We start from the raw sequence: 55,207 nt of genomic DNA, 5'->3' as shown, positions 1-55,207 counted from the left end.
GGTAGGCGGTGACGAAGTCGACCTGGGCGCCGGCCGCGCGCAAGCCGTCGGCCAGGAAATCGCGGCCGCCGTCGCCGCGCACGATCAGCACGCGCTTGCCGCGCAGGGCCGGCAAATCCAGCGCCAGCAGCAAGTGCTCGGAATCGCTGCGCGCATGCTCACCGGGGCTGGTGATGCTGGCGTTCGATGCGTTGACGCCATGCGCGGCCAGGGCCAGGCGGCTGCCCTCGCCTACCACCGCCAGCGCCACGCCGCCCGGCCAGGCGGGCAAGTGGGCGAACACGCAGTCGATGGCGTTCGGCGAGACAAAGGCGACCAGCGCATAATCATCGAGGCGCGCCAGCACACTTTTCAACTGTGCGCATTCTTCCTGCCCGTCGAGCGCACGGATTTCCAGCAGCGGCAGCAGTGCCACTTTCAACCCCAGCGCGGCGATGCTGGCGGCCAGCGGCCCGGCTTGTTGCGCCGGCCGCGTGATCACCACGCTGGCCGTGGCCGCAGGGTCAGGCATGCGGCGCCAGGCCTTCGTGCTGGTCGGGCGTCACCGCGCACGAGGCCAGGATGCCGGCGGCGTCCTGCGCGCGCAGCAGTTCGGCCACGGCCTCGCCCAGCTGCTCGGGTGCGCCAGCTTCGCCGCTGACGTCGGCGCTGGCCATGCGGGCGCCGTCCGGCGTGGCGACCATGGCGCGCAGGCGCATCTGGCCGCCATCGACGGTGGCAAACGCGGCCAGCGGAATCTGGCAGCTGCCGCCGAAGATCTTCGACACCTTGCGTTCGGCCGTGACGGCCTGCTCGGTCGCCTGGTGATTCAATGGCGCCAGCAAGGCGAACAGGTCGACGCCGTCCGTGCGTTCGCTCCTGATTTCGATCGCCATCGCGCCCTGGCCGGCGGCCGGCAGGCTGTATTCAGGGTCGAGCACGGCGCGGATGCGTTCTTCCAGGCCCAGGCGCTTCAGGCCGGCGGCGGCCAGGATAATGGCCGCGTAATCGCCGCGATCGAGCTTGCCCAGGCGCGTGTCGAGATTGCCGCGCAGCGGCAGGATGGTCAGATGCGGGTAGCGCGCGGCGATCAGCGACTGGCGGCGCAGGCTGCTGGTGCCGACCACGGCGCCGTGCGGCAGCGCATCCAGGCTGGCGTAGTCGTTCGATACAAAGGCGTCGCGCGGGTCTTCGCGTTCGAGGATGGCGGCCAGGCTGTAGCCTTCGGGCAGTTCCATCGGCACGTCCTTCAATGAATGCACGGCCAGGTCGGCGCGGCCTTCGTCCATCGCCACTTCCAGTTCCTTGACGAACAGGCCCTTGCCGCCTACCTTGGACAGCGCGCGGTCGAGGATCTGGTCGCCGCGCGTGGTCATGCCGAGGATTTCAACGCTACACTGCGGATACAGCGCGGCCAGGCGCGCGCGTACATGCTCGGCTTGCCACATGGCCAGCCGGCTTTCGCGCGAGGCGATCACCAGCTTGGCCGGGACAGATAATTCGGGGGACATTTCGGATGAGTTCAACACAAGTTCTTTCGCTGTCGTTGTTGTTTCGCCGCTGGCAATGCCACTCTTTTGTCGGGATCGCGCGCGGCGTCGCTATAATTATTGTTCCTTTGCCTACGCGGCAAAGCCAGTCACACGCCATGTTCAAGATCATAAATTTTATCATGCGCCCCCCTCCCCGCTGCGGCTGAACGCCCGGCGCAGTTGCCGTTTCTTTTCTTTTACACCTACTTTGGTACTTAAACATGCTTAATGAAGCCAGTGCAGCAGAAACAGACACCGCCTCCAGCCCGGACAAGGACGCGCCGCTGAAAGAAGATATCCGCCTGCTGGGCCGCCTGCTGGGCGACGTGCTGCGCGAACAGGAAGGCGACGCCGTCTTCAACGTGGTCGAGACCATCCGCCAGACCTCGGTGCGCTTTCGCCGCGAGGAAGACGCCGACGCCGCTTTGGCACTGGACACCATGCTCAAGCAGCTGACGCGCGAACAGACCAATTCCGTGGTGCGCGCGTTTTCCTATTTTTCGCACTTGGCCAATATCGCCGAAGACCAGCACCATATCCGCCGCCGCCGCGCCCATTTGCTGGCCGGCTCGCCCGCGCAAAAGGGCAGCGTGTCCTTTGCGCTGAAAAAGCTGCGCGCCGCCGGCGTGCCGCGCGCCACCGTCGACACGTTTTTCCAGGACGCCCTGATCGCCCCCGTACTGACGGCCCACCCGACCGAAGTGCAGCGCAAGAGCATCCTCGACGCCGAGCACGACATCGCGCGCCTGCTGGCCGAACGCGACACGCCGCAAACGCCCAAAGAGCGCCTGGCCAACATGCAGCTGCTGCGCTCGCGCGTGGCGACCCTGTGGCAAACGCGCATGCTGCGCTATTCCAAGCTGACGGTGGCCGACGAGATCGAAAACGCCCTGTCCTACTACCGCATCACCTTCCTGCGCGAACTGCCGGCCCTGTACGACGATATCGAGGACGATATCGCCGCCGAATATCCGCATCCTGACGGTACCGTCACGCCGATAGCCGCGGCCTACGTGCAGATGGGCAGCTGGATCGGCGGCGACCGCGACGGCAATCCGAACGTCAACGCCGGCACCATGCAGCATGCGCTGGCGCGCCACGCCACCACCATCCTCGATTTCTATCTCGACGAAGTGCACGCGCTGGGCGCCGAACTGTCGGTGTCGACCCTGATGGTGGGCGTGAGCACGCAACTGCAGGCGCTGGCCGAGCAGTCGCCGGACGCGTCGCCGCACCGCAGCGACGAGCCCTACCGGCGCGCCCTGATCGGCATCTATGCGCGCCTGGCCGCCACCGCGCGCGCCCTGGGCGCGACCAATATCCTGCGCAAGGAAGTGGGCGCGGCCGCAGCCTACCCCGACGCTGGCGCCTTTGTGGCCGACCTGCGCGTGATCATCGCCTCGCTGGAGGCGAACCACGGCGCCGCTTTGGCCCGCCCGCGCCTGGCCACGCTGGCGCGCGCGGCCGACATCTTCGGCTTCCACCTGGCGTCGCTCGACATGCGGCAAACCTCGGACGTGCACGAAAAAGTGCTGGCCGACCTGTTCGCCAAGAGCGGCGTGGAAAGCGATTACTGCGCCCTTGGCGAGGACGCCAGGGAAGCGCTGCTGCTCAGTGAACTGGCGCAGCCGCGCCTGCTGTATTCGCCCTTCATCACATACAACGAGGTGACCGATTCCGAACTGGCGATCCTGCGCGCGGCGCGCGATATCCGCGCCCGTTACGGCGCGCGGGCGATCCGCAACTACATCATTTCGCACACGGAAACCGTGTCCGACCTGCTGGAAGTGATGCTGCTGCAAAAGGAAACCGGGTTGCTGCGGATCGATGGCGACAGTGCCAGCGGCGAGCTGATGGTCATCCCGCTGTTCGAAACCATCCCCGACCTGCAGCGCGCGGCGGGCATCATGGGCCGCGCGATGGCGCTGCCGCTGGTCAAGCAGCTGATCGCCAGACAGGGGCAATTGCAGGAAGTCATGCTTGGTTACTCCGACTCGAACAAGGATGGCGGTTTCCTGACCTCGAACTGGGAGCTGTACAAGGCCGAACTGGCGCTGGTGGCCGACTTCCGGCAAGCCGGTGTCAAGCTGCGCCTGTTCCACGGCCGCGGCGGCACGGTGGGCCGTGGCGGCGGACCCAGCTACGAAGCCATCCTGGCCCAGCCGCCAGGCACCGTCAACGGCCAGATCCGGCTGACGGAACAGGGCGAGATCATCGCCTCGAAGTTTTCGAATGCGGAAATCGGCCGGCGCAACCTGGAACTGCTGGTGGCCGCCACCCTGGAAGCGAGCCTGGCGCCGCAGGCGGAAAACCCGCAGCACACGGCCCAGCTGGCGCACTTTGAAGGCGTGATGGCGGAATTGTCGAACCTGGCCTACAAGGCCTATCGCCACCTGGTCTATGAAACGCCGGGCTTTACGGAGTATTTCTTTGCCGCTACGCCGATCGCCGAAATCGCCGAACTGAACCTCGGTTCGCGGCCCGCTTCGCGCAAGGCCAACCAGCGCATCGAAGACCTGCGCGCGATACCCTGGGGCTTTTCCTGGGGCCAGTGCCGCCTGCTGCTGCCGGGCTGGTTCGGTTTCGGCAGCGCCATCGGCGCGTGGATCAACCAGGCGGAAGGTTTAAAAGACGAGCGTATCGCCACCCTGCGCACGATGTACGCCGAATGGCCCTTCTTTGCCACCCTGCTGTCGAACATGGACATGGTGCTGGCCAAGACCGACCTGGCGATCGCCTCGCGCTATGCGGAACTGGTGGCCGACCATGAATTGCGCGAACGCATCTACAAGCGCATCACGGAAGAGCATGGCAATACCTTGCAGTGCCTGGAGCTGATCACCGGCAACACGGAACGCCTGGCCGGCAATCCGCTGCTGGCGCGCTCGATCCAGAACCGTTTCGCCTACCTCGATCCGCTGAACCACCTGCAAGTGGAACTGATCAAGCGCCACCGCGCCCTGTCGACCGAAAACAAGGTCGACGAGCGCGTGCACCGCGGCATCCAGCTGTCGATCAACGGCGTGGCGGCGGGCTTGCGCAATACGGGCTAAGCTTCAGCGCCGGCGCTTTTTCCACAGCCGGCGCGCGTAGAGGCCCGCGCCCAGCAGCAGCGCCAGCAAGGTGCCACCGGCCAGCGCCACCGGCCACGGCAGCAAACCGCGTGGCGGCGGATTGCTGGCCAGGCCATCGCGCAGGGCCGCCGGAAACGGCCGCGGCTCGACCGGCACGATCTTCCAGTCGGCCGGGTCGGGCGGCGTGCGCGACATGTATTCGCCATACGAAAACACGGGCGCCGAACCGAACGCCCGGCTCGACGGAATTTGCGGAATCCGCACCAGGATCAGGGCCTCGACGTCGCTGCGCAGCTGCTGCTCGAACGGCGTCAGGGTGCGCCCCGGCGTGCCGCTGACCAGCTGCAGCAGGTCCTGCCCGGCCGCGTCGAAGGCCACCGCCGGATACAGGCGCGTCTGCTCCTCGCTCAGGTAGTCATACGCCTTGCGGCCTTCCTTCAGGCTCGCTTTGCTGATCGCTTTGTAGGGGTAGCCGGCCAGGGCCATCAGCGCATGGGTCGGCCCGCGTCCCGGAATATGCCAGCCCAGTGCGTCGAACACATCCATGCTCAGCCCCGCGCAGTTGTTCAGCGCGCCGTCGTAGGCGATATCGTGCCGGTAATACTGGTTGTACAGGCGCTGCACGCCGCCCTGGTAGGCCTGTGCGGTGCGCGGATGGTTCAGCACGGCGACCAGCATGTACGACGGCCGGTAATACGCTTGCCCGCTGTTCAGGTCGGCCAGGTAGTTATCCATCGGCACCGGCGCGGCCAGAATGCCTTTTTCGCCATAGGCGTCGAGGCCATAAAAATTGTTCACGATCCAGTCGGCAAACTCGCCGCGCGGCCCCATGGTGCCGGTGGCGATCGCAAAATGGCCGCCGTAGGCTTCGTCGTCATCGCCCTGGGCGCCGTTCAGCATGACGGCCAGCACCGGCTTGCCTTCCCACTGGCTGGCCGCGCCGGGCTGGCGCTGCCACACCAGGCGGTTCGAATAGGCGCTCTTCGCGCCGCCATCGTGCGCCCGCACATAGTCGACCAGGCCGTCCTTGCCCTTCAATGGCTCGAGCGCCAGCGCCCTGGCGCCAATCGCAAACTCGTTCGGCCAGATGGTGCGCGCCGTGTAGCGCTGCAGGCCGTCGACCTGTTCCAGGGTGCCGCGCACGCGCACCGGCTTGCCCTCGAAGAAAGCGCGCGAGCTGGCGTCGAAATACGACAGATTGGTGGCGATCTTCGGCGTCAGCCGCCATGGCAGCACGTCGCCCGTGGGCAGGCGCAGGCTGGCGCCGTCCGCTGAAAAGGTGGCGTCGGGCAGCAGCTGCGGCGCGCCCAGCCAGACCAGGCCGGGATAGGCCAGCGCCTGCGCCTGCGCGCCGGCGGCCCAGGTCCGCACATCGTCCTTGCCGCGCGCCACGCTTGAATGGCCGGACACGGGCAGGCCCGGCGCGGGCACCGCGATGACTTCGTCGCGGAAATAGAACATCGCTTGCGGGATGGTCGGGCAATCGACGCACTTGCCGTCGGCAAGGCGAAAATCCCGGCCCGGATGCAGGCCCAGCGGCGCTTCCAGCGCATCGCGCACGCCAGCAGGTGGCGCGGCATGGCCAGGGCCGGACAGGCCGGTCAATACCGTCAAAACAGCAATCGCATGAGAATGCGCCTTCCAGGTTGTCATAGCCAGCGTGCTCCAGAGGATAGCAGCGATTGATCAGTGCTGCCGATTGTAAGCGAATACAGGCATGGCACTATTGCGACACGGCAATCAATAGAGTGGCTGATGCACGGTAGAAATTATTTTTAAAGCAATGTAAGTAAAGCATTACAATGCATGGGAATAATATCTGTCCGACCATGTGCAGCGGCGCGCGCCACCGTACCGATATTCAAAGGCACCGATGGCACAACCGTCGTTTCAACTGCTGCATGCGGCGGGTATCGCCGCTCTCGCCCTGGGACTGGTGGCCGTGCTGCTGGCGACAGTCATTCACCTGCTGCGCCGGCAACTGCAAGCGAGCCGCGCGCGCTACCGCGAATTCAGCGACGCGGTGCAGGACGGCGTCTGGCAGACCGACGCCGCCGGCAACATCCTGGAGGCCAACCGGCGCATGGGAGAAATGCTGGGCTTGCCCGCACAAGAACTGATCGGCCGCAATATCCGCGACCTGTTCGATGAAGCAACGCTGCTGCGCGTGTGCGCCTTGCTGCGCGAGGACGAGGATGAGGACGATGGCGGCGGCGCGCGCCTGCTGGACTATGTGCGCGCCGATGGCCGCCAGGCCTGGGCCATGATACGCGGCAAGCGCCTGCTCGGCAGCCAGGGCCAGTTGCGCGGAGCGCTGACGGTGGCCACCGATGTGACCGAACATCACCTGGCACGGCAGGCACTCAGCACGGCCCATGCGGACCTGGGCCAGCGCATCGCGCTGCGCACGGCACAGTTGCAGGATGTGAACGAATTGCTGTCGGCCGAAATCGCCGTGCGCCGCGAGGCCGAGCAGGCACTGGCGCACAGCGAAACACAGTTGCAGGAGATCATCTCCATGCTGCCGCTGGCGCTGTTCCTGAAAACCGCCGATTCGCAGATCGTGCTGATGAACCAGGCCTGCGAGCAGCAATGGGGCATTGGCCTGGACGACCTCAATGCGCGCACCGAGGAACTGTATTTCGCCCCCGCCGAGGTGCTGCAATTTCGCGAGGACGACCGCCAGGCGTTTGCGCAGCGCCGCGTGATCGTGCGCGAAAACGTGCTGTGGAACGACCGTCTGCAGCAGCACCGGCGTGTGCTGACGCACAAGCAGCCGATTTTCGACCGGCATGGCCGGCCGCAGCTGATCATCGGCATGGGCATCGACATCACCGAGCGCCAGCGCACGGAAGAGGCGCTGCGCCAGTCGCTGCTGCAACTGCGCGAACTGTCGGATCACCAGGAAAGCATCAAGGACGCCGAACGGCGCCGCATCGCGCTCGATATCCACGACGACCTGGGGCAAAGCCTGATGGCGCTGAAGATCGACGTGAGCCTGCTGCATGCGCGCACCGGCGAAAAACACGCGCGGCTGCAGCGCCACACGCGGCGCGCGCTGGCCACCATCGACGCCAGCATCACCGCCGTGCGCGCCATCATCAATGATTTGTATCCGAGCACTCTGGAACTGGGCCTGGTGCCGGCCGTCGAATGGCTGGTACGGCAGATGAACACGCTGGGCGGCAGCCACTACCATCTGCGGCTGGCCGATCCCGACACCGGCGAAGGGCTGGACCGGCGCCAGACGGCCGCCCTGTTCCGCGTGATCCAGGAATCGCTGTCGAACAGCCTGCGCCACGCGCGCGCCAGCACGGTGGAAGTGACCCTGGCGCAATGCGCACGGGAAGTGCTGGTGCGCATCAGCGATGACGGCATCGGCATGCAGCCCGGCGACGATGGCAAGCGTGCCGCGTTTGGCTTGAAAAGCATGCGCGAACGCATCCATGCCTTGGGTGGCGCGCTGCAGATCGACAGCCTGCCGGGCCAGGGCACGACGCTGGAAATCCGTTTGCCATTCGGCGTGGCCAGCCCGGCCTGACGGGAAGTACGGACGAAAAAAAAGAGGCTTGCGCCTCTTTTTGGTCATGCTTAGTTTTGCGTCAGGAACGTTTTCAGTTTGTCCGAACGCGACGGCTGGCGCAGCTTGCTCATCGCCTTCGCTTCGATCTGGCGGATACGCTCGCGCGTGACGTCGAACTGCTTGCCCACTTCTTCCAGCGTGTGGTCGTTCGACATTTCCACGCCATAGCGCATGCGCAGCACTTTCGCTTCGCGAGGCGTCAGGGAATCGAGCACTTCCTTGATCACGTTGCGCATCGAGGCGTGCAGCGCGGCGTCCAGCGGCGCCAGGGTGGTGTTGTCTTCGATAAAGTCGCCCAGTTGCGAATCGCCATCTTCGCCCATCGGCGTTTCCATGGAAATCGGCTCTTTGGCGATCTTCATGATTTCGCGCACCTTGTTTTCCGGCATTTCCATCTTGACGGCCAGGGTCGCCAGGTCCGGCTCGCTGCCGGTTTCCTGCATGATCTGGCGCGAGATGCGGTTCATCTTGTTGATCGTTTCGATCATGTGCACCGGCACGCGGATGGTGCGGGCCATGTCGGCGATCGAACGCGTGATGGCCTGGCGTATCCACCAGGTGGCATAGGTCGAGAACTTGTAGCCGCGGCGGTATTCGAACTTGTCGACCGCTTTCAGCAGGCCGATATTGCCTTCCTGGATCAGGTCGAGGAATTGCAGGCCGCGGTTGATGTATTTCTTGGCGATCGAAATTACCAGGCGCAAGTTGGCGACCGTCATTTCGCGTTTCGCGTGGCGCGCGCGTTTTTCGCCGGCGGCCATCTGCTTGTTGATCTTGCGCAGGTCTGCCAGCGGCAAGGCCACGCGGGCCTGCAGGTCGATCATTTTCTTCTGCAGCTCTTTCACGGCCGGCACGTTACGGCTCAGGATCGCGCTGTACGGATACTTGCAGTCGACTTCGCGGTCGACCCATTCCAGGTCCGTCTCGTTGCCCGGGAACACCTTGATGAAGTGGGCGCGCGGCATGCCGCATTTGTTCACGCACAGTTCCAGCACGGCGCGCTCGATATGGCGCACTTCTTCCATCTGGCCGCGCAGGGTGTCGCACAGCTTCTCGACCACCTTGGCGGTAAAGCGGATGCCCAGCAGTTCCTGCGAGATCGCTTCTTGCGCCTTGACATAGGCTTTCGAGTTGTAGCCTTCCGGCGCCTTGCGCATCTTCTCGTACTGGGTCGAGATGACGTTGAATTTTTCCAGCGCATTCTTTTTCAGCTGCGCCAGCTGTTCGCTCGAGAAGCCGGCCGCGCCGCCATTGGCGTCGCCGTCTTCCTCTTCCGCTTCTTCTTCCTCTTCCTCTTCGTCGCCAGTGGCGGCGGCAGGCACGACCACGGCGGCCGGCGCCGGGGCATTGCTTTCGTTCAGGTCGACGAAGCCGTCGACCACTTCATCGACCTTGATTTCGTCGCGCGCGATTTTCTGCGACAGGGCGACGATTTCGCCGATGGTGGTCGGGCAGGCGGAAATCGCCTGAATCATGTCTTTCAGGCCGCCTTCGATACGTTTGGCGATCTCGATCTCGCCTTCGCGCGTCAGCAGCGCCACGGCGCCCATTTCACGCATGTACATGCGGACCGGGTCGGTGGTGCGGCCGAAGTCGGAATCGACCGTCGACAGCGCGGTGGCGGCCGCCGCTTCGACTTCGTCGTCGCTGGTGACGGTGGCGACGTTGTCAGTCAACAACAGGCTTTCCGCGTCAGGGGCGCGCTCGTAGACGGCGATGCCCATGTCGTTGAAAGTGGCGATGATGCCTTCGATCGCTTCCGGATCGATGATGTTTTCCGGCAATTGGTCATTGATCTCGGCATAGGTCAGGAAACCGCGTTCCTTGCCCATGTTGATCAAGCCCGTGATCTGCTTGCGGCGGCGTTCCAGGTCGGCAGCGGACGCTTCCGGATCGCCCAGCGCGTCGGCCACGCCGCCCTTGGCCTTGCGGTCGCGCGCTTTCGAGACGGCCTTCAGTTCGGCGCGCTCGACGGCGTTCAGTGCCGCCACTTCGTCGTTTTCCGGCGTGAATTCGCTCGGCTTGCGGCCGCGGCGGCCCGGCACCTTGACGGTCGGCAGGAAATAGTTCGAGGTATCGATGGCAGCCAGGGCGTCGGCGTCGGTAGTCTTGCTGACCGCCTGCGCGCCCGTGATGATGGTGACGGGCGCCGGTTCCACCTTGGCGCGCACGACTTTCGAGCGGGCAGCCGTCACCACCTTGTTGGTGGCGGCGCTTTCGCTGACCTTGCGTGGCGCGGCAGCCACTTTCACGTTTGGTGCGATCTTTACGCTCGGCACCTTGGCCGGCGCAACGTCGGCGGCATCGTCCGTAGCGCTCACTTCCGCTGGCAGCTCGGCAGCCACTGGCGTTTCCGCAGCAACGTCCAGCGGCGGCACGGCGGCCAGGCGCGAACGGCTCTTCTTGACGACCGTCACCACGGTCGGCGTGACCACGGTCGCTTCCGGATTCGCTTGCGCATTATCGATGAAGTAAGATAGAGTCGTTTTTGGAACGGCTAATTGCGCGGAGGCCGGGCGTGGCGCCTTGGCGGACAACGTTAAAGTTTTTGGCGTATTCTTCATGAGATATCTCTTAATGCGAGACCAGATGGTGTCGGCGCGAAGTGAATGATTCCACCTAAGCCTGCGAAACCGGACTCGATGGAGCGTATTGTTGCGGCTGCCGTCTAGCGGCAGCGGCGCCTGTGTATCGGAACCTTCAAAGCCCGCGCATCCTGCAACAGCGGCGGGCCGGACGGCGAGGCCGAAGCCGGGTCAGATAAACAAGCGATGTACATTGCGGAATGAAAAAAAGCCCGTACCAGAACGGGCTTGTTGTTGTTCAGTGAAGACACAGCGGAGAGCAAGATCATGGATGAGTGCCGATAAGCCGAATGACAAGCACACTATCTGCTGTCAACAAGGCGGATATCAAGGCCGCCATGGAATGCTCATATCCCCTGCTTTTATCCCCTGTACATCTGATTCTCGCCGTAAAAAACCCGGTGCAGTCATCAGCGCAAGCCGACATTATACACATTCAAGCATTTTTGCGCTTGCCTTCATTACGACGATGCAGGACAAATGCGTGTCAAGTTGCCAAAAAAGACAATGCACTCGCCTGTGGCGCGTGCTATGCTCCCCTTTTATAGCCTAACCCCACGATGTCGATGACCAGCTCCACGCCAGACCAGCAAGCCACCACTCCTGACACGCAAGCGGACGCCGCAGCAGCATCTGCGCCTGTACCGGAGGCCGTAACAGCGGCCCCGGCAGCCGCACCGGCCGGCCTGACGGCGCGCGCGCTGCTCAAGCAGTTCCAGGAGCAATTCCCGCCGTTCCGCGATTGCCTGCCCTTGTCGATCGGTATCGACAAGCAGATCCTGGCCCGCCTGCCGGACCTGGACCGCAAGCTGATGCGCACGGCGTTGGGCATCCACACCGGTTCGCTGCGCTACCTGCGCGTGATGGAAAAAGCCAAGGTGCGCTACGACCTCGACGGCAAAGCCGGCGCGGAAGTCACCGCCACCCACCGCGAACACGCCACGCAAGTATTGCAACAGCGCTTCAAGAAAGAAGCCGACCGCAAGAAAGCCGAGCGCGAAGCGGCAGCGGCCGAGGAAGCCAACCGCCTGCGCCTGGAAAAGCTCAATTTGCTGACCGCGAAGTTCTCGCGCAAAGGCTGATCCGGCTTCATGGATAACGCCTCCGCGCCACTCCAGCCGCCCGCTCCCGCCTTGCCGCCCTACCAGGGCATCCGCCTCGAAGACGTGCGCCTCGTGCGCACCGCCGGCGAAGCGCAGGCCGCCATGGCCGCCCTGCTGGCGACGGACGCGATCGGCTTCGACACCGAATCGAAGCCGACCTTCGTCAAGGGCGAGTCGTCGACCGGACCGCACCTGATCCAGCTGGCCACCGACGATACCGCCTATCTGTTCCAGGTCGGATCGGCTGCCACGCCGGCCCTGGCCGAGCTGAAAGCCATCCTCGAATCGACCGTCACCTTGAAAGTCGGTTTCGGCCTGTCCGACGACGTCAAGCGCTTGCGCAACAAGCTGGGCATCGCGCCAGCCGGCGTGCTCGACCTGTCGGTGGCCCTGCGCGGCGGCCAGCGCAACGACCTGGGCGCCAAGACGGCGGTGGCCAAGTTCTTCGGCCTGCATCTGCAAAAGTCGAAAAAAATCTCCACCACCAACTGGGCCTCGGCCCGCCTGTCCGACAAGCAGATCCTGTACGCGGCCGACGATGCACAGGTAGCCCTGCGCGTGTACCGCCGCTGGATCGCGGATGGCGGCAAGGTCGCGCCGCAAAAAACGCCGCGCGCCCCCGCGCCGGCCAGCATGCCGGCCGATTCATAGCGTTTTCACACCATTGCCACTGTCTTAACAGGCGAGAACAGTATATGCTAGGCAACTAAACCAGCATATACAGGTGTACAGCATGCGGCGACCTCTTTCCAGGCTGTTGATTTCGCTGGCCGGCATGGCAAGCGGCATGGCGCTGGCCGCGCCGGCACTAGTGCCAGATACCCTGGCGCAGCGCATCAAGGCCTGCACTGCCTGCCATGCGCAAGAGGAACGCCACGACGCCTTCTTTCCCCGCATCGCCGGCAAGCCCTCGGGCTACCTGTACAACCAGCTGCTCAATTTCCGCGACGGCCGGCGCCGCTACCCGATGATGACGTATATGGTCGAGCACCTGCCGGATGCTTACCTTAAGGAAATCGCCGACTATTTTTCACAGCAGCACCCAGTGCCGCCACCGGCCCAGGCCAGCACGGCGGGCAGCAGCGCCCTGGCGCGCGGCAAGCAGCTGGTGTTGCAGGGCGACAGCGTGAAAAAAATCCCGGCCTGCATCAGCTGCCACGGCCAGCAGCTGGCCGGCGTGGCGCCCGCCATTCCAGGCTTGCTGGGCTTGCCGCGCGACTATATCAACGCCCAGTTCGGCGCCTGGAAGAACGGCGTGCGCCGCGCCTATGCGCCCGACTGCATGGCCGTGATCGCCGGGCGCCTGTCCGACGCCGATGTCGGCGCGGTGTCCGCCTGGCTGGGCACGCAGGCGGCCGACGCGAAGGCCCGGCCTGCGGACGCCATTGCATTACCCTTGCCGCTGCATTGCGGCAGCGTGCCGGGCTCCACCGCCGGGGGAGCGCCATGAAAAAATCGCTGATGGCGCTGGCCGCGCTGTTGATCGCGGGCGTGGGCGCGAAAATGCTGCTGTGGCCGGCCGACGATATGGGACCACCGGCAAAACCGAGCAAGCTGAGCCAAGACCAGCTGGTGGCGCGCGGCGCCTACCTGGCCAAAGCCGGCGACTGCATGGCCTGCCACACCACCCGTGGCGGGGTGCGCTATGCGGGCGGACGGGCGCTGTCCACGCCGTTCGGCAATGTGATCTCGCCCAATATCACGCCGGACAAGATGACTGGCATTGGCGAATGGAGCGCCGACGATTTCTGGCGCGCCATGCACAACGGCAAGTCGAAAGACGGCCGCCTGCTGTATCCGGCTTTTCCCTACACCAATTACACCAAAGTCAGGCGCGAGGACAGCGACGCCCTGTACGCCTATTTGCAAAGCGTGCCGCCGCAGCGGCAGGCCAACCTTCCGCACGCCCTGCGCTTCCCCTACAACCAGCAGATCGCGCTGGCCGCCTGGCGCGCGCTGTATTTCAAGCCGGCCGTCTACCAGGACGACCCGGCGCGCAGCGTGGAATGGAACCGCGGCGCCTACCTGGTACAGGGCCTGGGCCACTGCAGCGCCTGCCATAGCAGCCGCACCACGCTCGGCGGCAGCGAAGAGGGACTGTCGGGCGGCCTGATCCCCGTGCTGGGCTGGTACGCCCCCTCGCTGACGTCGAACACGGAGGCGGGCCTGGGCGACTGGGACACCGGCCATATCGTGGAACTGCTGCACACGGGCGTGTCGCCGCGCGCCACCGTCTTCGGCCCGATGGCCGAGGTGGTGCGGCAAAGCCTGCAGCATCTGGAGGTCGCTGACGTGCGGGCGATGGCGGTGTACCTGAAAAGCCTGCCGGATACCCGGCCACCCGTGAAAGGGGCGCCGCGCGACACCTCGGACGCGGCGGTGGCGCAGCTGGCGCAGGGCGCCAAGCTGTATGACACCCATTGCGCCAGCTGCCACCAGGCGGACGGCAAGGGCGTGCCGCCCGGCTATCCGCCGCTGGCCGGCAACCGGGCCTTGCTGACAGACTCGCCCGTCAACGCCATCCGCATCGTGCTCAACGGCGGTTTCGCGCCGGGCACGGCCGGCAATCCCCGCCCGTACGGCATGCCGCCGTACGGTCCGGTACTGAACGATGGGGAAGTGGCGGCCGTGGTCAGCCATCTGCGCGCCAGCTGGGGCAATGATGCGCCGGCCGTCAGCGCATTGGAAGTGAATAAATACCGCAGCGTGCCGCTGGAATAATCAACGAAACTTGCTTTTATGCCCGGTTTTCAGATCGAGCGCATAGCGCACGCCGTTGTCGGTCAGCATGACTTCATCGGGCGGCTCCTCGCCGGCCAGGGCCCCGTCGATCAAAGGCAAGCCTTCGCCCTTGCGCAGCAGCTCGTCGCAGCGCTCGTACACATTCGGGCAGCCGGTCGAGGTCATCAGCGATTGCACGATGGCCACTTTCCACGCATCGACGCCGCCGGCGTTGAACTCGCAGATCAGGTAGCCTTGCGCGCCGCCAAACAGCTGCACCACCAGGCCGGGCAAGCCCTCGTCCTCGCCCTTGATCAGGGTCAGGAGCTGGCTCTCGCCCGCCTTCCTGATGGCCGGCAAGCGTTTTTCGATGGCGGCCTTGACCCGGCGCTTGATCAGGGCGTGGTCGACGGGTTCATCTTCCCTGAAGCTCCAGATGCGTGCGCGGATCTGCGACTTCGAGTTGTAGGCGGCGCGGGCAATGAACTGCCGGGACGAACTTTGCACGATGGCTGTCGAGCCCGGCTTCATTTTTTCCTGCGGCTTGCCTTCGACCTTGTCGATCGCCGAGGCGTAGATCCACGATTGGCCCAGCAGGCTTTTTTCCTTGCCTTGTTTGATGGTAATAATCAACATGTCATTCCAGTGCTCGTTCTATATGCAATACCGGCATGATACCTCATGCCATCCTGTCGCCACAGCCTGCATTCTGTGCCCGTCACGGCGCAGTCTGTCGCACGGTGCTGCGCCGGCCGCCCCAGCCGCCTTACCATGCAGGCATACCATTGAACAGGGAGTAACCATGACATCCGCCATCTTCCAACCGCGCCGCGCCGGCACCGCTCTGCTGCTGGCCGCCAGCGTCTTCGCCCTGCTCGCGCCTGCCGCGCCCAGCCTGGCCTCGCCGATGGACTGGATCGCCGGCAGCAGCGTCAAGGGCAGCGGCAAGCTGCAAAAGCAGGTGCGCGAAGTGGGCAATTTCAACGGCGTGGCGCTGAACGTGCCGGGCACGGTGGAACTGCGCATCGGCAATACCGAAGGCGTCACCATCGAAACGGATGACAATATCCTGCCGCTGATCGAGACGGCCGTGGAAAACGGCACCTTGCGCATCCGCCCGGCCAAGCGCAACAGCAATTTGCGCCAGACGGCCCTGACCATCGTGGTGCATGCGCGCCAGGTCGAGCGGGTCAGCGTGGGCGGCTCGGGCACCATCAATGCCAGCGGCCTGCGCGGTGAAAAACTGCGTTTCGACGTGGGCGGCTCGGGTTCGATCAATGCCGGCCAGCTCGACGCGCGCATCGTCTCGGTCGCCATCGGCGGCAGCGGCAGCTTCAACGCCAGCGGCAAGACGGAACAGCTGACGGCCTCGATCGGCGGCTCGGGCAATATCGGCGCCGGCCGGCTGGCCGCCAATGACGTGCAGGTGAGCATAGGCGGCTCGGGCGAAGCGCAGGTGTGGGCAAAAGACAAGCTGGCCATCAGCATCGGCGGCTCGGGTGAGGTCAGCTATTACGGTGACCCGCATGTCAGCCGCAGCATGCAGCGCTCGAGCAGCATCCGGCGCCTGGGCGCCAGCCCCCAGTAAAAGCAAAAGCCCGCATCGCTGCGGGCTTTTTTCATCTGGCGGCCGAAAAAATCAGCGCGCCGGCTTGACCGGCTCGCGGTCGATCAGCACCGTGTTGACGCTGTCGGTGAGCCAGATCTGGCCATCCTGGATCGTGCATTGCAGCTGCATGTTGCGCTGGGCCAGCTTGCTCATGTCCTGCGCCGCGTCCGACGGCAGGTTGATCACGGTCAGGTTCTTCGCCCGTTCCAACTTGTTGGCGATCTGCTTCCACCAGATATGGCTGGTCGCGCCATAGCTGTAGACGATCACCTGCTCGGAGCGGCCGCAGGCCTTCAGGATGCGTTTTTCGTCGGGCTGGCCCACTTCGATCCACAGCTGGATGGCGCCCGTCAGGTCTTTCTGCCACAGGTCAGGCTCTTCCGTATCGAACAGGCCCTTGGTGAAGGTCAGCGCCTCGTCGGCGTGGATGGCGAACGCCAGCAGGCGCACCATCATGCGCTCGTCGGTTTCCGACGGATGGCGGGCCAGGGTCAGCGCATGGCCCTGGTAGTAATTGCGGTCCATGTCGGCGATCTGCAGATCGGCTTTGAATATCGTTGCTTTGAGTGCCATTGTGTCTGGGTCAGGGGAAGTTGGAGGTCAGCGGAAGACGACGGTCTTGTTGCCATTTTTCAGGATGCGGTGTTCCACGAACCATTTCACGGCACGCGCCAGCACCACGCACTCGACGTCGCGGCCGATCGCCGTCAGCGTTTCCGCGTCCATCGCATGGTCGACCCGTTCCACGTCCTGCTCGATGATCGGACCTTCGTCGAGGTCGCCGGTGACGAAATGGGCCGTCGCGCCGATCAGCTTGACGCCGCGGTGATGCGCCTGGGCATATGGCTTGGCGCCCTTGAAGCTGGGCAGGAAGGAGTGGTGGATATTGATGGCGCGGCCATCGAGCGCCTGGCACAGGCCGGGCGACAATATCTGCATGTAGCGCGCCAGCACCACCAGGTCGATCTGGTGGGCGTCGAGCAGCTCGATGATTTTCGCTTCCTGCGCCAGCTTGGCCGACTCCGGCGCACCGGCCGCCAGCGGCAGGTGATGGAACGGAATATTGTAGCTGGCCGCCAGCTGGTAGAACTCCATGTGGTTCGACACGATGGCGGGAATTTCCACGTTCAGCAGGCCGCTCTTGTAGCGGAACAGCAAGTCGTTCAGGCAATGGCCGATCTTCGACACCATCAGCATCACGCGCGGCTTGGTGTGCGCGTCGTGCAGCTGGCCATTGAGTTGCATGGCGTGTGACAACGCCGCGAAGTCGGCACGCAGCACGCTGTCGCTGATGGCCGCGTCTTCCAGCGCGAAATGCACGCGCATGAAGAACAGCTGCGATTCCTGGTCGCCGAACTGGGCCGAATCGATGATGTTGCAGCCATGTTCGGCCAGGAAGCCGGAAACACGGTGCACGATGCCGCGCTGGTCCAGGCAGGACAGGGTCAGGATGTATTCAGGATGCGTCATGGTCGCGGAAAAAAACAGGTAAACAAGCAGTCAATCAAACTCGCGACTATGCGCGACGGGCGCGGCGCACGGCGCTGGGCCGCACTGCCGCGAGGCCGGTATTGTCGCACGGCCGGGCCACTTTCTCAGCATTTTCCAAGCCGGCATGGCCTGCGTCACGATCGCCCCATCCCTTGATCTGCCGCAAATACTGTGTTTTTTTCAAGCATCCAGCCGCCTGCCACGTTGAAAACAGGGCGCCGGCATGGAACCTGGCACCGTCTGCGGCGTCTATCTCTTTGCTTGTTTTAAACGCGTATCCGGATCCGCCGGATGCTTCCCGAACCAGTCTTTATCGAGGTAGAACATGTTCACAAACAGTATCAGCCCCGCCCTGCAAGCCCACCTGGATGCCCAGCTCAACTTTGTCACCGAACTCTCGCGCAAGATGTTCGACACGGCACTGCGCCTCAACGAATTGAACATGCGCCTGGCGCAGGAACTGCTCGAGGAGGCAGCCACCGCCAACCAGCGCATCCTGACGGCGCGCGGCGGCAGTGAAGCCATGTCGCTGGCGGCCAGCCATCTGCAGCCCGGTTCCGACAAGCTGCGCCAGTACCAGCAGAAACTGTCCCACCTGATGGCCGACGCCAATGTCGAAATGAACCGCACGGCCGAAGCCCACTTGCCCGAAGCGAGCCGCACCGCCGTCGCCTTTGCCGACGAACTGGTGCGCAAAACCGCCGAAGAAACCGAAAAAGCCACGCGGCGCCAGCGCGAGATGATCGCCAATATGCATGTGGGCGCCCACAGCGATGGCACGGGCCGCCAGCCGGAAGCCGCCGGCAGGCAGGACCAGGCCCACTGAGCCGCCCCACCATCCCAACCATACCAGCAGGCACCGACAGCGAGGAGAACAGCATGGCTACCAACCAAGGCAGTGACCAAGGCAACGAGCAAGGCAAGAGCACCGGCAGCAGCCAGAAAAGCGAAGGCCAGGCCAGCCAGAAAGGCAGCGGCAAGCGGGGCTTCGCCGCCATGAGCGAAGCACAGCAGCGCGAAATCGCCAGCAAGGGCGGCCAGGCCGCGCACCAGAAAGGCACGGCCCACGAATTCGACTCGGAAGAAGCACGCCGGGCCGGACAAAAAGGGGGCGAGGCCGTCAGCCGCAACCGCGAGCACATGGCCGAGATCGGCCGCAAAGGCGGCGAAAGCCGCCAATCGGCCAACCGCGACAGCGATAGCCGCGGCAAGGCGGCGCAGAAATCGAACCGGCAAGGTGGCAAGGACGAGGACGAAAGCTGACGCCGGGGGCGGCGCCGGCATGGGCGGGAAGGCCGGCGCTGTGACGGCCAGCACAGTGTGGTACATTCTCGCCTCGACCGATCCGCCCCCTCCTCCCGATGCCTGCCCTGAAATACCTGAGCGCCTATTCCGAGCAAACGCTCTCGCAAGTACAGCAACTGATCGCCCAGGACAAGCTGGGCGAGGTGCTGAAAAAGCGCTATCCGCAAGCGCACGACGTGCGCAACGACAAGGCGCTGTACCAGTACGTGCAAGACTTGAAGAATGAATTCCTGCGCAATGCCGAACCCATCAACAAAGTCGCGTTCGACAGCAAGATCCATGTGATCCAGCATGCGCTGGGCCTGCATACGTCGATTTCAAGGGTGCAAGGCGGCAAGCTGAAGGCCAAGCATGAAATCCGCGTGGCCACCATGTTCAAGGAAGTGCCGCTGGAATTTTTGCGCATGATCGCCGTGCATGAACTGGCGCACGTCAAGGAAAAGCAGCACGACAAGGCCTTCTACAAGCTGTGCACGTATATGGAACCGCAGTACCACCAGTATGAATTCGACGTGCGCCTGTACCTGACCCAGCTCGATATTTCCGGCCAGCGGCTGTGGTCATGAAAAAAGCCGCGACGTACTAATGCCGTTCAGCTCAGCTGTCCGACGCATGTCAATGCGTAAGGCGTACAAACGTAAAAATGGCGGGCAGAGTCGCGAACCTGAGAAAATGCCGATGGCGGCGTTGCAGCTCCTCGCCGTACATGCGTACTGTCTTCGTCACTGCGCCTTGCCCTCGACATTTTTCAGGCTCGCTTGGCCCGGTCGGCCTGTGCGGGCGACTGGGGTTTTAATCCGGTTTACTGGGAGCGTAGGGACACTAACTAAACGGCATTACCGCGACACGCGGCTTTTTTTACGGCCAGTGGTATCCCGACCCGCCATCCTGCCACGCGCCGATACCAGGTTGCCGAAACCCATGAAGCGGCGGTGCCGCCAGAGTCAGGGCGCGCAGTCTTTCAGGCGCTGCACCAGCGCGGCCGGATCGGAATCGGCATTGAGGAAGGCGGCGTGCTGCGGCCGCACGAAGCCCTGCTCGCGGCCGTTTTGCACAAAGCTGATCAGGCCATCATAAAAATGGTCGACATTCAACAGGCCGATCGGCTTGGCATGGATGCCCAGCTGGGCCCAGGTCAGCATTTCAAACAGCTCTTCCAGGGTGCCGTAGCCGCCCGGCATGGCGATAAAGGCGTCGGACAGGCTGGCCATCATCGCCTTGCGTTCATGCATGTCCTTCACCACGAACTGGCGCGTCAGGCCGGTATGGCCCACTTCGCGTTCCACCAGCGCGGTCGGGATCACGCCCGTCACTTCGCCGCCCAGGCGCAGCACCTCATCGGCAATCACGCCCATCAGGCCCACATTGCCGCCGCCATACACGAGCGCGATATTTTCCGACACCAGCACGCGCGCCAGTTCGCGCGCCGCCACCGCATATTGGGGCGTGACGCCGGCATTGGCGCCACAGTACACACATAAAGCCTTGATCACAGGACCCTCATTTCTTCAGTTCATCAATCGCAGCCTCGACTTCGAGGCGCTCCTTCGCATCGACCGCCACGCACTCGGCGGCCTGTTCATACAAGGCCATCACTTCCGCCAGTTTTTTATTCCCCTCAAGCATGTTCAAGGCGCGCGCATATTCGCTGCGCGCCGAGGCCGAGGCGGGATTCAGGGCCAGCGCCGTCCTGAAGTGCTGGTAGCCGTCGTCCTTGCTGGCGCCATAGCTGAGCGAGCCTATCATGGCGCCCACCTTGTCGATGATTTCCGTGTGGTAGATGCCGAAGGCAATATGCGCATCGGCATGCAGCGGCGCCAGGGTCACGGTACGGTTCAGGCTGTTGCGCACCTTGGCGCCCATGCCCTGGGCCAGCGCCTTGACCACCGAAATACCCAGCGCATAGCGGCCCAGGCTGTAGGCATGCCAGTAAAAGCCGGCCGGGTTGTCCGGCTGCTCGGCCTGCTGGCGTTCGCAGCGCTCGGCCACTTCCTCGAACAGCGCCAGCCTGGTGCCCTCGTCGAGCTCCAGGTGGGTGGCGTGCATGCAGGTCGCCTTGTGCGCCACGCTGTAGCCGGGCACGCCCACCGCCAGGCCCAGCCTGGCCGCGCGCTCGAAGTCGCCGGCATGGTAGGCGATCCAGGCCTGCACCAGCGCCGCCTGCGCGGGAAACGGCTCGGCATCGCTTGCATGCAGGCGCTGCCAGGCCGCTTCCAGCGACAAGGGGGTGTAGACATAAGCATTGTCGGGATACGGAAATTTTTTCCAGGCCATCACGGTCTCCTTGATCAAATCGCGCTGTCGGTCAGCCGCCCACCGTCTTGCAGTGTAGTCAGGTATTCTTCCGACAGCTTACGGAACAGCAGATGGGTTTCATCGCGCAGGTAGGGGCCGATCAGCGACAGCACCTGGTAGCAGCCGCGCGCCAGCGCATCGGACATCGATTGCTGCTCGCTGTACTTGCGCGGATTGCGCACGTATTCATACGACAGCCAGTAGGTGGCGACCACCACCATATTGGTCGCCATGGCGCCGATTTCCATGTCCGAGGCGACCAGGGATTGCTCGCTGCGCAAGTCTTCGCACAGCTGGGTGGCCACCTTGATCTTGTGCGCGAGGATCAACTTGAAATGCAGTTCCAGCTTGCGGTTGCGCGACAGCAAGTCGTTCAGGTCGCGGTAGAAGAAGCGGTAGCGCCAGATCAGTTCGAACATCAGGTGCAGATACAGCCAGACATCCTCGATATTCGAGCGGCGGCCGCTGGGCACGGTGAGTATGCGTTCGATCTCCGCCTCGAACTGGACGAAGATCGAATTGACGATATCGTCCTTGTTGCGGAAGTGGTAGTACAGGTTGCCGGGCGAGATATTCATCTCTTCCGCAATCACCGTGGTGGTGATATTCGGTTCACCAAACTCGTTAAACAGGCGCAGCGACAATTCCAGGATGCGTTCGCGGGTACGGCGTGGTGCTTTTTGTAGCATGGCGGGCAATCTCTCTTTGTTCTGCCCCAAGCATACCACCGAAGATAGCCCCGGTGAAACACCCCGCGCCGGGCCGGCAGCCTACTTGAGCTGCTTGCCGGCCGGTGCTACCTTTTTCTTGGCAGATACTTTTTTGGCCGGCTTGACGGCGCCGGCCGACAGCGCGGCCACCTGTTGCTGCAGTTGCGCCACCTGCGCGCGCAGCGCCGCCAGCTCGGCCTGGCTCGGCACGCCAATGGCGGCCAGGGCGCGCGCCACGCGCTCCTCGAACACCTGTTCCAGGCGGTCGTGCGCGGCGCCGCCCATCAAGGATACCGCGTCCTGGTCCGGCGGCAGTGCCGGGCCGTCATGGGCCAGGCTGGCCAGCATGCGCCCGCCCTCCTCCTGCGCGCGCGCAAACGCGCCCAGGCTGGCTTGCCAGATCTGCCGCGCCGAGGCCTGCATGGCGTCGGAAGTATCTTGCGCCAACTCCTGCTTGAATTTTTTCGTCATTGCCCGCTCCCCTGTGATGGTCATCCTTGCGCTTGATTCTAGAGGTCAAAAATAGACGTGGGTGTCTAAATGTGGCGCTCGGTGCGCCAGCACACCCAGAAAACGGAAGATCAGGCGGCCGCTTGTACCGGGCCGTGCAGCAGGCCATGCAGGCGGAAGCCTTCGCGGATGTTTTCGCGCAGCACGGCGCCCTTCCAGGGCTTGGTATAGAAGCGGTCGACGGCGCCACGGTTGATGGCCGCCATGATGGGGGTCAGGTCGGCATAGGCTGACAGCATGATGCGGAAGGTGTCGGGGCACAGGTGCTTGACCCGCTCCATGAATTCGGTGCCGCTCATGGCCGGCATGCACTGGTCGCACAGAATCACCTGCACCTGGTGGCGCGCCAGGATGTCGAAGCCTTCGGCCGCCGTCTGGGCGGTCAGGATGCGGTAGCCGTCCTGGGCCAGGAAGTCGCTCAGCACATCGAGCATGAAGACGTCGTCGTCGACGATCAGGAGGGTCTGCTGCTCTTCGTTGCCGGCGTCGCGCGGCGCCTGCAGCAGCTTGCCACCCATCAGCATCTGTTCGAATTCTTCCTGCGCCACCGGGCGGCTGAAATAATAGCCCTGCATTTCATCGCAGCCGTGGCGACGCAAATAGGCCAGCTGGGCATCGTTTTCCACGCCTTCGGCGATCACCTGCAGCTTCATGCTGTGGGCCATGCTGATAATGGCCAGCACGATGGCGGCGTCGTCGGGGTTGCTGGTCACTTCGCGCACAAAGGCGATATCGATCTTGAGCTTGTCGATCGGAAAGCGTTTCAGATAGGCCAGGCTGGAGTAGCCGGTGCCGAAATCGTCGATGGAAATCTGAATCCCCAGCGCCTTCAGGTTGCTCAGCACGGCAATGGTTTCCTCGGCGTTCGACATCAGGGAACTTTCCGTCAGCTCCAGCTCCAGCAGATCGGGGGCGATATCGTGCTTGCGGATGGCCCGCAGCACTTCCTCTTCCAACCCGCCGACGAAGAACTGGATGCCCGACACATTCACCGACAGGTGCACCGGGCCGATGCTGCTGGAACACCATTCGGCGATCTTGCGGCAGGCCTGGTCCAGCACCCAGTTGCCGACCCGCACGATCAGTCCTGTTTCTTCGAGCAGCGGAATGAAGACGGCCGGCGACACCATGCCGTGGCCGGGCCGGCGCCAGCGTATCAGCACCTCGGCGCCGCTGACCCTGCCGGAACCAATATGCACCTTGGGCTGGAAGAACAGCACGAATTCTTCGTTGTCGATGGCGCGCCGCAGCGCGTTTTCCATGTCCAGGCGGGCCATCGACTGGGCGTTCATTTCGGCCGTGAAGAAGCGGAAGGCGTCACGCCCCGCTTCCTTGGCGCGGTACATGGCCGTGTCCGCATACTGGATCAGCGTGTCGGCGTCCGTCGCGTCGTCGGGATAGACGGCGATGCCGATGCTGGCCGTGACCGTCACTTCATGGCCCTGCAGATCGAACGGCTTGCGCATCGCTTCGCGGATCTTGTCGACCACGCCTACCGAATGCTGGGCGCCGTCGGGCAGGATCAGGATGGCGGCGAACTCGTCGCCGCCGAAGCGGCCGATGGTGTCGCGCACGCGCAGGCTGTCGACCAGGCGGCTGGAAAACTGGCGCAGCAGCTCGTCCCCCAAGGTATGGCCCAGCGTGTCGTTGACGTTCTTGAAGCGGTCGACGTCGAGAAACAGCACCGCCACCGACCACTGGTGTTCCTGCGCCTGGGCCAGCGCATGGGTCAGCGAGTCGTAGAACTGGCTGCGGTTGGGCAGGCCGGTCAGGGTGTCGAAATGGGCCAGTTTCAACAGGCGCTGCTCGGCCTCCTTGCGTTCGGTGATATCGCGCGCCACCGCCACCAGTATCCAGCTCTGGCCCGAGCGCAGGGTGCGCCGCTGCACTTCGACCGACAGGGGCGAGCCGTCCTTGCGGTGCAGCTGCAGCTCGGCCATCGGCGCGCCCTGGTCGCCGGCCAGCAGTTTTTCATACAGCTCGTCGAGCTGCGACTGGCCGTCGTGGGCGCGGCCCGGGCCCACCTGCAGGAAGTCTTCGCGCTCGAAACCCAGCATGCGGCAGGCCGTCTGGTTGACGTCGACGAAGCAGGCGCCGGCGCGGTCGACCAGGAAGATGGCGTCGGCGGTGGCATCCATCGCCAGGCGGAAGCGGCGCAGGTCTTCGTCGAGGCGGATGCGGGCCGCCATGTCGAGCGTCAGCTGTTCGTGGTGGCGCTTGATTTCGTCGTACAGCAGCAAGTTGTCATAGGCCACCGCGATCTGCGCGGCAACCGTGGCGGCGACGCGCTCGTCGACTTCGGAAAACTCGTGCGCGCCGAGCTTGTCGACCAGGTACAGCCAGCCGTGCACGCGCTCGCGCGAGGCGATCGCCACGCCCAGGAAGGAGTGCACGGACGGATGCGTGGCGGGCAGGCCCAGCGCGGCGGGGTCGCCCTTGAGGCCATTGACGCGGTGCGGTTGCTGCTGTTCCAGCAAGCGCGACAGCACGCCCACGCGCGGCGTGGTGGCGATCTGCTCGATGTTCTTTTCGGTGCCGCACGAGGAAAAATAGCTGAGCTTGTCGGCGCCCTCCTCCAGCACGCCGATGCAGGCATAGCGGGCCACACAGATATTCTGCGCCACCTTGCAGCCGGCCTCGATCAGCGCACGCGGATCGCGCTCGGCACCCAGGTCCATGCCCAGCTCGATCAGGGCCGTCAGGCGCAGGCTGACCGCCTGCAGGCTGGACAATGAACGCGACAGGCGCTCGGTCATGATCGCCAGGTCTTCCGGCACCGGCGCCGCGCCATCGCCGGCCAGCTGCGAGATCTGCTGGCGGCTCGATTCGAGTTCGTCGAGGTAGCCGCTGACATGCTGTTCGATGCCGGACAGCTTGTTTGTCTCGGGCGCGCCGGCCGCGCGCGGCCTGGCGCCGGCCTGGCCAGCCGGCACCACCAGGCCCAGCGCTTCGTTGACGGTGCGCACGATCACTTCGGGGTCGGACGGTTTCGGCAGCACCCAGCGCACGCCGCAGGCTTGCGCCAGCAGGATGGCTTCCTGTTCGCGGTAGGTGGCCGTGTAAAAAATGATGGGCACGTCGGCCAGCACGGGGTTTTCATGCACGCGCGTGACGAATTCGTAGCCATCCATATTGGGCATCAGGATGTCGGAGATGATCAGGTCGGGCCGCTCGGTGCGCATGATGTCGAGCCCCTCGACGCCATTCGCCGCTTCCAGCAGGCGGTGGCCGCTGTAGCCCAGCAGCGCCGTCAGGAACTCGCGGTTGAGCACATGATCGTCAACGATCAGGATAGTGCAGATGTCGTTTTTAGCTGGCGTCGACGGCGCCCCGGGTAAAAAAGATTCTAGCTCCGCCACGAACAGGTCGGGTTCGATCGGTTTGCCGATATAGCCGTTGAAGCCCGCTTCGAGCAGGCGCTCGCGGTCGCCCACCATCGCCAGCGCGGTGACGGCCAGCGCGGGAATCTTGCGCAGCACCGGGTCCTTCTTCAGTTCGGCCACCACGCCATAGCCATCGAGCTTGGGCAGGTGGACATCGCAGATGATGAGGTCGGGCACTTCGCTGCGCGCCATGCGCACGCCCTCTTCGCCATCGTAGGCGGCCAGCGGCGTGTAGCCGAAGGCGCGCAGCAGATACACCATCAATTCCATATTGGTGGCGTTATCTTCAATAATCAGGATTCGTGCGGACAATTAGCACTCCCACCAAAAATGACTTTCACTATAAACACCCGTATACCCTTATACACGTAACCTGGCCGGTGCTCTGTGCGTTCCAGCGCACATCCACGCCCAAGCCTTCCTGCCCATCCTACAATACGGCGTCGCCATTCTCAGTATAAATCGGCAGGCAGCGCTTTCACCACATGCCTGCTCGTCCGCCAGCCGCACGAGCACCGTGCGCGACAGCTGCCAGCTTAAACCAGGTAGCCACTGGACAACAGGCTTTTGTGAGGGGCAAGCTATTAAAAATGGGCAACAAAGGCGTCAAAAACGACACCCTTGTCAGCTTGATAAAAGACTGGCGAACTCAGCATTAATAATGCGCAAAAGCCGCCGCGCCGACTTCGGAAACGATAGTGATTTCTGACAGTACCTGGCGCAGCACGCGCGGGTCCGAGGCCAGCGCCACATGGCCCAGGCCGGCATACGCGCTATTGCGCGCGCCGGGCAGCCGCGCCGAGTCCTGCGGCGCGACGATATTGTCGTGCTGCGAGTAAATCGAGGTAAAGAGCGCGCGTGTCCGCGGCGATTCGTCGGCGTCCAGTTGCGCCAGCCAGACGTTCGGCCGGCCGCCGGGCCGGCTCATCTGGCGCGCATTGCTGCCCACCGCCAGGTTGGCCAGTGCCGTGCCGTGGTGCGGCGTGCCCAGGGTGATCACGCGCGCCACCTGCGCGCCGCCATGCCGGCGCAGATACGCGCGCGCCACCAGGCCACCCATGCTGTGCGCGACGATCACCACCTGCCCGGCGCCGGCCTGCGCCAGCAGTTCCCCGATCGCCTGCGCCACCAGCGGCACCACATCGTCGATGCCGGCGTTGACCGGCTCCAGGTCGACCGCGCCATGCACCACGCCGGCCTGCGCCAGCTGGGCGCTCAACGGCGCCCAGAAGCCCCGGTTGCACACATAACCGTGGATCAGCAGCACCGGCAAGCTGTTGCGCCCCGGCGCGGCCGGCACGCTCAGGCGCGGGCGCAGCATGCCCCACGACGAGGTGCGCAGATTGGCGCCCAGCTCGCCCACGAACAGGCGCGCCGCCGCCCCTGCGCCCAGCCGTGGTGGCGCCGCGCCACCCGCAATGCGCCGGCTATGCCAGAAATTGCGCGCCACGATCAGCGCGCGCAGCAGCAGCACGCCGAGCATGCCCAGCAGCAGCGCCACCCCGGCCTGGCGCACGCCGGCCTGCCACAGCAGCCAGGCCAGGCCCGGCACCGCCAGCACTTGCAGCAGCATCAGCCAGCGCAGGGCGCGCGCGATCATGCCGGCGCCCCGGTAGCGAAGCCGGGTGCGGCCTTGCCCGTCAGCTCTTGCGCCAGGCCGCTGGCCAGGCGCGCGGCCAGCGCGTAGATCGACAACTGCGGATTGGCGCCGATCGAAGTGGGAAACAGCGAACCGTCATGCACCGACAGATTCGCCAGGCCCCGGTAGCGCCCTTGCGCATCGCACACGCCGAGGCGTTCATCGTCGGACATGGCGCAGCCGCCCATCACATGGGCCGACACCACGCGCGCCAGCAGCGGCTGGAAAGGCAAGCCGTCGATGGCCTGGCGCGCCTGCGCCCAGCTGGTGTAATGGCGCGCCATTTCATGCACTGGATAGACGCTGCGCGCGCCGGCGGCGAACTGGATCTCGGCCATGGACAGCAGCGCGCGGCGCACGCCGTCCCAGATGAACGGCGTGAGCGGATAATCGAGCACGGGGTTGCCATGGCTGTCGAGGCTGACCGCGCCGCCCGCCGCCTGCTCGTGAAAACCGTCGCGCAGCAGCGCCAGCAAGCCATGCGCGTGCGGAAACTGGCGCATGGTCTGCGCGTGTTCGTCGCCAAAGCCGCCCATGGTGGTGGCCATCAGCAGCGGATGCAGGGGCGGCGCTTCGAGCTTGTAGCCGATGGGCCCATCGATGGCGTCGACACCCAGGAAATGATCGGAATAGATCGTTTGCGGCGCGCCGGCATAGGCGTCGACCCGTTGCGCGAACAGGGCGGCGGAAATCACCGTGGGGTGCAGGAAGGTGCGCCGGCCCAGCAGCTTGTCCGGGTCGGGTGCGTTCGAGCGCAGCAGCAGCGCCGGTGTATTGATGGCGCCGCCGGCCAGCACGTAGTGCCTGGCGCGCAACGTCAGCTTGACGCCGGTGGGCGTCTGGCCGGCCGCATCGAGGGCGGTCACCTGCAGGCTGGCGATGCGCTCGCCCTGCAAGATGAAACGCTCGGCGCGCGCATGGGTAAGCAAGTGAGCCCCCAGCGCCAGCGCGGCAGGAATGGTGGTCACCAGCATCGACTGCTTGGCATTGGTGGGACAGCCCATGCCGCAATAGCCGAGGTTCCAGCAGCCGTTCACATTGCGCCGTATGGCGGCCGTCGGTATGCCCAGCTGCCGCGCGCCGCGCCGTAATAAATCGTTGTTTTCGTTCGGCGGCACGGGCCAGTCGCCGACCTGCAGGCGCCGCTCGACCATCTCGAACCACGGCGCCATCGACGCTTCCGTATAGCCGGCCAGGCCGTGATGGCGCTGCCAGTGCGCCAGGGTGGCGGGCGGGGTGCGAAAGCTCGAGGTCCAGTTGACGGTGGTCGAACCGCCCACGGTGCGGCCCTGCAAAATATTGATCGCCTTGTCGCGCGTCTTGCGGGCAGCGGACTCCTGGTACAGCGCAGGGTAGGCGTCGGCTTCGCGCATCTTGAAGTCTGTCGAGGACTTCAAGCCGCCCTCTTCGACGATCAATACGCTCAGGCCGGCGCGCGCCAGCAGTTCGGCCGTGATGCCGCCACCGGCGCCGCTGCCGATGATCACCACGTCGGCCTCCAGCGTGCGGTCTACGTGCAGGGTGGAAGCGTCGGTGACGCGCCAGCCGGCGGCCAGGCCTGCCGTGATCGGATCGGGTATCGGTGAACTCATGCTGGCGCCTTCATGACAATTCGGGCAACGGCCCGGGATAGCCGATGGCGGCCCAGCTGGCGCTGTCGGCATACCAGGCGCCCAGGATCAGGTCGTGCAAGGCCAGGTAAGCCGTCTGCAAGGTGGCAAAGCGGTGAAAACGCCAGTCTTGCAGGAATGCCGCCACCTGGCGCGGATCGGCGTCACGCCAGCCAGCCGTGACGCCGGCGACAAAACGGCGCGCGGGCGCCAGCGCCAGCAGGCCGAACAGATCCCGCACCTCGCCTTGCTGGACCAGCGGCAAGCCGTGGATCGCCGTGCGCACGCCGTCGATGGCGCGCGCCAGTGCCGCTGCGCCCGGCGGCAAGGCGCCGCCCAGCATGGCCGGCACGATGGCGGCCAGCGCCGCGCGCGCCTCGCCGTCGAGTTCGAACCGGCGCAAGGGCGCCGGCCCGCGCGCCAGCCGATACACGGCGCCGCCGGCCGCCACGGTGCACGCGCCCAGCAGGCCCAGCTTGAAAAACGATCTGCGTCGCATGGTGTTGCGTCTCCTGTCATGACCTGTTTTTTGCGGCCAGTGTACGCCAGGAGCAAGGGCTAACGCGCGCAAAAACTAGAGCGCCGGGTCTAACTCGTGCGCAGCAGGTGTACGCCACAGCAGCAGCATCGCCAGCAGCGCCGCCGCCATGCCGCCCAGGCTGATGAAGGGCAGGCCCCAGCCGGCGATCAGCACGCCGCCGAGCAGCCCGCCGGCCGCCGTGCCCAAGTTGAAGGAGGCGATATTCAGGCCCGCCGCCACCGCCGCCACACCGGGATTGAGCTGGCGGGCCAGGCGCAGCAGCCGCATGGTCGACAGGGTGACGATGGCAAAGAACAGCAGGCCCAGGCTGCCGCACAGGGCCAGCATCGCCCAAGGCTGGGCGCGCAGAATATAAAAGCCCGGCAGATTGAGCGCCAGCGCGGCCAGCGCCAACAAGGTCCAGCCGCGCGCCTGCAAGCCATCGGCAAGGCGGCCACCGAGCAGGTTGCCGCCGATGGCGCACACGCCAAAACTGAGCATGGCGGCGCCCAGCCAGTTGGCGTCCAGCCCGCTCACCTGCAGCAAAAACGGCGAAATATAGGTAAAAAAGCTGAAGGTGGCCACGCTGACGAGCGCCGCGATACCGGCCGCCAGCAGCAAGGCCGGCTGCAACAGGGCGCGCAGGCTGGCCAGCGCGGACAAGGTCGGCGCCGGTGGACTTGTCTTCGGCATGGCCAACTGCAAGCCCACGCTCCCGGCCAGCGCCAGCACGGCGATGGCGGCAAACACGGCGCGCCACGACCAGAGTTCTCCCAGCCAGGTGCCCATCGGCACGCCGCAAGCGAGCGCCAGGGTCAGTCCCAGCCACACAAGGGCCAGCGCCCGCCCCGAGCGCGACGGTTCGACCAGCCTGGTGGCGGCGTTCGAGGCCACCGCCATGAACACGCCATGCGCCAGGCCGACCAGGAAGCGCAGCAACAGCAAGCTGGTCAAGCCCGGCGCAGCGGCCATGCCGACGCTGCCCACCGCCAGCACCAGCATGGTGGCGGCCAATACACGCCGGTCGGACCGGCACGCCAGCAGCGCCGTCAGGATCGGCGCGCCGATGGCCGCGCCCAGCGCATAGGCGGCAATCGCGCCACCGGTCGCCGCCACGCTGGCGTGCAGCTCGCGCGCCATGCCGGACAACAGTCCGGCGGCGATAAACTCGGACAAGCCGAAGGCAAAGCTGCACAGCGACAGCAGGTAGATGGCAATGGGCATGATGGCTCCTTGATGCGAAACCACCATGCTGGCACCTGCCATACTTTCTGTAAAATATCTTGTTTGTCTCGGATTGAGACGTCAAAAGTCTTGTTGTTCGCCGGCGGACAGGCGCAGCTGTGCCAGCAGCCGCTCGCGCACCGGCAAGGCCTGCCGTGCGTTCCACGCCACAGACAGGTCCAGCCGCACCAGTTGCTCGGGCGCATCGGTGATCAAGGGCAGCATCACGGCGCCGATGGGCAGCGTGGCCGCCAGGCTGGCCGGCAGCAGCGCCACGCCAAAGCCGGCCGCCACCAGGCCGGCCACCGTTTGCAAGCGCCTGGCCCGCTGCACCACCTGCGGCACGAAACCGGCATGCAGGCACAGGCTGGCCAGCTGGTCGTGAAAGCCCTGGCCCAGCGCGCGCGGCGAAGCGACAAAGTCTTCCTCCTGGAGCGCCGATAAAGCCACCGCCGGCCGCCCCGCCAGCCGGTGGCCGGCCGGCAGCGCCGCCATGATCGCTTCGCCGGACAAGCGTTCAAAGGCGAGCGCCGGCGTGCTGCGCCCCGGTGCGCGCAGCAGCGCGACATCGAGCTGGCCCGCTTCGAGCAGCTCCACCAGTTCTTGGGTCGACGCTTCGCGCAAGCTCAAGTGCACATCCGGAAAATCGGCACGGAACTGGCGCAAGGCGTCCAGCACGTGGGCATACGGGGTGACCTGGATAAAGCCCAGCCGCAAGTGTCCGGCGCTGCCCTGCGCCACGCGCCGCGTTTCGGCCACGCCACTCTCCAGGGTGGCGAGTACCTGCCTGGCGGTGGCGAGAAAAGCCGTGCCGGCGGCCGTCAGGCCGACCTTGCGGTTGCTGCGTTCAAATACCGGATAGCCGAGCTGTTGTTCCAGCCGCAGGATCGCCTGCGACAGCGGCGGCTGGGCCATGTGCAGCCGTTCGGCGGCGCGCCGAAAATTGAGTTCTTCGGCCACCGCGATAAACTGGCGCAACAGCCGCGTTTCGATCATCGCGGCTTTTTCGCCATCACCAGGATATGGCGGGCGATGCCGCGCAGGATATTGACTTCTTCCGTTTCCAGCCCGGTGCGCGAAAACAGCCGTTTCAAGCGCGGCATCAGCTTTTTCGGATTGTCGGCGTCGAGGAAATCGATGGCCACCAGCGCTTCCTGCAAATGCGCATACATGCCGTCGACCTGGGCCAGGCTGGCCGCGTCGCCATGGAAACCGATGGGACTTGCGACTTGTTCATCTCCCAGCGCGGCCACGCGGCACTCGTAGGCGATCACCTGCGCCGCCTGCGACAGGTTCAGCGAGGAATACTCGGGGTTGGCCGGGATATTGATCAGCACATTGCACTGCTCGACGATCTCGTTGGGCAAACCAAAACGCTCATTGCCGAAAATCACGGCCGCATGCAGCTCGGTGCCGGCGGCCAGCTGGGCCGCGATCGCGCGCGGCGCGATCACCGGCGGCGAAAATTCGCGCAGGCGGGCCGAGACGGCGGCCGCGTAGTTGCAGCCTTCCAGCGCCTCGGCGATCGAGCCGACGATGCGCGCGCGGGCCAGGATATCCTGCGCGCCGCTGGCAAAGGCCACCGCTTCCGGGTCGCTCAGGGCGTCGGCAAAGCGCGGGTTGACCAGCACCAGGTCGGAAAAGCCCATCGTTTTCATGGCCCGCGCGACGGCGCCGATATTGCCGGAACGGCTGGTCTCGACGAGGATAAATCGGAGGCGTTTGAAAAGAGACGTATTGATTTCGGGCAGATTCATTTAAAATAGCGCCATTGCGCGGTATCGATACAGGAAATGTCGGGGACGACGTCACAAAACGCTGACGCCAGGCCGGGATTTTAACCACTTCGCCACCGCTTTGCTCTTTAATTCATTCTTGCACTCCTGCGCTCCAGTACAAACCGGTACTGCCGGGCGCTCGCGTGCTTTTAACGGAAGCTCACATGCACCCAATGCTCAATACGGCCATCAAGGCCGCCCGCCGCGCCGCCACCGTCATCAACCGCGCGTCTTTCGACCTCGACCGCGTCGTCGTCACGGAAAAACAACATAACGATTTCGTCACCGACGTCGACCAGGCGGCCGAACAAGCCATCATCGAGGTGCTGTCCAAAGCCTACCCGGACCACGCGTTCCTGGGCGAGGAATCGGGCGCTTCCGCCAACTCGCACGACGAGAATGAATTTCAGTGGATCATCGACCCGATCGATGGCACCACCAACTTTATCCACGGCTTCCCGCAATACTGCATCTCGCTGGCGCTGGCCCAGCGCGGCATCGTCACGCAAGCCGTGATCTATGACCCGGTACGCAACGACTTGTTTACGGCCAGCAAAGGCGCCGGCGCCTTCCTGAATGAAAAGCGCATCCGCGTCACCAAACTGGACCGCGTTGCCAACGCCATGCTGGGCACCGGCCACGGCGCCGGCCCGCGCGCGCTCGACGAATACCTCAAAATGTACGCCATCATGGGCGAACGCAGCCAGGGCGTGCGCAGCGCCGGCTCGGCCGCGCTGGACCTGGCCTACGTCGCCTGCGGCCGCCTCGACGGCTTCTATCAAAAGGGCCTGAAGCCGTGGGACATCGCCGCCGGCGCGCTGATGATCACGGAATCGGGCGGCATCGTCGGTGAATTCTCCGGCGAGTCGGACTATCTGTACAAGGGCGACGTGATCGCCGCCAGCCCGAAAGTGTTTGGCCAGATGGTGAGTTTGCTGGCGCCATTTGCCTGATCATCATACGCAGCATAAAAAACCGGCCTCGGCCGGTTTTTTTACGCCTGCTTGGCGTGAAGAAAATCAATGCCCTTCGCTGGCGTTAAACATGGTCTTGGCGTAGATCAGGCCCAGGCCATAGCCGCCGCCGTGCGCCACGGCCGTCGCCACGGTCTCATTGTAGGTCTCGCCACGGGCCCAGTCGCGCTGCAGTTCCAGCAGGTATTGCACCGACGTCATCGGCTGGGCGCCCGCCTGTATCATGCGCTGCATCGCCATCTGGTGCGCTTCGTCCGACACGTCGCCGCTGGCGTCGGCGATCACATACACCTCGAAGCCCTGCTCCAAAGCCGACAATGCCGGGCCGACGATGCATACCGAGGTCCACAAGCCGGCCAGCACGATCTTGGCCTTGCCGTGGGCGTTGACGCGCTCGGCGATGCGCGGGTCTTCCCAGGTATTCATGCTGGTGCGGTCGATCGGGGCCAGGTCCGGGAAGACCGACTGGATTTCGTTGAAGATGGGGCCGGAGAACGATTTTTCCGCCACCGTGGTCAGGATCGTCGGCACCTTGAATTCAGACGCCGCTTTCGATACCAGCGCCGCGTTATTGCGCAGCAGGGCCAGGTCGATCGAGCGGGTGGCGAACGCCATCTGCGACTGGTGGTCGATCATGATCAGGGTGTGGTCGTTCGGGGTCAGCAGTTTTTGAGCGGCTTGGGCGGTGGCGATAGGCATGATGGCGTCCTTTGAATAGAAAAATAGTCGAAAAAATTGAATATGATAAAGCGTGCTTCATGATGCTGAACTTCCCTGCTGTATCAGTGTGTGCCGAGCGAGTGCATGCAGTATGCAGCAAGCAGCGCATAACTTAAAACGCAAAGTTTGCGAAGTCATATTCGATTTTTTCGATTATTGTTTTCAGCCAAAAAAAAGCTGCCGAGACATCCGGCAGCTTGCAAGGCATGACTCTCCATCAATCCGACACGGGATAGCTCTCGATGGTGGTGATGCCGGAAGGCGTGGTCACCTTGACCGTCAGCACGCCGTTGCGCGCAGTGTTCTGCTGGCAACTGGTGCCGACCTGGCCGACGTCGCTGATCATCTGCACCACATGGATCCAGTTGGCCGCCACTTCGCTGTCGTTGTTCGGCACGATGATGTCGCGCGTGCCGACGATGACGCCATTGCTGGTGGAAAAATTGATGGTGGTGCCCGCCGGCAGCGGATTGCCGGGCAAGTCGATCGCCTGCCCCGTCACGGCCGCGCGGTTGACCGGAAACACGGTCGGGTTGCTGTCGCGGATGGCGAGCGGGAAGCTGCGCACGGCGTTTTCAAACGCGGTGCCGTCGACGCAATGGTCGAGCGCGATCGAGGTGCCGTTCAGCGGCGTGATGCGCGCAGTGCTGGTTGACAGCACCTGCACCAGGGCGCGGCGTACGTGGACAGTATTGGCGGCGGTGGTATTGACGCTGGAGGCGGCGCGCAGTACACCATTGTATTGCCCGTCACCAGTGGCGTTCCAGGCGCCGCTGCCGTTCGAATCGATATACGCTTCGCCGCTGGCGCGCGTGGCGTTGCCGGTGTTGTAGGCGTCGTCGCGGAAATCGGCATTGCTGCCCGTGACGGCGCGGTCATTGCGGAACGGTTCGCCCAGGTCGGCATAGCCTTCGCCCGCATCGTAGACATGGTTGCCGTTGGCGTCAGTGAAGCTTTCTTCGCCCAACGTTCGGTGACCTCTACCATCAACGCTGGCGCATCGAGGAAGCCTTCAAGCGTCTCAAACACCGACTCCATCTGGAGCACGTGACGGGACTGTCACAGCAGGCCCTGATGCAGGATCTCGCCGCCAAGGTACTGTGCGATAACCTGCAGGCGCTGGCGAACTGCGCCGCCGGCCAGCAACATGCATTGCCGCCGGACAGACACGTCAACCATACCTATGCCCATTCGGTACTCAAGCCGCTCTTGCCATCGTTGCTGCTTGGGCTGGCGGCAGCCCACTTGCTCACCGACGCGTTGGCGCTGATCGCCAAGCGAACGTTTAAACATCGCCCAGGACAATCAAAGTCAGGGCACACCAACGCCTACAAGCCCCATAAATACATGGCCTACAAGGCTGCCTGATGGCAGCCTATCGCTTAACTTGGGTGGATTGGGTCGGACCCCATTCCTTGCTTTGGGGTTAATTAACGGCCGAACTGCTCCTTGCGCATGCGCAGGGCGCGCGCGGTGGCGTTGGCGTCGAGGCCGGCCAGCCACTGTTGCGGGTCCTGCAGGCGCCCGTTGCGGCTGACCTGGAAATGCAGGTGCGGTCCCGTCGCCAGGCCGGTATCGCCCACCGTGCCGATGGCCTGCCCGGCCGTGACGGCCATGCCGGTCGTCAGCGTGACCCGGTCCAGATGGGCGTACAGCGACTCGATGCCGCCGCCATGGTCGATACGCACGGCCTTGCCCAGGCGCGCATCTTCGCTGACGCTGGCGATGCCGTCGGCCGCCGCATGCACCGGCGTGCCGCGCCGGGCGCCCAGGTCGATGCCGCGATGGCCTTGTGGCGTCATCTGGCGCACCACGCCAAAGAACCCCGTGACGCGCATGGTGTCCAGCGGGTTGCGCCAGGCAGCTGGCGCAGTGAGCATGGCGGCGGGCGTGGCCGCTACCGACCAGGCCAGTGCCGGCTGCAGCGCCAGGCTGGCCGCGCCGATGGCGCACAGCAGCAGCGCCGTCAGCGCGCGCAGCAGCGGATGCGAGCGCGCCTGGCCGTCGCGCAGATGGCTCAGGCGCTCCGCCATGCGGCCGCCGCCAAAGGCCAGGCCCGGCAGCGGCTGGGCCTGCAGGCCCAGCTGCTTCACCAGCGCCGCCGCATATTGCTGGCGCTCGCGGTGCGGCCGTCCGGCCAGCACTTGGCGGTCGCAGCCCAGTTCCTGCGCCCAGGCCAGCTTGCCCGCCAGCCAGCGCGCGGCCGGATTGAACCACAGCAGCGCCTGCAGCAGAGTTGCCAGCAAGAGCATCAGCGGATCGCGGCGGCGGGCATGGGTCAGCTCATGGGCGATTACCAGTTGCTGCTGTTCTGGGGTGAACTGCGCCAGGTGCGCCGGCAACAGCAAGCGTGGCCGCCAGATTCCCACCAGCATCGGCGAGATCGGCGCGTCCACTTCCAGCACGTCGACGCCATGCAGCCGGCGCCGCTGCGCCAGCGCGAGCAAGGTGCGCAACATGGCGCGGCCACGCCGCCAGCGCCAGGCCGTGACAGCCACGCCCAGCAGATACGCCAGGCCCCAGGCGGCCGGCACCAGCGCCAGCCAGGAAGCAGCGGAGGGCAGCGGGGCGGCTGGCGCATCGCTGGGCATCGTCACGTCGGGCGCGACGCCGGCCAGCGCCACCGGCACGGTCAGCTCGGGCACCACGCTCAGCTGATGCGTGTCGGGCAGCAGCGGCAGCACGAATGCGGCGGCCAGCACCAGCTGCGCGACTAGCCAGACGCCGCGCTGGGCGGCCAGCGCGGGCCAGCGCCGTTGCGCCAGGCTCAGCAAACACCATAGCAGCAGGCCGGTGACCAGGCAGGCGGCGCTGGCCTGCAGCAGCGTGAGAGAAAACAGCAGCATCGCTTATTCCTTCGCGTCACTGGGCCAGTCCTGCAGCAGTTGTTCCAGCTGCGCCAGTTCCTGCCGGTCGACCAGTTTGCTGCCGGTAAACATGGTCACCGGCAAGGGACTGTCCAGCTCCATCACGCGCCGGCCGAAATCATGGGCAAACGCGGCCAGGGTGGCCACCTTGTCGGCGCCGGTTTCATATACCTGCACGCCCTGCTCGCTGCGCTGCACCAGCATGCCTTTTTCCAGCATGCGCTCGACCGTCTTGCGGGTCGATGAAAACGACCAGCCCAGCTCGGCCTCCACGCTGGCGTGCAGCGCGCGCGCCGACAGCGGCTGGCCTTTCCACAGGGCTTTCAACAAGGTCAGTTCGGTAACGGATGGCGTGGCCATGGCACTCCTTTTGCAGTAATATATGCAACGATTATGCGACAACCGTCACATGACGCGCAAGCCATTTCCGCGACAAGTGTCACATGCTTTTTATTTGCCTTAGAATTCTTCCCATTCATCTTCGCCGGGACGCGGCTTGCCGGCCGGCGCATGCGGCGCCAGCGACGGCTTGACCACCCTGGCGGCCAGCGTTTTCACCGGCGCCCGCGGCGCGGCGCGCGTCAACGCGGGACGCCTGGCGGCCGGCGCAGGCATGACGGTGGCCGCCGCCTCGCCGGTGCGGAACACGCTCACGGCCTCGGCCAGCCGCGCCGCCTGGTCCTGCATGGCTTCGGCGGCTGCGGCCGCCTGCTCCACCAGCGAGGCGTTCTGCTGGGTCACCTGGTCCATCTGGACGATGGCCTGGTTGACCTGCTCGATGCCGGCGCGCTGCTCGTCGCTGGCGGCCGCTATCTGCCCGACGATGCCGCTGACCTGCCGCACGCTGTCGACGATCTCGCGCATGGTGACGCCCGCATCGTCGACCAGGCGCGCGCCGCTTTCCACCTGCGCCACCGAGTCGTTGATCAGTTCCTTGATTTCCCTGGCGGCCTGGCCTGAACGCTGCGCCAGGTTGCGCACTTCGGTGGCGACCACCGCGAAGCCGCGCCCCTGCTCGCCGGCGCGCGCCGCCTCGACCGCCGCGTTCAGCGCCAGGATATTGGTTTGAAAGGCGATGCCGTCGATCACGCCGATGATGTCGACGATCTTGCGCGACGAGACATTGATGGCGCCCATGGTGTCGACCACCTGCGCCACCACCGCGCCGCCCTTGCCCGCCACCGTGGAGGCCGAGGCGGCCAGGCCATTGGCCTCGCGCGCATTGTGGGCATTCTGCTGCACCGTGCTGGTCAGCTCTTCCATCGACGAGGCCGTTTCTTCCAGCGAGCTGGCCTGCTGCTCGGTGCGCGACGACAAATCAAGGTTGCCGGCGGCGATCTGGCGCGAGGCGGTGGCGATGCTGTCGGTGCCGCCGCGCACTTCGGTGACGATGCGCAGCAGGCTGGCCGCCATCTCGCGCAGGGCCTGCATCAGTTCGCCGGTTTCATCTTGTGATGTCACCTCGACGCGCACCGTCAGGTCGCCCTCGGCCACCTGCCGCGCCACCTCGATGGCCGAGCGCAAGGGCCGGCTGATATTGCGCGCCAGCCACATCGCGATCATCGCCGCCAGCAGCATCGTCAGGGCGCCGCCACCGAGCAGCACCCAGCGCGTCTGCGCCTGCAGCGATGCCGCCGCGCTGCTGCGCCCGGCCAGCAGGCTTTCTTCCGCATCGCCGATTTGCGTCAGCAGCGCGCGCATGGCGTCCATGCCCTGCTTGCCCTTGCCCTGCCGTTCCAACGCCAGCACCGGTTCGATCTCCGCCGTGCCTTGCGCCGCCGCGCGCCGCAGGGCGATCACCGGGTCGAGCGCGCCACTCAGCCACGCCTGCTGCGCCGTCTCCAGCTGCGCCAGGCGCTGCTGCTGGGCCGGGTTGTCACTGGTCAGCGCGCGGATCTCGCCCAACTGCCGCAGGAAGGCGGCCTTGCCCTTCGTATACGGGTCGAGCGAACTGTCCAGGCCGGTGGTCACATAGCCGCGCTCGCCCGTTTCCATATTGAGCAGGCTTTCCAGCAGTTCGCTGGCCTTGCCCAGCACCTGGTAAGTGTGAGTATTGATGGCGTTGGCATCGGACAGCCTGGCGAAATTGACGGAGGCCACCGTGACCAGGACGGCCACCAGCAGCACGGTGGCGCCAAAACCGCCATACAGGCGGGTGGCGATGCGTAGATCGGCAATGCGCATGATGATTCTCCAGGTGAAAAATCGTGGCGCGGCATCTCCCGCGCGGAGCTGACGGAAATATTATCGAAAAGTTCAAAACAGGCGCGCCACCTTGATCTGAATCAGTTACAGCGCTTTTTGACTATGCTGTTATACTTCGCGTGTGCGGCACAAATGACCAGTCCCCTTGCCGCTGTCTTTCGACCCTAATCTGATTGCCTGCGACTGGCGCCTCCCGATGGCGACAGGCCGATCTCACAATAAAGTTACCATGTCCTTTTCCTCCCTCGGATTGTCCGACGCTATCGTTCGTGCCGTTACCGAACACGGCTACACCGTACCGACCCCGATCCAGACCCAGGCGATTCCCGCCGTACTGGCTGGCGGCGACCTGCTGGCCGGCGCACAGACCGGCACCGGCAAGACGGCCGGCTTCACGCTGCCCGTGCTGCACCGCCTGTCGACCGACGCCAATGGCGCGGCCATCACCAGCAACAGCTCGACGCGCCCGATCCGCGCGCTGATCCTGGCGCCAACACGCGAACTGGCGGCCCAGGTCGAAGAAAGCGTGCGCGCCTACAGCAAGTACACCAAGCTGAACTCGACCGTGATCTTCGGCGGCGTCGGCATCAACCCGCAAATCAAGCAGCTGAAACATGGCGTCGACATCCTGGTCGCCACGCCGGGCCGCCTGCTGGACCATATGGGCCAGGGCACGGTCGATCTGTCGAAAGTGGAAATCCTGATCCTCGATGAAGCCGACCGCATGCTGGACATGGGCTTTATCCGCGACATCAAGAAAGTGCTGGCCGTGCTGCCGCCGAAACGCCAGAACTTGCTGTTCTCGGCCACCTTCTCGGAAGAGATCAAGGCCCTGGCCGATGGCCTGCTGAACAAGCCGGCCATGATCGAAGTCGCGCGCCGCAATTCGACCGTCGAAGTGATCAAGCAGAAGATCCATCCGGTCGACCGCGACAAGAAGCACCCGATGCTGTCCTACCTGATCAAGTCGAACAACTGGACGCAGGTACTGGTCTTTACCCGCACCAAGCACGGCGCCAACAAGCTGGTCGAGCAATTGGGCGCGGACGGCATCGGCGCGCTGGCGATCCACGGCAACAAGAGCCAGTCGGCCCGCACACGCGCGCTGACCGAGTTCAAGGATGGCACCCTGCAAGTGCTGGTGGCCACCGACATCGCCGCGCGCGGTATCGATATCGACCAGTTGCCGCACGTCGTCAACTACGACCTGCCGAACATTCCGGAAGACTATGTGCACCGTATCGGCCGTACCGGCCGTGCCGGTGCCAAGGGCGAAGCCGTGTCGCTGGTCTGCGTGGATGAGCACGAAATGTTGAAAGACATCGAAAAGCTGATCAAGCAAACCCTGCCGCGTGAAGTCATCGAAGGCTTCGAGCCGGACCTGAACGCCCGCGCCCAGCCTGTGCAACTGCGCAGCGGCACCGGCGGTCACCGCAACAACAGCCGCGCGCCAGCCGGCGCCGTGGTGCGCGTGAAAACCGGCGGCAGCGGCGCCAAGCCACGCAGCGCCGGCCCATCGGGCGGCGGCGGTGGCGGCGGCAACCGTTCCGGCAATGCGCCGCGTTCGGCGGCCAACCACCGTTCGGGCGGCCGCGGCCGCTAATACCAGGCCACAAGCCTGTACGACCAACCGCCCCCCAGGCAACTGCGGGGCGGTTTTTTCATGGCGCCACGGGCGGAGCCAAAGGCAAGACGATGCGTGCCAGCACGCCGCCACCGGGCCGGCCCGCCACGCTCAGGCGCGCCCTGCCGCCATATTGCAGGGCCAGCCGTTCACGCACGCTGCGCAGGCCCAGGCCGCCGCCGCGCGTGGCCGGCGCCGCCTGCAGGCCGACACCGGTGTCGCACACTTCCAGCAGCACCATCCCTGGCGCTTGCGGGTCGCGGCATGCCGTCACGGACAGGCGCACGGGGCCGGCCTTCGGCTCGATGCCGTGCTTGATGGCGTTTTCCACCAGGGTATGCAGCAGCAGGGGCGCCAGCGGCACCTCAAGCAGTTCCGGCGCCAGCGTGCAGACGGTATCGAGCCTGGCACCCATGCGTATCTTCATCACTTCCAGGTAAGCCCGCACGGAATCGATTTCCGAGCCGATGGTGCCGCCGCCCTGCGTGCCGGCCGGCACCGCCGCGCGCAGATAGCGGATCAGATGGCCGGTCATGGCTGCCGCATCGTGCGGCTTGCTGGTGGCCAGATACTGCACATGCGCCAGGGTATTCCACAAGAAATGCGGTTCCACCTGCGCCCGCAGCAAGGCCGTTTCCGCCTGCGCCAGGGCGCGCTCGCGCTCAGCCAGGGTGGCTTGCGCCTGCGCCGCCGCCAGTTGCGCCGCCAGCGCGCGCCGTTCCTGGCGCAGGTGGCGCAAGGTGGCGCGTCCGGCCACCAGCAAGGCCAGCGCGCACGCGCCGAAGACGATGAAATCGGTGGCGCGGTCGCCCTGCATGAAGCGGGCACTGAGCGGCAGCGGCAACAGCGCGGCGGCGGCCGCCGCCAGCGCGAACACGATGACCGCCCCCAGCGCCAGTTCGCCCACCGCGCTCAAGGCGGCCACGCTAGCGGCCGCCAGCTCGCCGCGCACGCGGCGCGTGGCCAGCGCCAGCAGCAGCATCGCGGCGCCCAGCGCCACGCCGGCCAGCACGCCCTGCGCCGACCAGTCGCCGCCCAGCACCTGGCCACCCAGCCATTCGAGCAGGGCCAGCCCCAGCAGGACCAGCATGCCGGCCAGCAAGCGCACGGCGCCCCGCGAAACAGGCGGCCCCATCACATCGCGCGGAACAGATGGTGGTTCGGCAGCGACACTTTCAGCCGCGGCAGATCGACCTTCAGCTCGATCTCCATCACCTCGCCATGGCGGTGCACGGCGCGGATATGGCGCCGATTGACCAGGGTGCTGCGGTGCGTCTGCAGGTATTGCCCTGGCTCCAGCCGGTCGCTCAGCTGGCGCAGCGAATGGCGGATCAGGCCGTCGCAGCCCTCGCCCACCACGCGCGTATATTTGCTGTCGGCCACGAAGTAGTACACATCGTCGACATGCAGCATGCACACTTCCTTGCCGACCGCCACATGCAGCCATTCCAGGCGCTCCACCGGCGGTTCCGGCGCCGGCGCCACCGCCACGCCCAGCTGCGCCAGCGCCGCCGCCAGCCCCTGCAACGGCGCGCCCTGCTGCAATTTCGCCACCACTTTGGCCAGCCGTTCCGTCGCCAGAGGCTTGAGCACATAATCGACGGCATTCGCCTCGAAGGCCTGCAGCGCATGATTGTCGAACGCGGTGACAAACACCACCCGCGTGCCGACGGTCAGCGCATGGGCCACCTGCAAGCCGCTCAAGCCCGGCATGCGGATATCGAGAAAGGCGATGTCCGGCCGCAGCGCCTGGATCATGGCCAGCGCGGCCACGCCATCCCCGGCTTCGCCCAGCACCCGCAAGCCGGGCCACAGCGCCAGCAGCTGTTCGCGCAGGGCGGCGCGCATATGCGGTTCATCGTCGGCCAGAACGGCAGTCCTCATGTGATACTTTCATTAAAATAAATCACGGCCATGATAGGCCAGTCATGACGGCGCGTCCATCACCGGGCGGGCCTGGACCAGGCGCCGGCCATATTGCCGCCAAGCACTGTTGTGACTGCTATACTGATGCTCAATTCACAATCTCTGCCGGCCATGCCATCCACCTTTTCCTTGCTACCATCGTGCCTGCTGGCGCCCTTGCTGGCGCTGGCCGGCATGGCGCAGGCGGCGCCGCTCGACACGGCGACCTTGCTGCAGCTGCACAGGCTGCAGCAGCTGGAACTGGCGGCCGGACAGCCGCTGGCACTGGAAACGGCGTTGTGCATGGATCAGCAGCTCGGTCCCGCCTGGAAACTGCCGGGCGCCGGCGCCTTGCCGCCCAGCCGCTGGCAGGCGGTGGCGGAACGGATACGCCTGAGCGCCGAACAATGCATGCTGCCCGATGATGGACGGCAATATCGCGACACGGCCAGCTGGCGCGCGGCGCTGCGCGGCAAGCTGGCGCAGCGCGAGCAGATGGAAGCGGAGCGGCGCCGCCTGCGCGCCTGCGTGGCGCAGGCGGCCGACGCCGACCAGCTGAAGCAGTGCATCGCCGCGCCAGGCCAGCCCCCGCTAACGCCCGAAACCTGGCAGCGCTGGCTGACCCTGTACGCCAACCGCAGCGTGCAATGACACAGCATGCCGCACGCCGTCGCAAGGTACTGGCGGCGCTGGCCTGCCTGGCCGCGCCGTGGGGGCGTGCCGCGCCGCAGCCGAGCGCCATCGCGCCCGACACCAGCGTGTTTCCGCAGCTGGACGCCAAAATGCGCGCCGGCAACCGGCTGTTACTGGAAAAGAAGTTCCTCGCCGGCCACACCTTGCTGGCCGAGGCGCTGGCCATCGTGGAAGCCGACCCGGCGCGGCGCTGGCCGTTTCGCGCCATGGTCCTGCCACACCTTGGCTTTGCCGAGCTGGCCCTGGGAAACACGCGGCAGGCAGTCGAGCTCCTGTTCCAGGCGATACACACCCAGGACCGCATCACGGCGGAACAGCTGCAGCCGTTTGCCAGGCTGCCGGCGGCGATGGAAACCGCGATGGGCAAACAGCTGTTGAAGATCGAGTATGGCCGCCAGCTGCTGTCGGCCATCGGCGCGCCGCAAGCCGTGCGCACGGTCGGCGAGATACCGTTCGACACCACCCACGCCACGGCCGAAGTGTGGTTTACCACGGCGCGCGCGCTGCATGCCGATGGCGACTTTGCGCGGCTGGCACGCTTTTACCGCGAACGCATCGCCACGCTGCAGGCGGCCGCGGACGACCTGCCCGCCATGCTGGCGCAGGAATACCGCCACTTCAAGGTCGGCCTGCTGCTGTGGCAGGCAGGCCAGGAGGCCGCCGCCGGCGAGGCCTACGCCGCGGCCTTGCGCACCAACGGCCAGCGTTTTTCCTGCCTCGAACGGACCGGCGTCACCATGGAAGGCCTGTGGTCGGGTGTCGCCATGCGCCGCACCATCGTCTCGGCCCAGCTGGAGCAGGCGCGCCGCGCAGGCAACTTGCAGCGCCATGCCGGCGCGCTGCTGCAGAGCGTGCTGGCCGCCAAGGGCGGCGGCGCGCGCTACCAGGAAGCCTTGATGCACAAGCTCAATGCCAGCCTTGACGCACGGCTGATCGCCTGCCGCCAGCAGCTGCGGCAGCTGGAAGACCAGATTGCCGCGCTGCCGCAGACGCTGACCGATGTCACCGTCTTCATGCAACTGTCGGCCATGCACGGCATGCTGGTCAGCCAGGCGTCGGCCGCGCTGCGGATAGCCGGCCTGGACAGCATCGACCTGGCCCTGCTGCAAGACAGCCTCGGCAAGCATGCGCTGATCGGCTTTTTCGTCTATGCGCCACCGTCGGCGACCGCCCTGGTGCAGGCGCCGCCACGCTATCTGCGCTATTGCGTGCACGCGACAGGCATCGCCCTGCACGACCTGGGGCCGCAGGCGGCGCTGGAACAGGCCGTGCACCGCTACCGTGCCGCACTGACGCGCAAGACGGACGCCGCCGGCGCCGCGACGCTGGCGCAGCTGCTGCTGCGGGACCTGCCCACCGCCGTGCTGGCGGCGCCCGAATGGATCATCGATGCCGACGCCGCCCTGCACCTGCTGCCCTTCGACGCCCTGCCCGACGCCGGGGGCCAGCCGCTGGCGCTGACCCGCAACTGCCGCCATGTCAGCTCGCCGGTCCAGTTGCTGCCACGCCAGGACCAGGCAGCCAACGCCAGGCCTGGACAGGGACAGGGACCTGGGCCGGCCGCCATCTTCGCCGATCCCGCCTATGGCGCCGGCCTGGCGCAGCCGGCCAGCGCCACCATGCGCTTCGCCATGCCGGGCCACGCCAGCGCCGGCGAGCGGCAACGCCTGGTGGCGGTCGCGCCCTTGCCCGACACGGCCGGCGAAGCGCAGGCCGTGCTGGCCAGCCTGCGGCAACTGGGCATCGCCAGCGTGCTGCACCAGGGCATATATGCCAGCATCGGCGCCATGCAGGCGAGCGAGGCGCCGATCGTGCTGCATGTGGCCGCCCATGCCATCCTGGGCCAGGATATCGACGCCGCCACGGCGCCCACGCCGCGACAGGAACAGGAGTGGATGGACATGCTGCTGCCGGGCCGGCGCGCAGGCCTGCTGCTGTCGCGCGGCGGCCAGGCCGACCTGATGCTGGCCAAGGATATCGCGCGCCTGCGCTTGCACGGCACGCAGCTGGTGGTGCTGTCGGCCTGCAATACCGGCAATGGCACGGTGCTGCCGGGCGAAGGCCTGGCCAGCCTGCGCCGGGCCGTGGAAATGGCCGGCGCGCGCAGTTCCATCACCTCGCTGTGGAGCGTGCCCAGCGAGGCAAGCGCGGAACTGATGCGGCATCTGTACGGCCATATCGGCGCCGGCATGGCACCGGGCGCGGCCCTGCACCGCGCCAAGCAGGCCCTGATACGGCAGGGCCGCCCGCCGCTCGACTGGGCCGGCTTTGTATTTGCGGGAACGGATGCGGCGCTGGTGGCGCCGCAGCGCGCCGCATAAGACTCAGCGCCTGGCCTTGTTCTTGGCCTTGTAGGCCTCGATTTCCGCGGCGGCCTTGTTGAAATCAAGCTGTGCCAGGCTGTCCTTGACGGCGCTGACCAGCATTTCGTTGGCCACGTCGATGCTGGCTTTCTTGGTGTTGACATAGGTCGATGTGCGGCCCGCATCGGCCTTGACGCGCGAGCTGCTGTCGATCAGCGTGACCGCCGCCCACGCCACGGAGACGCCGTCGAGCACGGTGGCATCGCCACTGACCTGCAAGCTGAGCTTCTTGGCATTGAGCACGGCGCACTGCGCATCGCTGATCGGCCAGCCGCCGGAAGCGGTCACGATTTCCCGGATGCTCTCCACCGTGCTGGTGTTGAAGGTGCATGCGGCCTGCGCCGCAGGCAGCATGGCGCACAAAGTCAGAGCGGAGAAAACGAATTTTTTCATGATGACATTTCCTTGATTAAAGATGCCTGCGCATCGGTCTGTGGTGCGGTCAGCGCCGTGCGGTCACGCCCGGCTGCATGGACACCATTCTGGTTGAACATCGTGCGCCGCACAGCCGGCTTTGGACCAAGCCCGCCAACAGCGCGACAAACGCCCCCTGGGCGGCGACGAATGGCCGGCAGAATGCCCTGAACATTGCCTAAACGCAATGCTTTGCCACCCGCTGGCGCCGATAATCGGCTTTCCCTCCCGCTACGCCGAACGCCATGAAACGCTTGCCTGCGATTGCCCTCTTTTTGTCGAGCCTGCTGCTGGGCGGCTGCGCCACGTCCGGCAGCGGCGCGCCCGCCAGCGCCCAAGTGCTGGCGCTGGCCGATGACGCCAAGGCCCTGCAGGCGTTTGGCGAACTGGCGCTGCGCCACCGCGACAGCTATGACCGCCTGCGGCCCTACCTGAGCGAGCGGCAGGACGCCAGCGAAAAAACGCTCGACCGCCAGCGCCGCGCCATGCATGCGGACGTGGCGCTGCTGCAGCTGGGCGTGTCGCAATACCTGCAGGGCCTGGGCCAGCTGGCGCGCGACGACCGTTTTGCGTTCACCAGCGAGATCAACGCGGCCGGCGTGACGCTACGCGCCTGGCCCGGCACCGGCATCGATGACCGCGCGGTGACGGCCTACACCATCTTGCTGCGGCTGCTGGCGCGCATGCACGGCGAGGCGCGGCAGCGCCAGATGCTGGGCCAGCTGATGCAGGAAGGCGATGCCGCGCTGCAAACCCTCGTCTCGGCGCTGAACAGCCTGCTGCGCCTGTACGACAAGGCCGGCGACAATGAACGCGATATCGTGCTGGGCCTGCTGGAAACGGATATCGCCTTTGCCGATACGCCAGCGCAGCGCCTGCTGGCGGTGCTGGCGAAAACCGTGCAGCAAAGCAAGGTCGACGAATACCGGCTGTACGGCCTGCGCCACACCCTGGCGCAGCGGCAACTGGCGGCGCTGGCGCAGGAACATGCGCGCCTGGCCGCCTTGGGAGAATTGCCATGAACGAGCGCCGCGAAGCCGCCCTCGGCAGCGCCATGCGGGTCGAACAGCTGGGCGACAGCCTGTCGCAGGCGGCTGCCGCCTTGCATGCGGCGGTGATGCGCGCCATCCGCCAGCGCGCCAGCCTGGGCCAGGCCGGCATTACCCAGGCCCAGGCACAAGCCGTGTTCGCGCTGGAAGTGGCGCTGCGCCAGCAAGCCAATGCGCTGTATGCCGACGCCGCCGGCCACGTCATCACGGGGCTGGACACGGCCCAGCACCAGCTGAGCGGCCTGCTGGACACTGTGCGCCAGCGCATCGCCCGCCATGACAGCGTCAGCCACTGGATCAGCCTGGCGACCGGCTTGTTGAACCTGGGCCGGGCCGTGCTCGCGCGCAGCCCGGAACGCATCCTGTCGACCCTGGCGACGGTGCGCGAGCGGCTGCGCGAGGCAGGCGGCGATTGACGGACCGCGACACACGGACCGGCATCCCTTCCCAAAAGGCAAAGGGCAAGGCATCGCTGCCCTGCCCTTTGCCTTGCCGCCACGTCACTGTCACTGCCGCTCTACTGCGCCGGCAACCGCCCGCCTCTGTGTGCGCGCTGGGTGCCGGGTCTCCTCCAACACCAACTCGTCAACTCATGTGCTGCCCGCCATTGATGGCGATATTCGCGCCCGTCACGAACGCCGCTTCGTCCGAGGCCAGGTAGGCCACCAGCGCGGCCACCTCGTCCGGTTCGCCAAGCCGCCCCAGCGGAATCTGCGGCAGGATTTTCCTTTCCATGATGTCGGTGGGAACGGCCGTGACCATCTGCGTGCGCAGGTAGCCGGGCGAGACGGTATTGACGGTCACGCCATGGCGCGCCACTTCCAGCGCCAGCGACTTGGAAAAACCGTGCACGCCGGCCTTGGCGGCCGCATAATTGCACTGGCCGAAAGCGCCTTTCTGGCCATTGACGGACGAGATATTGATGATGCGGCCCCAGCGGTTCAGCAGCATCGGTTCGATCACCTGCTTGCTCATGTTGAAGATGCTGTCGAGATTGGTGCGCATCACTTCGCTCCAGTGCGCGCGCTCCATCTTGCGCATGCTGGCGTCGCGCGTGATGCCGGCATTGTTGACCAGCACGTCGACCCGGCCGAACTGCTGCAGCACATGGCCGACCGCCGACTGGCAGGCGTCGAAATCGCCGACGTCGGCGGCCAGCGCATGGAAGTTGAAATCCTGTGCGCGCTGCTCCTCCAGCCAGTGCGCCACGCGCGGATTACCGGGCGTATGCATGGCCACCACGGCAAAACCGGCGCCATGCAGGCGGCGGCACAGGGCCGTTCCCAGGCCGCCCATGCCGCCGGTGACCAGCGCCACGCGTTGTTCCGCCCATTGTTCTGTCATCGCATCTCCCTCTTGAATTGTTTTTCTGAGTGGGATCAAGTGTAGGAGCAGTTTTTATCAGCGACTTTGCGCAAGATCAAAGGCTCAGACTGTTGCAGCCGTGCGCGGGCGAGCCGCCGCTCTGTGCCAGAATGAAGGCCAGTTTCCATTGAAAGGCCGGCTCATGACGTATAAAACCGTGTTGCTCCATATCGATGACGGCGCCGGGCGCGCCGCCCGCATCGCGCTGGCGGCCAGCGTGGCGCAAGCCTGCGGCGGCCACTTGACGGGCGTGGCCCTGACGGGCGTGTCGCGCCTGCTGTACCAGCACCAGCCCGACCTGGACGCCGATCCCAACCTGTCGCTGCACCTCAATTTCCTGCGTGAACGGGCGGCGCGCGCGCTCGACGGTTTCGATCAGCAGGCCAGCAGTGCCGGCGTGGCCTCGTACGAGCAGCGCGTGGTCGACGACGAAGCGGCCGGCGGCATCAGCCTGCTGGCGCGCTATGCGGACCTGGTGGTGATCAGCCAGTACAACGCGGCCGACAAGTCGCCGTCGGTGATGCGCGACTTTCCCGCCTATGTGCTGCTGCATTCGGGCCGGCCGGTCCTGATCGTGCCGCATGCGATGTCGCCGGCGCAGCTGGCGCAGCCCCATCACCCGGCCGCCGCGCGCAATGTGCTGGTGTCATGGAATGGCAGCAAGGAAGCCAGCCGCGCCGTCAGCGCCGCCCTGCCGCTGCTGCAGCGGGCCGGCCAGGTGCATGTGGCCGTGTTCGACGCCCAGCTGCATGCGGCCGAGCATGGCGACCATCCGGGCGCCGACCTGCTGCAATACCTGGCCCGCCACGGCGTGCAGGCAAAACTGCTGTTACTGGACGGCGGCGCCACGCGGCGCGGCGATATCGGCGAAGCCTTGCTGACGCAGGTGTCCGAACTGTCGGCCGACTTGCTGGTGATGGGCGCCTATGGCCACTCGCGGCTGCGCGAAACCATCCTCGGCGGCGTCACGCGCACGGTGCTGCAAAGCATGACGGTACCGGTGCTGATGGCGCACTGAGCTGTTTCAGTCTTCGGAATGCCAGGTCTGCGCGCGGATCTTGGCCACCTGGCGCTGGGCCAGCCATTGCCACAGCTGCAGCGCGTCGTCCTGGCGCAGCGCCGTCATGCGGCGCGGGCTGGCCAGGGCGATCTCGCAATCGCGGTCCGACCATTCCTCGAAAGTGACTTCGCCACCGCTAGCCACTTCCACTTGGTACATCAGGCCGTCATCGTAGCCGAAACGCAGCATGGCGCTGGCGGGGCCGCCGTCGGGACCGGGACTGGCCTCGCGGTACACCTGCTCCAGCGCTTCGGCCAGCTGGGTCGGCGTGGGGGCGCTGATATTGCGCCCATCGGGCCGGGTGAGAATGAACCATGCTTGTGTCATGACGCGCCCCTATCCATACTAGTTAGCTTGCGGCTGGCAAGATGACGGACAGTAACGATGATTCCAAGCAACTCTGGCGCATGGGAACCATCCCTGTCGGCACTATTTATGCGATTAATAGTAACAGGGATCAAGCCGCCGGCGCACGGCTGTTTGTGCGCATGTGGCATCAAGCCACGCGCACGGGGATGCTGAGCGGGTCGAAGTCTTCCCAGTCGCCGTTGACGATGCTGCCCTCGGCCTGCTCCAGGTTTTGCGCGCCCAGCTGGCGCAGGGTGGCCAGCGCCCGTTCGCCCTCCTCGTCGCCCTCGACGGCCACCGCGATCAGCATGCCGGGCTGGCGCGGCCGGCGCTGGTTTTCATGCGGGCTGCCTTCGCCCGGCTCCACCTCTTCCGATTCGCCGGCGCCCTTCATTTTGTTGAAGCTGTACAAGGAACCCACATGGGCGCCCACCAGCGCGCCGACCAGCGGGCCCAGCGGACCGGTGGCCAGGGCGGTGGCCGCCCCCACGCCGGCGCCCACCGCGGCGCCGACGGCGGCCCCTTCGGCCAGGCCTTCCGGGGTTTCCTTGGCACCCGGCGACATGTCGCGGTCGCCACCGAGCTCATGCAGATCATGCTGGCCCGGCTGGTTGACGAAAAAAGCGCTGATGCGGCTGTCGGCAAAGCCCGCCCGGACCAGGGCCGCGCGCGCCGCGTCGACCTCGTCCTGTAACTGGAAATGACCTGCAAGGATGCGTGACATGATGGTTCTCCTGGTCGCTAGTCGATGAACTTGGCGCAAGGGCGCCACCGTGCATAGCGTGCGCCTGCGGCCCGATGGCGACTGTACGCTTGCGCACACTGCCAAAAAATCACCTGCCGCCATCAGGGGCGGCGGATATCGGCCAGGAATTGCCGCGCGCGCGGATGTTGCGGGCGGCTGAAAAATGCATCGGGCGTGGCCCGTTCCAGCACCTTGCCGTGATCCATGAACCAGACCCGGTCGGCCACTTCGCGCGCAAAGCCCATCTCATGCGTGACGCAGACCATCGTCATGCCGCCCTGCGCCAGGTCGCGCATCACCTGCAGCACTTCGCCCACCATTTCCGGGTCGAGCGCGCTGGTGGGTTCATCGAACAGCATCAGCGGCGGCTGCATGGCCAGCGCGCGGGCGATCGCCACGCGCTGTTGCTGGCCGCCGGACAAGGCCGCCGGCATCGCTTTGGCCTTGTGCGCCAGGCCGACCCGGTCGAGCAGCTCCAGCGCGCGCCGTTCTGCCTCCTTGCGCGGCAGGCCGCGCAGGCGCTGCGGCGCCAGCGTGCAATTATCCAGTACCGACAGATGGGGAAACAGATTGAACTGCTGGAACACGAAGCCGATCCGCGAGCGGAAGGCATTCACGTCCAGCCCCGGCGCGTGGATATCCTGGCTGGCCACCGTGATGCGCCCGGAGGCGATAGTCTCCAGGCGGTTGATGGTGCGGATCAGGGTCGATTTGCCGGAGCCGGACGGGCCGCACACCACCAGCACTTCGCCCCTGGCGACCTGCTCGCTGACGCCGTCGAGCGCGTGGTAGTTGCCATAGTATTTGTTGACCTGGTCAAACGTGATCATGCGGCCGCCGTCAGGGTGCGCGCCTGGCGGCGCTCGAGCCAGAAGGCGGCGCGCGACAGGCTGAAACAAAGAATGAAGTAGGTCAGGCCCAGCAGGAAATACACTTGCACCGGCTTGACCAGCACCAGGCCATTGATCTGCGAGGCGATGAACGACACTTCGGACAGGCCGATGATGTAGCCGAGCGAGGTTTCCTTGATGGTCGAGACGAACTGGTTCACCAGCGAGGGCAGCATATGGCGCAGCGCCTGCGGCAGGATGATGGAACCCATGGTGGCCGCATAGCCCAGGCCCAGCGAACGGGCCGCCTCGAACTGTCCCTTCGGCACGGCCTGCACGCCGGCGCGCACGATTTCGGCCAGGTAGATCGCATCGAACACCACCAGCGCGGCCAGCATGGTGCCGAACTGGCCGCTTTCATGGCCCGTCAAACTGGGCAAAAAGAAATAGGCCCAGAAGATCACCAGCAGCAAGGGAATCCCGCGCACCAGCTGGATCAGGCAGGCCACCGGCCAGCGCAGCGCGCGCCAGGGACTGAGGCGGGCCAGGCCCAGCAGCAAGCCCAAAGGCAGGCTCAGCACCAGCGCCAGGCTGGCCAGCACGACCGTCAGCGCCAGGCCGCCCAGCGGTCCTTCCGGATAGCGGCCGACCAGGAAATACAGCCAGTAATCCTGTATCAGGGCTATCATCGCGCCAGCCTTTTTTGCAGCAGGAAGGCCGCGCCGGCGATGCCCAGCGAAATGGCCAGGTAGGCGGCGCTGGCAAAGGCAAACGCCTCCACGCTGCGAAACGAGGCGGACTCCACGCGCTGGGTCTGGTACATCAGCTCGGCCACGCCGATCACGGTGGCGATACTCGTGTTTTGCCACAGGTTCAGGGTTTGCGACAGCAGCGGCGGCGCGGCCAGGCGCAGCGCCTGCGGCAGGATGCACAGGCGCATGGTGGCCAGGTAGCCGAAGCCCAGCGCCCTGCCCGCTTCGAATTGCTGCATGGGAATCGCGCGGATGCCGCTGCGGATATCTTCGGCCATATAGGCGGCCGTGTACAGCGTCAGCGCGACGACGGCGCTGGTGGCCTCGACATTGCCGGCGTACAGGCGCTCCTTCCAGGCCTGCGGCAGCAACTCGGGCGCGGCAAAATACCAGAACAAAAAATGCGCCAGCAGCGGCACGTTGCGGATCAGCTCGATATACACCGTGCCCAGCGCATTCAACAGACGCGACGGCGCCAGGCGCAGCATGGCCACGCCACAGGCCAGCGGCAAGGACAGCAGCAAGGTGATGCCCATCAATTGCAGCGACAGCAGCAAGCCGGCCAGCAACCAGTCGCGGTAGTCGCCGGACAGCAGGATATGCGGATCAAACATAAGGATCGACCATCAAGCCTGATCAGGCGTCGATCTTGTCCGAGTCGATTTTAAAGGTGCGCTTTTCGAATTTTACGTTGCTGGTCGGGCCATACCATTTGAAGAACAGTTTTTCCGCCTCGCCCGATTTTTCCAGGCCGCGCAACACATTGTCGACCGCCGTCTTGAAGCCCCTTTCGCCCTTGCGGATGCCGAAGGCCAGCACTTCCTTGCTGATGTTCTGCGGCAGCACCAGATAGTCTTTCTGCGCCGCGCCCAGCTTGGCGTAATTGTTCAGCAGCGAGACTTCATCGTCGACATAGCCGGCGCCCTTGCCCTGCTGCAAGCCAAGGTAAGCCTGGCCCGCCGTCTCGAACGTCACCACCTCGACGCCGGGCACGGCCTTGCGGATATTCGGTTCCTGGGTGCCACCCTTGACGGTCAGCACTTTCTTGCCCGCCAGGCCGGCAACGCTGGTGATATTGCTGCTTTTTTTCACCAGCACGCGCTGGCCGGTGGCAAACGTCGACAGCGAAAAATCGATCAGGCTTTCGCGCTCCTTGTTGTGGGTCAGCGACGCCGTCAGGATATCGACCCGGCCCTGCTGCAGCTCGGGAATACGGGCCGCCACCGCCAGCTGTTTGATCACCGGTTTCACGCCCAGGCCCCTGGCGATTTCGCGGCACAGGTCCACTTCATAGCCCACCAGCTGGCGCGACTTGGCATCGATAAAGCTGTTCGGCTCATCCGTGCCCAGCGCGCCGCAGACCAGCTCGCCCTTGGCCTTGATGGCGGCCAGCTGGTCGGCATGGGCCAGCTGGGAAAACGCGACAGTGGTCAGTACAAGTGCGGCGAGGTGAAGACGGGTCTGCATGGAAATCCTGTAATGGCATCGAGAATGCCGCCATTAAACCCCGGCCGCCATATATACAAAAAGGAATCTTTTCGGCATTACTTATACGTAAATCGTTTATGCACAAATCGTTGATGACAACGCATCGCGCGGCGCGCGCCCCGCCAGCAGATCCGCGACATTGTCGAGCGCCCGGTGGCCCATGGCCTCGCGCGTTTCCACAGTGGCCGTTCCCATGTGCGGCGTCATGAAGACATTGGGCAGATCGCGCAGGCGCAGATCGTAGTCCGGCTCGCAACGGAACACGTCGAGTCCGGCTGCAGCCAACTGGCCGCTATGCAGCGCGGCAATCAGATCGTCTTCGTTGACCAGCGTGCCGCGCGCCGTATTGACCAGCACCGCGCCGCGCGGCAGCAGCGCCAGCAGCGCCCCGTCGACCTGGCCGCCGAGCGCGCCGCCGGGTGCATGCAGCGACAAAACCTGGCACTGGGGCAGCATGGCGCGCACATCCGCGACATACCGGGCGCCCTGCTCGCTTTCCGGCGCCAGCCGGCGCCGGTTGTGGTACAGCACCGTCACGCCGAAGCCGCGCGCCCGCCGCGCCACCGCCTGGCCGATGCGGCCCATGCCGATGATGCCCAGCGTCTTGCCATGCAAATCGCGGCCCAGCATATCGCCCAGGCCAAAGCGCTGGCGCCAGCCCTGCTCCATGACGGCCGCATACTCGCGCCCGCGCCGCAATGCCCCCAGCATCAGGAACAGCGCCAGGTCGGCGGTCGCTTCCGTCACCACATCCGGTGTATTGGTGATAACAATGCCGCGCGTACCGGCGGCGGCAAGATCGACATGATCATATCCCACGCTGCAGGTGGCAATCAGCCTGAGCGAGGATGGCAGCCGTTCTATTGCCGCGGCATCGAAACGGACGCGGCTGGAGATCAGCACGGCCTGCATATGCGCATTGCCCTGCAGCATGGCGATCGTCTCGTCCGTGCCCAGCTGGCGGGCTTGCGAGGTGACGGCGCCAAAGCTGCTTTCGGCGCGCGCGGCGATGGCGGGCGGCAGCGGCGCCGCACACAGCAGCCGGGAATTCACGGCGCCGCCTGTCGTGCGCCGGCGGCATCGACCACGCACAGCGCCGTCATGTTGACGATGCGGCGCACGGTGGCCGATGGCGTCAGGATGTGCACCGGCTT

At 65.4% G+C, this 55,207-nt stretch carries 52 protein-coding genes and 1 pseudogene (1 of these 53 cut by a window edge); 19 read left to right on the top strand and 34 right to left on the bottom strand.

Features of this window, described 5'->3' with window-relative positions; genetic code table 11:
- Positions 1–511 carry the 5' portion of a uroporphyrinogen-III synthase gene (locus ACP7B7_RS20380; RefSeq protein WP_426077876.1) on the bottom strand. The gene continues 299 nt to the left of window position 1, outside the view, so only the first 511 of its 810 coding nucleotides appear in the window; its start codon is at positions 509–511; its stop codon lies beyond the left edge, outside the window.
- Positions 504–1,490: a hydroxymethylbilane synthase gene (gene hemC, locus ACP7B7_RS20375; RefSeq protein ID WP_426077903.1), complete on the bottom strand. Its 987-nt coding sequence runs from the start codon at positions 1,488–1,490 to the stop codon at positions 504–506. Before hemC ends, ACP7B7_RS20380 begins: the two co-directional genes overlap by 8 nt.
- Positions 1,491–1,732: 242 nt before the next feature.
- Here hemC and ppc point away from each other — a divergent pair, with 242 nt between their 5' ends.
- Positions 1,733–4,564 carry a phosphoenolpyruvate carboxylase gene (ppc, locus tag ACP7B7_RS20370; protein WP_426077875.1) on the top strand — a complete coding sequence of 944 codons (2,832 nt, stop codon included), beginning with the start codon at positions 1,733–1,735 and terminating at the stop codon, positions 4,562–4,564.
- Positions 4,565–4,567: 3 nt separating this feature from the next.
- Here ppc and ACP7B7_RS20365 read toward each other — a convergent pair whose 3' ends face one another.
- On the bottom strand, positions 4,568–6,238 hold the full coding sequence (locus tag ACP7B7_RS20365; protein ID WP_426077874.1) for a hypothetical protein: 1,671 nt from the start codon (positions 6,236–6,238) through the stop codon (positions 4,568–4,570).
- Between the two features lie 220 nt (positions 6,239–6,458).
- Here ACP7B7_RS20365 and ACP7B7_RS20360 point away from each other — a divergent pair, with 220 nt between their 5' ends.
- Positions 6,459–8,126 (top strand): PAS domain-containing sensor histidine kinase, encoded by a 1,668-nt coding sequence (locus ACP7B7_RS20360; protein ID WP_426077873.1) that lies wholly within the window; start codon positions 6,459–6,461, stop codon positions 8,124–8,126.
- A gap of 50 nt (positions 8,127–8,176) precedes the next feature.
- Here the strand turns inward: ACP7B7_RS20360 and rpoD are convergent, their stop codons facing one another.
- On the bottom strand, positions 8,177–10,732 hold the full coding sequence (gene rpoD, locus ACP7B7_RS20355; RefSeq protein ID WP_426077872.1) for an RNA polymerase sigma factor RpoD: 2,556 nt from the start codon (positions 10,730–10,732) through the stop codon (positions 8,177–8,179).
- Positions 10,733–11,319: 587 nt separating this feature from the next.
- On the opposite strand from rpoD, the gene ACP7B7_RS20350 reads away from it, so the two are divergent.
- The 4 genes from ACP7B7_RS20350 (at position 11,320) to ACP7B7_RS20335 (ending at position 14,577) form a co-directional block, all read left to right on the top strand.
- On the top strand, positions 11,320–11,835 hold the full coding sequence (locus tag ACP7B7_RS20350; protein WP_426077871.1) for a ProQ/FINO family protein: 516 nt from the start codon (positions 11,320–11,322) through the stop codon (positions 11,833–11,835).
- Between the two features lie 9 nt (positions 11,836–11,844).
- Positions 11,845–12,507 carry a 3'-5' exonuclease gene (locus ACP7B7_RS20345; protein WP_426077870.1) on the top strand — a complete coding sequence of 221 codons (663 nt, stop codon included), beginning with the start codon at positions 11,845–11,847 and terminating at the stop codon, positions 12,505–12,507.
- An 82-nt stretch (positions 12,508–12,589) separates the two neighbouring features.
- Positions 12,590–13,306 (top strand): c-type cytochrome, encoded by a 717-nt coding sequence (locus ACP7B7_RS20340; RefSeq protein ID WP_426077869.1) that lies wholly within the window; start codon positions 12,590–12,592, stop codon positions 13,304–13,306.
- Positions 13,303–14,577 carry a c-type cytochrome gene (locus tag ACP7B7_RS20335; protein ID WP_426077868.1) on the top strand — a complete coding sequence of 425 codons (1,275 nt, stop codon included), beginning with the start codon at positions 13,303–13,305 and terminating at the stop codon, positions 14,575–14,577. Before ACP7B7_RS20340 ends, ACP7B7_RS20335 begins: the two co-directional genes overlap by 4 nt.
- On the opposite strand, the gene ACP7B7_RS20330 is transcribed toward ACP7B7_RS20335, so the two are convergent.
- Positions 14,578–15,213 carry an SAM-dependent methyltransferase gene (locus ACP7B7_RS20330; protein WP_426077867.1) on the bottom strand — a complete coding sequence of 212 codons (636 nt, stop codon included), beginning with the start codon at positions 15,211–15,213 and terminating at the stop codon, positions 14,578–14,580.
- A gap of 166 nt (positions 15,214–15,379) precedes the next feature.
- Between ACP7B7_RS20330 and ACP7B7_RS20325 the strand changes: the two genes are divergently transcribed.
- Complete coding sequence (locus tag ACP7B7_RS20325; protein WP_426077866.1) at positions 15,380–16,165, top strand: head GIN domain-containing protein; 786 nt, start codon at positions 15,380–15,382, stop codon at positions 16,163–16,165.
- 51 nt (positions 16,166–16,216) lie between these two features.
- On the opposite strand, the gene ACP7B7_RS20320 is transcribed toward ACP7B7_RS20325, so the two are convergent.
- Complete coding sequence (locus ACP7B7_RS20320; RefSeq protein ID WP_308922213.1) at positions 16,217–16,759, bottom strand: YaeQ family protein; 543 nt, start codon at positions 16,757–16,759, stop codon at positions 16,217–16,219.
- Positions 16,760–16,786: 27 nt separating this feature from the next.
- A complete protein-coding gene (gene purU / locus ACP7B7_RS20315; RefSeq protein ID WP_426077865.1) occupies positions 16,787–17,656 on the bottom strand; it encodes a formyltetrahydrofolate deformylase in 870 nt (289 codons plus the stop codon).
- Between the two features lie 346 nt (positions 17,657–18,002).
- Between purU and ACP7B7_RS20310 the strand changes: the two genes are divergently transcribed.
- From ACP7B7_RS20310 to ACP7B7_RS20300, 3 genes are all read left to right on the top strand, one after another.
- Positions 18,003–18,503 carry a phasin family protein gene (locus ACP7B7_RS20310; RefSeq protein WP_308922214.1) on the top strand — a complete coding sequence of 167 codons (501 nt, stop codon included), beginning with the start codon at positions 18,003–18,005 and terminating at the stop codon, positions 18,501–18,503.
- Between the two features lie 53 nt (positions 18,504–18,556).
- The gene (locus ACP7B7_RS20305; RefSeq protein WP_308922215.1) at positions 18,557–18,940 is read left to right on the top strand and encodes a KGG domain-containing protein; all 384 of its coding nucleotides are present in this window, start codon (positions 18,557–18,559) and stop codon (positions 18,938–18,940) included.
- A gap of 98 nt (positions 18,941–19,038) precedes the next feature.
- Complete coding sequence (locus ACP7B7_RS20300) at positions 19,039–19,548, top strand: YgjP-like metallopeptidase domain-containing protein (protein ID WP_308922216.1); 510 nt, start codon at positions 19,039–19,041, stop codon at positions 19,546–19,548.
- Between the two features lie 378 nt (positions 19,549–19,926).
- Here the strand turns inward: ACP7B7_RS20300 and ACP7B7_RS20295 are convergent, their stop codons facing one another.
- The 11 genes from ACP7B7_RS20295 to ACP7B7_RS20245 form a co-directional block, all read right to left on the bottom strand.
- Complete coding sequence (locus tag ACP7B7_RS20295; protein WP_426077902.1) at positions 19,927–20,472, bottom strand: TIGR00730 family Rossman fold protein; 546 nt, start codon at positions 20,470–20,472, stop codon at positions 19,927–19,929.
- 10 nt (positions 20,473–20,482) lie between these two features.
- Positions 20,483–21,256 (bottom strand): hypothetical protein, encoded by a 774-nt coding sequence (locus tag ACP7B7_RS20290; RefSeq protein ID WP_426077864.1) that lies wholly within the window; start codon positions 21,254–21,256, stop codon positions 20,483–20,485.
- 14 nt (positions 21,257–21,270) lie between these two features.
- Complete coding sequence (locus ACP7B7_RS20285) at positions 21,271–21,966, bottom strand: TetR/AcrR family transcriptional regulator (protein WP_308922218.1); 696 nt, start codon at positions 21,964–21,966, stop codon at positions 21,271–21,273.
- 81 nt (positions 21,967–22,047) lie between these two features.
- Positions 22,048–22,458, bottom strand: coding sequence for a phasin family protein (locus ACP7B7_RS20280; protein ID WP_426077863.1), 411 nt, complete (start codon positions 22,456–22,458; stop codon positions 22,048–22,050).
- A 110-nt stretch (positions 22,459–22,568) separates the two neighbouring features.
- On the bottom strand, positions 22,569–26,192 hold the full coding sequence (locus ACP7B7_RS20275) for an EAL domain-containing protein (protein WP_426077862.1): 3,624 nt from the start codon (positions 26,190–26,192) through the stop codon (positions 22,569–22,571).
- A gap of 343 nt (positions 26,193–26,535) precedes the next feature.
- Positions 26,536–27,480 carry an esterase/lipase family protein gene (locus tag ACP7B7_RS20270; RefSeq protein WP_426077861.1) on the bottom strand — a complete coding sequence of 315 codons (945 nt, stop codon included), beginning with the start codon at positions 27,478–27,480 and terminating at the stop codon, positions 26,536–26,538.
- Positions 27,477–29,111, bottom strand: coding sequence for a GMC family oxidoreductase N-terminal domain-containing protein (locus tag ACP7B7_RS20265; RefSeq protein WP_426077860.1), 1,635 nt, complete (start codon positions 29,109–29,111; stop codon positions 27,477–27,479). Before ACP7B7_RS20265 ends, ACP7B7_RS20270 begins: the two co-directional genes overlap by 4 nt.
- Before the next feature lie 10 nt (positions 29,112–29,121).
- A complete protein-coding gene (locus tag ACP7B7_RS20260; protein WP_426077859.1) occupies positions 29,122–29,628 on the bottom strand; it encodes a hypothetical protein in 507 nt (168 codons plus the stop codon).
- Between the two features lie 75 nt (positions 29,629–29,703).
- Positions 29,704–30,873, bottom strand: coding sequence for an MFS transporter (locus ACP7B7_RS20255; RefSeq protein WP_426077858.1), 1,170 nt, complete (start codon positions 30,871–30,873; stop codon positions 29,704–29,706).
- A gap of 81 nt (positions 30,874–30,954) precedes the next feature.
- A complete protein-coding gene (locus ACP7B7_RS20250) occupies positions 30,955–31,869 on the bottom strand; it encodes a LysR substrate-binding domain-containing protein (protein WP_426077857.1) in 915 nt (304 codons plus the stop codon).
- On the bottom strand, positions 31,866–32,630 hold the full coding sequence (locus tag ACP7B7_RS20245; RefSeq protein ID WP_426077856.1) for an RNA methyltransferase: 765 nt from the start codon (positions 32,628–32,630) through the stop codon (positions 31,866–31,868). The genes ACP7B7_RS20250 and ACP7B7_RS20245 overlap by 4 nt, the downstream gene beginning before the upstream one ends.
- Positions 32,631–32,824: 194 nt before the next feature.
- Between ACP7B7_RS20245 and ACP7B7_RS20240 the strand changes: the two genes are divergently transcribed.
- Positions 32,825–33,604 (top strand): inositol monophosphatase family protein, encoded by a 780-nt coding sequence (locus ACP7B7_RS20240; protein WP_065307196.1) that lies wholly within the window; start codon positions 32,825–32,827, stop codon positions 33,602–33,604.
- Between the two features lie 66 nt (positions 33,605–33,670).
- Here ACP7B7_RS20240 and ACP7B7_RS20235 read toward each other — a convergent pair whose 3' ends face one another.
- Together ACP7B7_RS20235 and ACP7B7_RS20230 are read right to left on the bottom strand one after the other, a co-directional pair.
- A complete protein-coding gene (locus ACP7B7_RS20235) occupies positions 33,671–34,324 on the bottom strand; it encodes a hydrolase (protein ID WP_308922227.1) in 654 nt (217 codons plus the stop codon).
- 238 nt (positions 34,325–34,562) lie between these two features.
- Positions 34,563–35,312, bottom strand: coding sequence for a hypothetical protein (locus tag ACP7B7_RS20230; RefSeq protein WP_308922228.1), 750 nt, complete (start codon positions 35,310–35,312; stop codon positions 34,563–34,565).
- Positions 35,313–35,344: 32 nt separating this feature from the next.
- On the opposite strand from ACP7B7_RS20230, the pseudogene ACP7B7_RS20225 reads away from it, so the two are divergent.
- Both ACP7B7_RS20225 and ACP7B7_RS20220 read left to right on the top strand, forming a co-directional pair.
- Positions 35,345–35,395: pseudogene (locus ACP7B7_RS20225) on the top strand (hypothetical protein); the annotation flags it as partial.
- 24 nt (positions 35,396–35,419) lie between these two features.
- Positions 35,420–35,713 carry a hypothetical protein gene (locus ACP7B7_RS20220; RefSeq protein WP_426077855.1) on the top strand — a complete coding sequence of 98 codons (294 nt, stop codon included), beginning with the start codon at positions 35,420–35,422 and terminating at the stop codon, positions 35,711–35,713.
- Positions 35,714–35,775: 62 nt separating this feature from the next.
- Here ACP7B7_RS20220 and ACP7B7_RS20215 read toward each other — a convergent pair whose 3' ends face one another.
- The 3 genes from ACP7B7_RS20215 to ACP7B7_RS20205 form a co-directional block, all read right to left on the bottom strand.
- Positions 35,776–37,191, bottom strand: a complete 1,416-nt coding sequence (locus ACP7B7_RS20215; protein WP_426077854.1) for a M56 family metallopeptidase — start codon at positions 37,189–37,191, stop codon at positions 35,776–35,778.
- Positions 37,192–37,194: 3 nt separating this feature from the next.
- On the bottom strand, positions 37,195–37,572 hold the full coding sequence (locus ACP7B7_RS20210) for a BlaI/MecI/CopY family transcriptional regulator (protein WP_426077853.1): 378 nt from the start codon (positions 37,570–37,572) through the stop codon (positions 37,195–37,197).
- A gap of 99 nt (positions 37,573–37,671) precedes the next feature.
- Positions 37,672–39,396, bottom strand: a complete 1,725-nt coding sequence (locus ACP7B7_RS20205) for a methyl-accepting chemotaxis protein (protein ID WP_426077852.1) — start codon at positions 39,394–39,396, stop codon at positions 37,672–37,674.
- 250 nt (positions 39,397–39,646) lie between these two features.
- Here ACP7B7_RS20205 and ACP7B7_RS20200 point away from each other — a divergent pair, with 250 nt between their 5' ends.
- Positions 39,647–41,020, top strand: a complete 1,374-nt coding sequence (locus tag ACP7B7_RS20200; RefSeq protein ID WP_308922233.1) for a DEAD/DEAH box helicase — start codon at positions 39,647–39,649, stop codon at positions 41,018–41,020.
- A 58-nt stretch (positions 41,021–41,078) separates the two neighbouring features.
- On the opposite strand, the gene ACP7B7_RS20195 is transcribed toward ACP7B7_RS20200, so the two are convergent.
- A complete protein-coding gene (locus ACP7B7_RS20195; RefSeq protein WP_308922234.1) occupies positions 41,079–42,176 on the bottom strand; it encodes a sensor histidine kinase in 1,098 nt (365 codons plus the stop codon).
- A complete protein-coding gene (locus tag ACP7B7_RS20190; protein ID WP_426077851.1) occupies positions 42,176–42,925 on the bottom strand; it encodes a LytR/AlgR family response regulator transcription factor in 750 nt (249 codons plus the stop codon). Before ACP7B7_RS20190 ends, ACP7B7_RS20195 begins: the two co-directional genes overlap by 1 nt.
- A 126-nt stretch (positions 42,926–43,051) precedes the next feature.
- Between ACP7B7_RS20190 and ACP7B7_RS20185 the strand changes: the two genes are divergently transcribed.
- Positions 43,052–43,597: a hypothetical protein gene (locus tag ACP7B7_RS20185; RefSeq protein WP_426077850.1), complete on the top strand. Its 546-nt coding sequence runs from the start codon at positions 43,052–43,054 to the stop codon at positions 43,595–43,597.
- Positions 43,594–45,960, top strand: a complete 2,367-nt coding sequence (locus tag ACP7B7_RS20180) for a CHAT domain-containing protein (protein ID WP_426077849.1) — start codon at positions 43,594–43,596, stop codon at positions 45,958–45,960. Before ACP7B7_RS20185 ends, ACP7B7_RS20180 begins: the two co-directional genes overlap by 4 nt.
- 3 nt (positions 45,961–45,963) lie before the next feature.
- Here the strand turns inward: ACP7B7_RS20180 and ACP7B7_RS20175 are convergent, their stop codons facing one another.
- A complete protein-coding gene (locus tag ACP7B7_RS20175; RefSeq protein WP_426077848.1) occupies positions 45,964–46,395 on the bottom strand; it encodes a hypothetical protein in 432 nt (143 codons plus the stop codon).
- Positions 46,396–46,661: 266 nt separating this feature from the next.
- Here ACP7B7_RS20175 and ACP7B7_RS20170 point away from each other — a divergent pair, with 266 nt between their 5' ends.
- On the top strand, positions 46,662–47,438 hold the full coding sequence (locus ACP7B7_RS20170) for a hypothetical protein (RefSeq protein WP_426077847.1): 777 nt from the start codon (positions 46,662–46,664) through the stop codon (positions 47,436–47,438).
- Positions 47,435–47,881: a histidine kinase gene (locus tag ACP7B7_RS20165; RefSeq protein WP_308922240.1), complete on the top strand. Its 447-nt coding sequence runs from the start codon at positions 47,435–47,437 to the stop codon at positions 47,879–47,881. The genes ACP7B7_RS20170 and ACP7B7_RS20165 overlap by 4 nt, the downstream gene beginning before the upstream one ends.
- A gap of 169 nt (positions 47,882–48,050) precedes the next feature.
- Here ACP7B7_RS20165 and phbB read toward each other — a convergent pair whose 3' ends face one another.
- Complete coding sequence (gene phbB, locus ACP7B7_RS20160) at positions 48,051–48,809, bottom strand: acetoacetyl-CoA reductase (protein WP_308922241.1); 759 nt, start codon at positions 48,807–48,809, stop codon at positions 48,051–48,053.
- Between the two features lie 163 nt (positions 48,810–48,972).
- Between phbB and ACP7B7_RS20155 the strand changes: the two genes are divergently transcribed.
- Positions 48,973–49,848, top strand: a complete 876-nt coding sequence (locus ACP7B7_RS20155) for a universal stress protein (RefSeq protein ID WP_308922242.1) — start codon at positions 48,973–48,975, stop codon at positions 49,846–49,848.
- Positions 49,849–49,854: 6 nt separating this feature from the next.
- On the opposite strand, the gene ACP7B7_RS20150 is transcribed toward ACP7B7_RS20155, so the two are convergent.
- The 7 genes from ACP7B7_RS20150 to ACP7B7_RS20120 form a co-directional block, all read right to left on the bottom strand.
- The gene (locus ACP7B7_RS20150; protein WP_308922243.1) at positions 49,855–50,217 is read right to left on the bottom strand and encodes a hypothetical protein; all 363 of its coding nucleotides are present in this window, start codon (positions 50,215–50,217) and stop codon (positions 49,855–49,857) included.
- Between the two features lie 169 nt (positions 50,218–50,386).
- On the bottom strand, positions 50,387–50,962 hold the full coding sequence (locus ACP7B7_RS20145; protein ID WP_426077846.1) for a hypothetical protein: 576 nt from the start codon (positions 50,960–50,962) through the stop codon (positions 50,387–50,389).
- A gap of 122 nt (positions 50,963–51,084) precedes the next feature.
- Complete coding sequence (locus ACP7B7_RS20140; protein WP_308922245.1) at positions 51,085–51,813, bottom strand: amino acid ABC transporter ATP-binding protein; 729 nt, start codon at positions 51,811–51,813, stop codon at positions 51,085–51,087.
- Positions 51,810–52,502: an amino acid ABC transporter permease gene (locus ACP7B7_RS20135; protein WP_308922246.1), complete on the bottom strand. Its 693-nt coding sequence runs from the start codon at positions 52,500–52,502 to the stop codon at positions 51,810–51,812. The genes ACP7B7_RS20140 and ACP7B7_RS20135 overlap by 4 nt, the downstream gene beginning before the upstream one ends.
- Positions 52,499–53,179, bottom strand: a complete 681-nt coding sequence (locus ACP7B7_RS20130) for an amino acid ABC transporter permease (protein WP_426077845.1) — start codon at positions 53,177–53,179, stop codon at positions 52,499–52,501. The genes ACP7B7_RS20135 and ACP7B7_RS20130 overlap by 4 nt, the downstream gene beginning before the upstream one ends.
- A gap of 22 nt (positions 53,180–53,201) precedes the next feature.
- Positions 53,202–54,032, bottom strand: a complete 831-nt coding sequence (locus tag ACP7B7_RS20125; protein WP_426077844.1) for an ABC transporter substrate-binding protein — start codon at positions 54,030–54,032, stop codon at positions 53,202–53,204.
- A gap of 96 nt (positions 54,033–54,128) precedes the next feature.
- Positions 54,129–55,106: a 2-hydroxyacid dehydrogenase gene (locus ACP7B7_RS20120; protein WP_308922248.1), complete on the bottom strand. Its 978-nt coding sequence runs from the start codon at positions 55,104–55,106 to the stop codon at positions 54,129–54,131.
- Between the last annotated feature and the right edge of the window lie 101 nt (positions 55,107–55,207).

The organism is Janthinobacterium sp. PSPC3-1 (assembly GCF_049896105.1).
Taxonomy (GTDB): Bacteria; Pseudomonadota; Gammaproteobacteria; order Burkholderiales; family Burkholderiaceae_D; genus Janthinobacterium.
This window is presented reverse-complemented; position numbering and strand designations above follow the sequence as displayed.

Excerpts from the sequence above, each read along its gene's own strand:
- hemC (WP_426077903.1), bottom strand. The coding sequence starts at position 1,490 with ATGTCCCCCGAATTATCTGTCCCGGCCAAGCTGGTGATCGCCTCGCGC.
- ppc (WP_426077875.1), top strand. The coding sequence starts at position 1,733 with ATGCTTAATGAAGCCAGTGCAGCAGAAACAGACACCGCCTCCAGCCCG.
- ACP7B7_RS20365 (WP_426077874.1), bottom strand. The coding sequence starts at position 6,238 with ATGACAACCTGGAAGGCGCATTCTCATGCGATTGCTGTTTTGACGGTA.
- ACP7B7_RS20360 (WP_426077873.1), top strand. The coding sequence starts at position 6,459 with ATGGCACAACCGTCGTTTCAACTGCTGCATGCGGCGGGTATCGCCGCT.
- rpoD (WP_426077872.1), bottom strand. The coding sequence starts at position 10,732 with ATGAAGAATACGCCAAAAACTTTAACGTTGTCCGCCAAGGCGCCACGC.
- ACP7B7_RS20350 (WP_426077871.1), top strand. The coding sequence starts at position 11,320 with ATGACCAGCTCCACGCCAGACCAGCAAGCCACCACTCCTGACACGCAA.
- ACP7B7_RS20345 (WP_426077870.1), top strand. The coding sequence starts at position 11,845 with ATGGATAACGCCTCCGCGCCACTCCAGCCGCCCGCTCCCGCCTTGCCG.
- ACP7B7_RS20340 (WP_426077869.1), top strand. The coding sequence starts at position 12,590 with ATGCGGCGACCTCTTTCCAGGCTGTTGATTTCGCTGGCCGGCATGGCA.
- ACP7B7_RS20335 (WP_426077868.1), top strand. The coding sequence starts at position 13,303 with ATGAAAAAATCGCTGATGGCGCTGGCCGCGCTGTTGATCGCGGGCGTG.
- ACP7B7_RS20330 (WP_426077867.1), bottom strand. The coding sequence starts at position 15,213 with ATGTTGATTATTACCATCAAACAAGGCAAGGAAAAAAGCCTGCTGGGC.
- ACP7B7_RS20325 (WP_426077866.1), top strand. The coding sequence starts at position 15,380 with ATGACATCCGCCATCTTCCAACCGCGCCGCGCCGGCACCGCTCTGCTG.
- ACP7B7_RS20320 (WP_308922213.1), bottom strand. The coding sequence starts at position 16,759 with ATGGCACTCAAAGCAACGATATTCAAAGCCGATCTGCAGATCGCCGAC.
- purU (WP_426077865.1), bottom strand. The coding sequence starts at position 17,656 with ATGACGCATCCTGAATACATCCTGACCCTGTCCTGCCTGGACCAGCGC.
- ACP7B7_RS20310 (WP_308922214.1), top strand. The coding sequence starts at position 18,003 with ATGTTCACAAACAGTATCAGCCCCGCCCTGCAAGCCCACCTGGATGCC.
- ACP7B7_RS20305 (WP_308922215.1), top strand. The coding sequence starts at position 18,557 with ATGGCTACCAACCAAGGCAGTGACCAAGGCAACGAGCAAGGCAAGAGC.
- ACP7B7_RS20300 (WP_308922216.1), top strand. The coding sequence starts at position 19,039 with ATGCCTGCCCTGAAATACCTGAGCGCCTATTCCGAGCAAACGCTCTCG.
- ACP7B7_RS20290 (WP_426077864.1), bottom strand. The coding sequence starts at position 21,256 with ATGGCCTGGAAAAAATTTCCGTATCCCGACAATGCTTATGTCTACACC.
- ACP7B7_RS20285 (WP_308922218.1), bottom strand. The coding sequence starts at position 21,966 with ATGCTACAAAAAGCACCACGCCGTACCCGCGAACGCATCCTGGAATTG.
- ACP7B7_RS20280 (WP_426077863.1), bottom strand. The coding sequence starts at position 22,458 with ATGACGAAAAAATTCAAGCAGGAGTTGGCGCAAGATACTTCCGACGCC.
- ACP7B7_RS20270 (WP_426077861.1), bottom strand. The coding sequence starts at position 27,480 with ATGATCGCGCGCGCCCTGCGCTGGCTGATGCTGCTGCAAGTGCTGGCG.
- ACP7B7_RS20265 (WP_426077860.1), bottom strand. The coding sequence starts at position 29,111 with ATGAGTTCACCGATACCCGATCCGATCACGGCAGGCCTGGCCGCCGGC.
- ACP7B7_RS20260 (WP_426077859.1), bottom strand. The coding sequence starts at position 29,628 with ATGCGACGCAGATCGTTTTTCAAGCTGGGCCTGCTGGGCGCGTGCACC.
- ACP7B7_RS20255 (WP_426077858.1), bottom strand. The coding sequence starts at position 30,873 with ATGCCCATTGCCATCTACCTGCTGTCGCTGTGCAGCTTTGCCTTCGGC.
- ACP7B7_RS20250 (WP_426077857.1), bottom strand. The coding sequence starts at position 31,869 with ATGATCGAAACGCGGCTGTTGCGCCAGTTTATCGCGGTGGCCGAAGAA.
- ACP7B7_RS20245 (WP_426077856.1), bottom strand. The coding sequence starts at position 32,630 with ATGAATCTGCCCGAAATCAATACGTCTCTTTTCAAACGCCTCCGATTT.
- ACP7B7_RS20240 (WP_065307196.1), top strand. The coding sequence starts at position 32,825 with ATGCTCAATACGGCCATCAAGGCCGCCCGCCGCGCCGCCACCGTCATC.
- ACP7B7_RS20235 (WP_308922227.1), bottom strand. The coding sequence starts at position 34,324 with ATGCCTATCGCCACCGCCCAAGCCGCTCAAAAACTGCTGACCCCGAAC.
- ACP7B7_RS20220 (WP_426077855.1), top strand. The coding sequence starts at position 35,420 with ATGCAGGATCTCGCCGCCAAGGTACTGTGCGATAACCTGCAGGCGCTG.
- ACP7B7_RS20215 (WP_426077854.1), bottom strand. The coding sequence starts at position 37,191 with ATGCTGCTGTTTTCTCTCACGCTGCTGCAGGCCAGCGCCGCCTGCCTG.
- ACP7B7_RS20210 (WP_426077853.1), bottom strand. The coding sequence starts at position 37,572 with ATGGCCACGCCATCCGTTACCGAACTGACCTTGTTGAAAGCCCTGTGG.
- ACP7B7_RS20205 (WP_426077852.1), bottom strand. The coding sequence starts at position 39,396 with ATGCGCATTGCCGATCTACGCATCGCCACCCGCCTGTATGGCGGTTTT.
- ACP7B7_RS20200 (WP_308922233.1), top strand. The coding sequence starts at position 39,647 with ATGTCCTTTTCCTCCCTCGGATTGTCCGACGCTATCGTTCGTGCCGTT.
- ACP7B7_RS20195 (WP_308922234.1), bottom strand. The coding sequence starts at position 42,176 with ATGGGGCCGCCTGTTTCGCGGGGCGCCGTGCGCTTGCTGGCCGGCATG.
- ACP7B7_RS20190 (WP_426077851.1), bottom strand. The coding sequence starts at position 42,925 with ATGAGGACTGCCGTTCTGGCCGACGATGAACCGCATATGCGCGCCGCC.
- ACP7B7_RS20185 (WP_426077850.1), top strand. The coding sequence starts at position 43,052 with ATGCTCAATTCACAATCTCTGCCGGCCATGCCATCCACCTTTTCCTTG.
- ACP7B7_RS20180 (WP_426077849.1), top strand. The coding sequence starts at position 43,594 with ATGACACAGCATGCCGCACGCCGTCGCAAGGTACTGGCGGCGCTGGCC.
- ACP7B7_RS20175 (WP_426077848.1), bottom strand. The coding sequence starts at position 46,395 with ATGAAAAAATTCGTTTTCTCCGCTCTGACTTTGTGCGCCATGCTGCCT.
- ACP7B7_RS20170 (WP_426077847.1), top strand. The coding sequence starts at position 46,662 with ATGAAACGCTTGCCTGCGATTGCCCTCTTTTTGTCGAGCCTGCTGCTG.
- ACP7B7_RS20165 (WP_308922240.1), top strand. The coding sequence starts at position 47,435 with ATGAACGAGCGCCGCGAAGCCGCCCTCGGCAGCGCCATGCGGGTCGAA.
- phbB (WP_308922241.1), bottom strand. The coding sequence starts at position 48,809 with ATGACAGAACAATGGGCGGAACAACGCGTGGCGCTGGTCACCGGCGGC.
- ACP7B7_RS20155 (WP_308922242.1), top strand. The coding sequence starts at position 48,973 with ATGACGTATAAAACCGTGTTGCTCCATATCGATGACGGCGCCGGGCGC.
- ACP7B7_RS20150 (WP_308922243.1), bottom strand. The coding sequence starts at position 50,217 with ATGACACAAGCATGGTTCATTCTCACCCGGCCCGATGGGCGCAATATC.
- ACP7B7_RS20145 (WP_426077846.1), bottom strand. The coding sequence starts at position 50,962 with ATGTCACGCATCCTTGCAGGTCATTTCCAGTTACAGGACGAGGTCGAC.
- ACP7B7_RS20140 (WP_308922245.1), bottom strand. The coding sequence starts at position 51,813 with ATGATCACGTTTGACCAGGTCAACAAATACTATGGCAACTACCACGCG.
- ACP7B7_RS20135 (WP_308922246.1), bottom strand. The coding sequence starts at position 52,502 with ATGATAGCCCTGATACAGGATTACTGGCTGTATTTCCTGGTCGGCCGC.
- ACP7B7_RS20130 (WP_426077845.1), bottom strand. The coding sequence starts at position 53,179 with ATGTTTGATCCGCATATCCTGCTGTCCGGCGACTACCGCGACTGGTTG.
- ACP7B7_RS20125 (WP_426077844.1), bottom strand. The coding sequence starts at position 54,032 with ATGCAGACCCGTCTTCACCTCGCCGCACTTGTACTGACCACTGTCGCG.